The sequence below is a fragment of the Pedobacter sp. R20-19 genome (assembly GCF_000708265.2).
Taxonomy (GTDB): domain Bacteria; phylum Bacteroidota; class Bacteroidia; order Sphingobacteriales; family Sphingobacteriaceae; genus Pedobacter.
Genome location: NZ_JCKI01000008.1, coordinates 346,029 through 403,699 on the forward strand (window position 1 = coordinate 346,029; position 57,671 = coordinate 403,699).

Here is a 57,671-nt window from a genome sequence, read left to right on the forward strand (position 1 = left end):
CTCCTGCTGTAAATATCCCTTTCATACTCATATCATCGCGATATTTTAATAGCTCATTCTTTTTTAACTGTCTCCATTTATCGAATATTTCATTTTGGTTCATAATATCCTCTATACCACCATATTTATTCAATTTGAGACGTATATACTCTAAAGGAATATTGAAAATCAAACTGAAATTTAAAAGATCGGTACTATCGGGAGTTGTGTTCAAAACTTTATTTTGCTCTGTTTTTATAGCTACGATTATATTCTCAGAAGTTACATCTTCGACTATCAAAGACCATATGATATGAGTTCTACTATTCACAAAATTTCTGCCATTGACATTAAGATTCTGAGATACAAGAATGTTATAACGTAATTTACCTAGTGGATATGTCAAAATAAATTTAGAACTTTGAACACTGTCCTTAGTATTTTCTTCATCAAAAAATTTAAATCTACTACTCATAATTAATTTATATCTACTTGACTACCTGTTATTGTTTGTACACCTCCTGAAGTTTGTGAAATAGTGGCATCCGAGCAAACGACAATAGTTCCCTGCGATTCCAAATTATAAGTTTTACTACCAACGTTTACCGCAGTTGTCCCAACTGTACCAATATTTACCGCTGTGCCTGGCATTTTACCTGCATTAGCATTAATCGCATCCGTACCCTGAATATTAATAATTTTTCCGACAATATCAATTGTTCCGTCTTTTTTTAAGGTGATGCTGCTATCCCCCGTCCGGATTACAATTGTTTCAGCAGATTCTGCCGTAATTTGTCCCGGACCGTTTTCAACCTTAACAAAATTAGCACCGTTTGTACCCAGGTTCAGTGCATGGTTTAAATCATCAAAAGTTAACGCACTTCCCTTTCTGGAGGTTAACCCTTTAGTGTTACTATTTTTAAATCCCTTGCTATCGCCACTCTTCCCATGGTACACACTACCAATCACCACTGGCCGGGCAACGTTACCTTCTTCGAAAGCAATCACCACCTGATCACCTTTTTCCGGAATCACATGAAAACCACGGTTTTTACCGGTATCCCCACTACCCGCATTCGGGCTCACTACCCTTAACCATTCTGTAGGATCATTAGTTTGGCATTCCCACTTAAACCGCACCTTAATCCGGCCCTGCCCTTGCGGATCATCATTATCCAGTACATCTGCCAGTTGCATATCCGGACTTGGTTTATCATAATTCTTAACCAGTAAACGCTCTGTGGTAGAAACCAAACCTTCAAAAGTATTGCTGTATTTTCCGGTCCCGTCAAGCGTATGGTTAATACTCGTGATTAAAAACTTACCCAGGCTTTCCGTTGCAAAAGTAATTTCCTGCCTGATGCTCATCGTAATTTCTGCAATAGTACCAATACCCAGTTGCGTATTATCGCCACTGCCATTTACTTTTAACAGTTCACTGATGTGTGCCTTTTCCTCATTTTCTACATGACTCTTAATGTCGCTACCATTATCTACCCTGATCAGCGAGGGTTGATTAAAGGTTTTGCTGAACATGTTGTTCGAAGCTTTGATCGCGTGAGCCAGATCTGGATGGCCATCGGCCTTGCCACTACTTTCGCTGTGCAACATTTCATCCTGTTTAGGATTATAGGCAAAACGCTTGTTTTTAATAGGAGCCACCTCCATAGCATATTGCAGGTTATGTACATCGCGTCCGTAAAATAAGGATACATCTTTTTGCTCATCCGGCTTTCCGAAATTCAGCTGCAAGCCATCATAATACAACCATTCATGGTACTCTCCTGATAAGCGGTTCATAAATTCCCAGTCGCTTTCTTTATATTGAATCAGGTAATCTATACTTGACTGGCGGCTGGCATTGGCAACAATTTTTAAATCATTTACCGGTGTATCTTTTGTGGCCAGTTTTACAATATCGTCTAAATCTTTATCCAGGTAAGATCCTAAATCCTGACCACGATCTATTAAAATAGTCGGGCTGTAACCACTTACAATCAACACCCCATGGTAACCATGGCTTTGCGAAAGTTCTACCTTGGTAACCAGACCAGAAAAATGTTGCATTTGTTCTGGCGAATGGCCAAAAGATGCAGTTAAGGTTTTTCCAACAAAATCCCGGCTGTCATCTAAATTGATTAAGCCCGGAGTTCCTAATTGGTCGTGGTTAAAGTGCAGCTCAAAGTAATGGTGCTGATTAAAGGCCTGTGTCAGATTAAATGATGAAAAATGGGCTATTGGTGTATCTTCTATGTTGATTTCTACTATAAGTTTGTTTTCCATAATATTGATTTATTGTGGGTAAGCAGATTAATTTATATTGATTTATAGATGGCAATTTTATACAGGCCAGGATAAAAATGTACTTCAAAGGGTAAGCCTGCCGCATTTCGCTTGAGCGAAGAATCTATCGCTTTCTTTGTATACGGATGAACCTCTACGGTATTCCCTTTCTTTAAATAACCATTGCCGATCATGGTATCTATATCATTCGGTTTAACATGAATACAGCCATGTGATTCTCCCAACTGAAATATTTTTCTCCTTGCTGTTGCAGCTTCATCTGTAGGTGTTGTATGAATGAAATCGCCCATTACATATTCCTTACCATTCATTTTACGATCAAGGTTAACGTCCTTGAAATATTTAACAGATACATGACCAAAATCATTAAACAGCCATTTCGTAGGGATGGGAGAATTTGGGTAGAGCTCACGTTGATATTTAAGTACTGCATTGGTAACGCCTTTCTGGTCATTTTTATATTGCCCCCATTGTGCGTTCACATCTGTTAATTTTTTCCAGACTCCATTGTACTTAACCATTACAATATCTCCAGTAATTTTAACTTCAGTTCCCCAGGCTATACCAGACCATGCAGCATATTTACCATAGCTAACATGTTTCTCGATACTTTTAATCACAAACCTACCAACAGTTGTAGATGTTTGTGAATGTCCATCGCCACCCATCTTTACGTTTACAGGGCCACCATGTGCATCAAATTCCTTTATCTTTAAAAGCGTATTCATCTATAGCTAGTTATATTTTAAAACCTCCACCATAATCACATGAGCCTGGTCTAATTTCTCATGGCTATTAAAAGTCAGTTTAATGGTTGTACTTTCCGAGACTTTAATCTTTACGGGGAGGGGTTGCGCCGTTATACCAATCAAGGGCTTTTCTTCTTTAATACTTCCAAAATAGCTTGCAAAATCAGCAACGGGTAAAGAATCTGAGATCGACTCAGGTATAAGGCATATCACACCTGCCTTTACCATACTCACTTTCTCTTCATTCTTGTAGTATTGTACCACAATGCTTTTTTCCGCATCATTTTTTTCATCATTATAAATTTCAACCATAAGCTTCGAAGAGAATGTTTTATTTAATGATTGAATATGCGCTTCATTAAACTGAGCTAATGGAAGTTTTGCCAGCGAATCAATGTAAGTGAGAAATAAATGTGTAGTGCTGACTTTATGATCATTTACAGGCTGAAGTCTACCCCCTTTTTTTTGATCTTGAGCTTGATTTCCACTACAGCCCAAAAAACAATTGATGAGAAAGGTGAAAATAACGGCATACCCTATTTTAGAACTAAAAGATAAGATTTTCATTTAAGGTTGGTTATGGTTAGATGAATTATACGGCTGGCCGATTAATTAGAAAATCATGGTTAATAAGATATTGAAACCATAATCTTTTAAATGGTACAGTTGATTTAAAAAACTTAATCCTTAAATCTATACTGCAAAATTTATAAATACCTAATCGCTGGAAGAGACTTCTTCTTAGCCTGTAAAGGAAGATTTAAAGTAAATGTATGAGTACGAAATTGTATGGTATACAATTGGTCAGAGAAATTCAATTTAGCTTTGAAAGCCATATCATTTGGATTTAGCGTTTATAAATTTGGTTAAAGCAGCCGAGAACTACTAAGTTCGACGTAAATCCAAATATCAGGCCAACTTAATACTTGATCAGTTGTTAATAAGTAACATAGCGATACAAAAACACTAAAAAGGAGTAAAAAAGGCCTTTGCAACTATTAAAAATGAATTATCAGCGGCAATAATATGTTTAAAAATTATGCCATTTGAATTTAAACACTTACAATATTGTAGAGAAAATGTTCAAAAAACAGACACCAACACGGCATGTATATACCTTAAATGGCATACAAATTTGCATGATCGGGCTGAAGAAAATCTGAATGGAGGAACGTCATCAACATGAATTTAAAAAGAATGGATAGCATTTGCTTATGCTACCTATTATAAAAGTGATATAAATTTCCGAATTAATTCACAGATGATCATATCATCTAAAATACTTTTCTAAATTTTCGCAGTTAAAGCTTCGCATCCTTTCGGTTGATTAAAAAGTAAACAGGAACGCCCAGTAAAACAATGATGAGACCAGGCCAGGTGTATTGCTGTTTATAAATAAGAAGCAAGATGCAAAATGCTGCACCGATCAACAGGTAAATGATTGGCGTAACCGGATAAAGCCAGGTTTTGTAAGGCCTTTTCAAATCAGGCTTTTTAAACCTTAAATAAATCACACCAAATACCGTAATCATATAAAATAATACAATTACAAAAGAAATCATATCTAAAAGATTGCCATACTGACCACTTAAACATAATAAAGATGCCCAAATTCCCTGCATCCAAAGTGATCTTTCAGGAACACCATTTTTATTATTTTTAATAGCCGCTTTAAAGAACATCCCATCCTGTGCCATGGTTTGAAAAACCCTTGCACCCGCCATTACGAGTCCGTTTACGCAGCCAAAAGTAGAAATCATCACCAAAACAGCCATTATTATGGTACCTGCTCCGTTGCCAAATATTTGCGCAGAAGCCACTACAGCAACTCTATCGTTCGGTGCAAAAGCAATGCTATCTCTACCTAAAGTGTTGAGGTAAACAAAATTGACCAATAAATACAATATCATCACTGCTGAAGTGCCTAAAACCATCGATCGAACCACATTTTTTTTAGGGTTTTCAATCTCTCCCGAAACAAAAGTTACATTTTCCCAGGCTACACTAGAAAATACCGAACCAACCATTGCAGCAGCAATTCCACCCATGATGGTCATTCCGGAAATAGATTCCCAACCGGTTTTCATGAAATTTCCACTTGAATCAGTCTTGAGATTATTGAAAGCATCCCAGCCAAATTTCATATTATCAGCCCAAAAACTATTTTTCACTAAGAAAAACCCTAATATGATTAAACCAATTAAAGCGACAATTTTAGATCCCGTAAAAATATTCTGTAACACTTTACCACTCTCAACACCTTTTGTGTTAATATAAGTGAGCAGAAGAATAACTGCAATAGCCAAAATTTGTATCCAGGTTATTTTATAACCCCCACTTTGAAAAATCGGTGCTGCATCATTTAAAGCTGGTATTAAATAGGCAGTAAACTTACCAAAAGCCACTGCAACAGCTGCGATCGTACCAGTTTGAATGACTGTAAAAAGCCCCCAACCATAAAGAAATCCCATCATTTTACCAAAAATCTCTTTTAGATAGGTGTATTGCCCACCTGCCTTTGGAAACATAGCAGAAAGTTCACCATAAGAAATAGCAGCCGCTATTGTCATTACAGCAGTGATTACCCACACTACAACTAACCAGTAACCTGAGCCTAAATTTCTCATAATATCGGCACTCACAATAAAAATACCACTACCGATCATTGAACCCATTACCAGCATAGCCGCATCAAAAAGACCTAGTTTTCTTTTAGAAGCCTTTGCTTCATGTAGTTTTTCCATTTTAGTTGTTTGGTGTTTAGCTTTAGTTTGTGGCTAAATTATTTAAAAAAAAGAAAAACTAACTTGTTCACATGTATCATTTTAATCGCATTATAAAATATGTTGCTGGCTTTATTTAATAGTTAATCCCTAAAATAAATTATTATATTGCTAATTAATAACCAAATCTAAGATCAGTGTTTGTTACGGATGAGCGTAACGTTAGAAAACTGATTGCTGTAAACCACTAACCAAATATTAATTATGATTTTTTTTCAAGAAAATTTAATCTACTGCATTCCGGCATTGGGCCTTGTTGGAATAATTGTGATGATGATTAAAAGTGCCTGGGTAAATAAACAGGATGCAGGTGATAAAAACATGCAGGAACTTGCCGGCTACATTGCCGATGGTGCAATGGCTTTTCTTAAAGCAGAATGGCGGGTGTTAAGCATCTTCGCTGTTTTTACAGCAGCACTGCTGGCATATTCAGGAACCATAACTGAGATTAATGGTGTTCCAATGCATTCCAGCTGGATCATCTCCATCTCTTTTATTATTGGTGCTGTATTTTCGGCAACTGCAGGCTATATCGGAATGAAATCGGCAACTAAGGCCAATGTAAGAACAACTCAAGCGGCAAGAACCAGTTTAAAGCAGGCACTTAAGGTTTCGTTTACGGGCGGAACGGTAATGGGCTTGGGCGTTGCCGGATTAGCCGTGTTAGGCCTGGGTGGCTTATTTATTGTATTTCTTCAATTGTTCCATGTAACCAGTGCCAATAGTGTGGAGATGAGAACAGCCATTGAAGTTTTAACCGGTTTTTCGTTAGGTGCAGAATCCATCGCTTTATTCGCACGTGTAGGTGGGGGGATTTATACCAAAGCCGCAGATGTTGGCGCAGATCTGGTTGGAAAGGTTGAAGCTGGAATACCCGAAGATGATGTTCGCAACCCGGCTACCATTGCCGATAATGTGGGTGATAATGTAGGAGACGTGGCGGGCATGGGTGCCGATTTATTCGGATCATATGTGGCTACCATTCTGGCAACAATGGTTTTAGGTCAGGAAATCACGGTTATAGATCAATTTGGTGGCATGTCTCCCATTCTGCTTCCCATGGTGATTTGTGGATTAGGTATTATATTTTCCATTATAGGCACCTGGTTTGTGACCATTAAAGATGAAAAATCTAATGTACAAACCGCACTGAACCTCGGTAACTGGTCATCCATTATCATTACAGCCGTAGCATCTTTCTTTATTGTGAAATGGATGCTACCAGAAACGTTAAGCCTTCGCGGATATTCATTTACCAGCATTAATGTTTTCTATGCCATTATTGTTGGTTTAGTAGTAGGCACCATTATGAGCATAGTAACTGAATATTTTACCGCGATGGGAAAAGGTCCTGTAAATTCAATTATCCAACAATCCTCTACCGGCCATGCCACTAATATTATTGCAGGTTTATCTGTAGGAATGAAATCAACTGTTATTCCGATTTTGGTTTTGGCAGGTGGAATTATGGCATCCTATCATTTTGCCGGATTATATGGCGTTGCTATTGCGGCTGCAGGTATGATGGCCACCACAGCGATGCAACTGGCAATCGATGCATTTGGACCGATTGCGGATAATGCCGGCGGAATAGCAGAGATGAGTCAACTTCCGCCAGAGGTGAGAGAACGTACTGATAATCTTGATGCGGTAGGTAATACCACGGCTGCAACAGGTAAGGGCTTTGCCATTGCATCTGCAGCATTAACATCATTAGCTTTATTTGCCGCCTTTGTTGGCATTGCCGGAATTACAGCGATTGATATTTATAAAGCCCCAGTACTGGCTGGATTATTTGTTGGCGGAATGATTCCATTTATTTTTTCGGCACTTTGTATTCAGGCGGTGGGTAAGGCAGCGATGGATATGGTGCAGGAAGTGCGTCGTCAGTTTCGCGAGATTCCTGGAATTATGGAATATAAAGCCAAACCAGAATACGATAAATGCGTTGCCATATCTACCAAAGCTTCCATTCGTGAAATGATGATGCCGGGTGCAATTGCGCTTATTACACCTATTATTGTCGGTTTTACTTTTGGTCCTGAAGTTTTAGGAGGATTATTAGCCGGAGTTACTGTAACAGGTGTTTTAATGGGTATTTTCCAAAGCAATGCTGGCGGTGCCTGGGATAATGCTAAAAAATCTTTCGAACAAGGTGTAATGATTAATGGAGAAATGTTCTATAAAAAATCAGAGCCACATAAAGCTTCTGTAACTGGTGATACTGTCGGCGATCCTTTTAAAGACACTTCAGGACCTTCAATGAATATTTTAATCAAATTAATGTCTATTGTATCCCTTGTTATTGCACCATATATCGCAGTTAAGGCCATTAATACAGAACATCAGCTAGAAGTTCGCAAAGAAATTAAGATTCAGCAAAAAACAGATCGCAACGGCAACACAATTACAGATACTTTAACAAATGTTACCGACACTTTAAGTCGGTAGTTGTAAAAACATAGATATAAAATAGCAAGGAAGGGGATTTTAACACAATCCCTTTTACTTTTTGGTAATTTTTATTTAGGTTTACCGCTTATTATCATAAAATCAACAAACATAAAAGACTAAACAACTTATGAATCTAAAAAAGCCTATTGATGTGCTGATAGCAGAGTCTGCTGAAAGTGGCGAGGGCACACTCAAACGTACGCTGAGCAGTACGAGTCTTGTCGCTCTGGGTATTGGAGCAATTATTGGGGCAGGTTTATTTTCTTTAACTGGTATCGCAGCAGCAGATCACGCTGGCCCTGCAGTAACCTTATCATTTGTACTGGCTGCCGTAGGTTGCGCATTTGCTGGTTTATGCTATGCAGAATTTGCATCTATGATTCCGGTTGCCGGAAGTGCCTACACCTATTCATATGCTACTATGGGTGAGTTTATGGCCTGGGTAATTGGATGGGATTTAGTATTAGAATATGCTTTAGGTGCTGCAACAGTAGGTGTTTCATGGTCTGGATACTTTAATAAGTTACTTCATGAATTTGGCCTCGAAATGCCACTCTATTTAACCAAATCATTCGCAGAAGTTGATGGTGGAGGAATAAACTTTCCAGCGGTCGTAATTGTTTCATTACTCTCTTTAATGTTAATACGAGGCACCAAAGAATCTGCAAGCCTTAATAATATTCTGGTAATTGTAAAAGTTACTGTAGTGATCGTTTTCATTGCGCTTGGATGGAAATTCATCAATCCTGCTAACCATACACCTTATATCCCTGAAAACACAGGTGTAAAAGGTGAATTTGGTATTTCTGGAATTGCAGCAGGTGCAGCATTGGTATTCTTTGCTTTTATTGGTTTTGATGCAGTTTCTACTGCTGCTCAGGAAGCTAAAAACCCACAAAAAGGAATGCCAATCGGTATTTTAGGTTCATTAGTGGTGTGTACTATACTTTACGTTTTGTTCGCTCACGTAATGACGGGTTTAGTGCCTTATAGTGTATTTAAAGGTGATGCTTCCCCAGCTGCAACAGCATTTAAAGTAACTGGATATAGCTGGTTACAAATGGGGTTAATTATTGCCATTCTAGCGGGTTATACATCTGTTATATTGGTGATGTTAATGGGACAATCCCGGGTATTTTATACCATGTCTAAAGATGGGTTATTGCCTAAGTTTTTCAGCAACATCCACTCAAAATTCAGAACACCTTTTAAAACAAACTTATTTTTCATGGTGTTCGTAAGCATCTTCGCTGGATTTGTTCCGGTAACAGATTTAGGTCACATGGTATCAATAGGTACATTATTTGCATTCTCCCTGGTTTGTATCGGTGTTTTATTATTACGTAAAACCGATCCTGACAGACCTAGACCTTTCAGAACACCATTGGTTCCTTTCGTGCCAATTATGGGTGTAATCGTTTGCGTTTATTTAATGTCGTCATTACCAATTGAGGCATGGATCAGGTTAGCCATCTGGATGGCTTTAGGTACGGCCATCTATTTCTTCTACGGAAAGAATAATTCTGTATTAAGAAATAAAGGAAAAGTGGTTAAACCTGTTGATCCTCCAAAACCTGGTTTATAACCAAAACAAAATATGAGTTCAAATCCCCGACCAAAAGTCGGGGATTTTTTTTGTGTTAAATAATTGTTAATAAATTAACTTTGCAAAAAAATCAGATACATTACAATGGTTCCACTTCAAAACAAGCATTATGCAATACTTGTGCTTTTGCTGTTATTTTCCTTTCAAACTTATGCCCAACGTACCATTAATGATATAATGGATTCTACCACGGTAAACCATTTATTAATTATTTCAAAAAAGTATGGATCACTATCCTTTAGTGGTTACCTCCAGCCCCAATTTCAAGTGGCCCAATCAAACGGTACACAGGCAGAATATCAGGGAGGGAATTTTGGAGAATATACCAACAACCGCTTTAGGTTAAGACGTGGGCGGTTACGTGCTGATTATATGTTATTGGATGACAATAATAATCCTTCCACCTATTTTGTACTTCAGTTTGATGGCACTGAACAAGGTGTAAATGTGAGAGATTTCTGGGGCCGCTATTATGAAAATAAATGGAAATTAATTCATGTAACACTAGGGTTATCCGGCAGGCCATTCGGGAACGAATTACAACTCTCTTCAGCGGGGAGAGAAGCACCCGAACGCGGACGTATGTCGCAAATTTTAATGAAGACCGAGCGGGATTTAGGTGTAACATTTACTTTTAATCCACGATGGAAAAATGCCAGACTCAAAAATGTAGTGTTGGATCTTGGGGTATATAATGGTCAGGGATTAGCAGGGCCTGCAGAATTTGACAACAGCAAGGATGTGATCGCCCGCTTAAGTCATAAAAACTATACCTTTAAAAATTTAGGGCTTTCAGTTGCAGGAGGAATCAGCACCTTACAAGGTGGACTCAACCATCGCTTACCAGTAAGCTATAAAATGGAACGTAGCAATAATCTATGGCAAATGGTTAAAGATTCTTCTGCCAACACCTTAAATACTGTAGCACCACGAAGATATTACGGTGCAGATATCCAATTGGCTACTGCAACTAAAAGCTGGAAATCAGAACTTCGGGCAGAGGTCATATCCGGACTTCAAACCGGAACATCTACCACATCAACCACTCCAGGCTCATATCCGTTAGATGACAAGTCTGATCTACTGCCATACTACACCCGAAATTTTAATGGTGCCTATTTTACATTTGTTCAAACATTAAACAGTACAGACAATCAGATCATTTTAAAATATGATTGGTATGATCCTAATTCAAAAGTAAAGGGCATGGATATTTCTTCAGCAAGAGGGTTATCAGCAGCTGATGTTCGATTTGATACTTTTGGCTTTGGCTTTTTACACCATTTTAATCCACATTTTAAAGCAGTGCTTTATTATGACATCATTAAAAATGAGTCTACCGCAATATCTGGTTATACGGATGATAGAAAAGATAACGTATTCACCTTACGAACTCAATTCTATTTCTAAGAAAAATTAAGGTAAGTAAAGTTTTAGCACAAATTCCGCTACCTTTGATCAAAATTGCGCCATATGAACTTCGATTTTATGAAATTCGATTTAAATCAGATCCTCACCACTACGATGGTTATCTTTGCTATCATCGATATTTTAGGTTCTATTCCGGTTGTTATTCAACTGAGAAAGAAGGCTGGCCATATTGAGTCTGAAAAAGCATCAATTGTTGCCACAGGATTAATGATTTTATTTCTTTTTTTAGGTGAATCATTGCTTAAAGTTATTGGTCTGGATGTTGAATCTTTCGCGATTGCAGGTTCTATCGTCATATTTTGTATTGCGATGGAAATGGTTCTTGGACTTACTATTTTTAAAGAAGAAGCGCCTGAAACCGTATCAATTGTACCTTTGGCTTTCCCTTTAATAGCTGGTGCGGGCACCATGACAACACTACTCTCTCTGAAAACTGAATATCAAACACAAAATATCCTGGTTGGAATTATACTAAATATGCTCTTCGTTTATTTCGTACTAAAAAACACCGAGCGCTTAGAGCGACTATTTGGTAAAACAGGTTTGAACATTCTGCGAAAAGCATTTGGTGTAATTTTGTTAGCCATTGCCATTAAGCTATTCCGCAATAATACAGGGCTTTAAATCTTGCTTATAATCTTAATGATAATTACCTTCTTGTATTAGAATGGTGAAGATTCGCCTGCGCTTAGTCCTTTAAAACTTTGTCAATCTGCTGGTGTTGTAACAAAAATTGGTTATATTGATCTTAATATCAAGCTAACCAAAAATGAAAAGCTTTGAAGAATATACTGTAATTATTGGAGCCATTGCAATTTTGATTGAGGCAGTGAAATACCTTAAAAGAAACATGAAGGAATGGCTCGAAAATATCTAGCTACTACAACAAAGAATATTTTGAGTTAGGCTGAGATTGTATTTACCTTCCACTATTCTTCGGGAGTTAATAAGACACACGTAATTGAATTAAGATTTAATCTCTTTCTTACTAGCACAATACACCCTTCGTCACTACTGAGGACGCACGACAGCATGTCCCGACCTTTCGGGAAAGCAATCTTTACTCACTGAGATCATTTTTTAATTAACCTGGCAACAAACATGGTATCGGCATGATGCTCATAACCTTTAATCAATTCCATTTTCTCTAATTGGAGAGGCAAATTATCCAGCATATAATTCACCATATTTTCGTTCTCCTCCTTAAATGCGGAGCAGGTAATATAAATAAGTGGCTTTCCAGGTTTCAGATACTTTACAATGTTCTGTACAATTCCTTTTTGGATCGTAGCAAACTGATTAATTTTGCGTTCTTCAAAAAATGTCAACACTTCAGGTGTCCTTCCCCAGGTTCCTGAACCTGTACAAGGCGCATCTAAAATAATTCCATCAAATTGATAATGATGAAGAATCTGATCGTTGTTTTTCAAAAGATCCAGTTCCTTTTTATGATACTTTTTAATTCCAGCCAGGCGAAATCTTTCATCCAGATTTTGGAGAATGCTTTCCCGCAAGTCAGTTACTAATAATTCAATTACGGGCTCCAAACTATATAGAAGCAAAGTTTTTCCACCAGATGCGGCGCAACAATCCCACCATTTATCCCATTTATTTGGCTTAAAGTAATTACCTGTATACTGTGATGAAAGGTCCTGAACCTGGTAACTTCCTTCCGCTAGAACTGTTTCGAGTTTCGTTCCGTTTGGCAAAGATAATGCGGTTTCATTTATTACTTCCGCCTGAATTTCTGCCTTTTGCAGCCTGGCTAAAATTTCCTGCTGTGCTGTGGCACCAACACGAATAAAAAGGTCAGGCTGTTTAAAAAATGAAGTCAAGAATTCAATTTTATTTACTTCTTCCGACAAATGCAGATGAAATGGATAAACATCCTCCAGATTAAAATCAGGATATAACGTTTTTATAAAACCTATCTTTTCTGGTAGCGGAAGTAAAATTTGGTTATCCCAATCCGGAAATTTGTGCGCAACAACCGGACTTAGCGTTTCATGACATAGAAAATCGGCAATACATAAACGCTCCTCGTTATTCAGGATTCTTAAAGCATTACCTAATCTAAAAAAACTATAAAGGTGTCGGGTTGCCCATCTCCTATCGGATGAACCCATCTGCTTATTTTGTTTAAAATAGGTAGGTAAGAAACGATGCAAAGGCAAAGTTCCATCATAACTATTTAAAATTTGCTCAAAGGCTCTCAGCTGGTGAATGGCTTTCATAAACGAATGGTCGACTAGTCTACAATTTCTAATGCAAAGTTTTTATATTTCAAAAGCATTAAACTGGTGTTAATGTAGCCTAATTTTTCATCATAAATGAAAGAAAATGTGTTATGCAAGCCTTTGTATTTGTCTTTTGTAAGGTATTCACGATAGTCGTCACCGTGATTGCTTAATAGTTTCCCGAAATAGTAACCTACATCAAAACCTTTAAAGGCATATTCGCCAGGCTCAAAGCCATATCTGTAGCGGTATTTTTTAATAAAACTAACTACTGCAGTGTTTTTATAATCTATTTTATAAGATGAACTGATGATGGTATTTAAAGCTTGAATCTTATCAGTAGGATAATTTTGTTTTACCCAATTCGGGTGTCCAAATAAGTTAATCACATAGCCTCCTGAAGCCAGATTTTTAAGCTTATAAAGTTTATCAATTGTTGGCAAAACGAATGCACGATCGGCAGAAGTAATGATCACTGCATAATGTTTGCCTTTTTGCATTTTAGTTTCAAATGTATACGCTGATGCATATTCCTGAACTAAAAATTTACCACTAGCTTTTAAATAATCCCTAACGGGAGCAGCGAAAGCTTCATCATCTGTTTTCTTCGGATTGATGATCACTACAATCGTAGTGGATGGATTAAAGTTTTTTGAAATATAAGTTGCAATTCGTTGACCATGTAATTCTATATTATTTACAATGGATACCAAATTGGGATTATTAAATTCTGCCGGATTGGTTGCTGCAAGTGGTGATACAATGGTAGCATTATTTTCTTTTGAGTAATTGGAAATATATTTTAATCCGGCAGGAAAAACAGGGCCAATAATTAAGTTACTCTGCTTAAAACGTTCGTTTTTATAAAGAAGCGCAATGTGGGCATTGTCATCCTGAGTATCGAAAACGTTAAGTTTGAAGTTTAATCCCGATGCCGCTGCAGAATCTAACCCGAGTTTAAAGCCCTGATAATAATCAATAGGCATCGCAAACTTCTCAATATCAGCTTTGTTTGCCGTTTTTAAATTCAGTTCATCCAATTTAAAAGGAACTAATAGGGAAACATTTGCCTGCGTAAACTTTTTGGTTGTTTTTTTCTCTTCCGGCTTTTCCTTCTCTTTTTCTTTAGCAGTATCTTTTTTCGATGTTCTTACTTTTGGAGAACAGGCCGCAAAAAGCAAAGCAAAAAAGATAAAAAACCAATAATTCCCTTTTAAATTCATATGTGTATTTTAACAAAATATGCTGGCAAATGTTTAATCTGCCAGCATAATCCTATTATTCTTTAAATTGAGTCCCGAATTAGGACTCAATACGCTGAACTAATATTATTCCCATTCAATGGTTGCAGGTGGCTTTGAACTAATATCATAAACTACCCTGTTAATTCCTTTAACCTTATTAATAATTTCATTCGAAATCTTAGCTAGCACAGGATATGGCAAATGGCACCAGTCTGCAGTCATGCCATCAAGCGATTCAACGGCTCTTAAGGCAATTACATTTTCGTAAGTACGCTCATCGCCCATTACACCTACAGATCTCACAGGAAGAAAAATTGCACCAGCCTGCCAAACCTGATCATATAGGCCTGCTTCTTTCAAATTGTCAATATAAATCTTATCTGCATCCTGCAAAATCGCTACCTTCTCTGCCGTAACTTCGCCAATAATTCGAATCCCTAAACCAGGGCCCGGAAAAGGGTGTCGGCCTAAAATGAAAGTTTCCAAACCTAAAGCCTTACCTACTCTTCTTACTTCGTCTTTAAACAAAGTTTTAAGCGGCTCTACTACCTTAAGTTTCATAAAATCTGGTAAACCACCAACATTATGATGCGATTTGATGGTTGCTGACGGCCCGTTGACAGATACAGACTCAATAATATCTGGATAAATCGTTCCTTGTGCCAACCATTTCACATCTTGAATTAAGTGCGATTCTTCATCGAAAACTTCGATGAACACACGACCGATAATTTTACGTTTTTGTTCAGGATCTTCTACTCCGGCCAATTGACCTAAAAATTTATCTTTAGCATCAACCCCCTTAATATTGAGTCCGAAATCTTTATATTGTTCTAAAACACTTTCGTATTCATTTTTGCGCAATAAACCGTTATCTACGAATATACAATGAAGGTTTTTTCCAATAGCTTTATGCAATAAAACTGCCGCAACACTACTATCAACCCCGCCGGAAAGTGCTAAAACAACTTTATCATTACCAACAGTAGCCTTGATATCAGCAATAGTGGTATCAACAAAGGCTGTTGAAGTCCAATCCTGACTACATCCACAAATATCAACAAGGAAGTTTTCTAACAGCACCTTTCCATCAATACTGTGCGTTACTTCAGGGTGAAACTGGATAGCATAAGTATTTGAATCTTTAATGTGGTAAGCTGCAACTTTAACACTATCAGTACTGGCGATTAACTCAAAATGATCAGGAATGCTGGTAATGGTATCACCATGACTCATCCAAACCTGAGAATCAATATTGATTCCCTTAAATAATTTATTCTCCTGATTAACAAAACTTAGGTTTGCACGGCCATACTCACGAGTGGAAGATGGTCGAACGTCGCCACCAGAATGTTGAGCAATATATTGAGCACCGTAACATACAGCCAATAAAGGATATTTGGTATGGTATTTTGATAAGTCTATTTGAGGCGCATCATCCTGACGTACAGAGTATGGGCTACCTGAAAAGATAACACCTTTTACATCATCTGTAATCTCAGGAAGATTGTTGAATGGATATATTTCACAGTAAATATTTAGTTCGCGAACTCTACGGGCGATGAGTTGTGTAAACTGCGAACCAAAATCGACAATAATGATTTTTTCTTGCATCCGCAAAGCTACCAATTAGATACGAGATTTGAGAGAGGATTTAAGATTTTTAAAGGAAAAAGTCTAGAGCCGATAGTCCAAAGTGGATTCATCGATTTAAACAACTAAACGATCAACCCTCACGCTTCAATCATTGAACAAATGCATTAAGTGAGTAAGAGGTTCACCAAATCACTTTTAACCCTACCGACCTGTATTTGGAGATATTTTCATCTTTGGATATTAAAGTAATACCCTGCTGGATTGCTTGCCAGATTAACATTCTATCAAACGGGTCTTTATGCCAATCTGCATTTAATTTATGATAATTGGCCGCCGATTCTGGCATAAGAGGTAACAGATCAAAACCTAAATCTTTTGCTTGACTCATTAATTCATTGGGTTCTAAACCTATAAGACTAAGCTTCCCTAAGGCATATTTTAGTGATATTTCCCAAAGACTGATCGCACTTACGAGAATTGCATTCTCATTATCTTCAATAACGAAGGCCGCTTTTTCTGAAAGTTTTTTCGGATCAATTATTGTCCACAAAAACACGTGAGTATCTAAAAGGTAAGTCATAACCCTAGTAATTCCTCTTCGGTCATGGCAAAATCATCATGAAAAATTACCTGGGCTTTGCCTTTTAATGGACCTAATTTCCTTTTACCCTTGCCCTTACCCGATTCAGGAAGAAAGTAACCAATTATCTCCTTTTTTCTACCATAAGTTACAGCTATGCCTATACCTGCCTTAACGCCTTCAAGTACTTCAGAAAAATGGGCTTTAAACTCACCAACTGTCATTGTTTTCATAACTAAAAGTCTATAATCAAATATAAACAAAACTTGTCAAGTTGTCAAGAAAAAAATAGTTAATTTCGATTTTAAAATTCAATCAAAATTTTCAGCATAGGCTTCAGTTAAACAACTGAAACAATTAACCTCCCTTAAGATTCAATCAAAACCACCTCTACCCCAAATTTTCTCAAAAAATCAACACCTTCATCACTAGGTAAACCTTTATAGGCTGCATAGGATTTAGAATAATAAACTAACTTAATACCTGAAGATAAGATGAGCCTTGCACAGGCAATACACGGAGACAAAGTGGTATACAAAGTACATCCTTCTATTTTAGAACCATTTTTTGATGCATAAAGAATTGCATTTTCTTCTGCGTGCAAGGCTAAAGAACAACTTCCCTTACTGTCTCTGGCACAACCATGTTCTGGCCATTCTTCATCGCAGTTATGCGTTCCGGCAGGCGGGCCATTATAACCTATAGAGATAATTCGGGTATCTTTAGTTAAAACTGCACCTACATGAGCACGAACACAATGCGAACGAGCTGATAGATCGGTAGCCAGATTCATAAAGATGGTGTCAAAACTTAATTTATCAGTCATTGAAAATCATTAAAAAAGCCACAGTGAATGATCACTGTGGCTGTAAAATTACTTTATTAAATATTAATGTCCGCCTTCTGCAGTAATATTTTCTACATCAATACCTTGTTTCTTCAGCTCACCGCTTACCTTCCATGCAAAGAAAATCAGGTATGCGAATCCAAGAACGGGAATAATATAAGAATGGTGAATGCCAGCGCTATCAGCTAATTCTCCCTGAATTGGCGGAATAATTGATCCACCTAAAATCATCATGATTAAAAATGAAGAACCTTGTGATGTATATTTGCCAAGGCCGGTAATTGACAATGAAAATATAGATGGCCACATAATGGAACAACATAAACCACCACTTACAAAGGCAAAAATAGCCACATGGCCTGTAGTGAATAATCCAACAAGCATCGCAACCGCACCCAAAGTACCAAAGATGGCAAGTGTTTTAGCTGGCTTTTCCTGGCCAATAAATACTGCAGCCACCATTACGGCTACGCAAATTGCATAAACATATAGGTTGCCAACATCAGTACCAGTTGCATGGTTAACACCCAAAATAATACCAAAAGCCACGAAAGGAACAATTACAGTTAAAATATTTTTCACTGTTTTACTTAGGTTAAAAGCACTCACTGCGCCAGCCCACCTGCCAATCATCATACTTCCCCAATATAAAGAGATATATGGTTTGATACCCGCATCATTTAAGCCTCCAAAATCGGGAAGTTTCAGCAATGCCCCCAGGTTACTTTGAATCGTTACCTCAGTACCCACGTACATAAAGATAGCAAGCATTCCTAAAACCAATTGTGGATATTGCATAGCACCCCAGCTTGCAGCGTTGTCTTTTTTTGTAAAATAGCCAAATAATAAAGCGCCTAAGATGATTACAAAGGATGAATAAACGAAAATAGATGCGCTAACACCCGTTAAGTTAGCAAGAGGACTTGCCGCAGCCACCATCAGGAAACCAATAATCATCACAACTAATGGCCCCGTAGGTTTACTACTGGCTTCAATCTTCTCCGTACTGGTTACATCTGGAAGTTTGGAAACAGCAAAAAATATGGCTACCGCTAAAAACAATCCGGCAAGAATGTAATAAAGATTATTGATGGATGAAATTTCTACTGCCTTGGCCACTGCATCATTTGCCGTACCAAAAAGGACAACACTTACAATAACTGGCCCCATTAAGCCACCGAAGTTATTAACACCTCCCGCCAGATTTAAACGATGGGCACCACTTTCTGGTGCGCCTAATGCCACAACAAATGGATTCGCAGCCGTTTGTTGTAATGAAAACCCAAGGGCGATTACAAAAAAGGCAAATAAAATAAATAGGAATGAACCTGAATGAACAGCAGGAACCATTAATAATGCGCCTCCGGCAGAAATAATTAAGCCCGCGATAATGCCTTTTTTGTATCCAATTTTGTTGAGGATATCAACTTTACTGGCTTGTGAAGCTAAGTAAAGGATAAGCGAGCCAATAAAATAACCACCATAAAAGGTAAAATCTATAAGTTGAGATTCAAATTGCGTTAATTTAAAATGAGTTTTACAAAAGGGAATAAATATACCGTTTGACGCGGCAACAAAGCCCCAAAAAAAGAATACAGTGATAATTGTATACAACGCTGTACCATAATTTTTTGTAGTTTCTTTTGACATCTGAATTTTAATTGTTTTAGTTTTAGTGCGGATAAACATAAATAAAAAAAAATTAATAAACCGTATTTTTTGAAGTCGTACCTAACAAAAATAAATGTTACATGTTTAGGTATAAAATTGCATATTCGCATATTATAAACAATACAATGCATGTTTGAAGCCATATTATTAGGTATTGGAGCAGGGATTATTTCGTCGTTTTTAACAGGTCCGGTATTCTTTGCAATGATAAAAACCAGTATAGAAAGAGGCTTTATGGCAGGGTTTTCTTTAGCTATTGGAGTTATAATTAGTGATATCATATTAATTGTTCTTGTACTTTTTGGAAGCCAGTTCTTCGACTACAAAGCAAGTTTTGATAAATACGTGGGCACCATAGGCGGGATATTTTTGCTCGCCGTCGGAATCTACTATCTGGTCTCTAAAATCAAAGTTCATTACGATAGTGCCACCCTTCAAAAAGTAAGTAAGAGGAGTTATGTATTAAAGGGATTTTTGATGTGCATACTTACCCCATCTACATTAATGTTTTGGATTATTGTAAGTGGCATTATTTCCGTTAAGCTAAACAACATGCTGAATGAGAAGCTGGTATGCTTTTTTATTGCCATGGCTACTCAGTTGAGTATAGACGCTACAAAAAGCTTTTATTCCAGCAAACTGCGCTATAAAATTAAAGAGGATGCGCTTAAAACGCTGAATAAAATTGCCGGAGTTATTATAATATTTTTCGCTTTCTGGCTGATCTATAAAACTTATATTCAATTTTACGCTTAGTACTTTAATTCCGCAGTAAGGGCACGAAGAATCGTCCTTGCGAAGCCAATTTTTCATTGGATGAAGTAATCTATCCAGTTTTTTGCGGGGATGTACCAAACGAATCGTCATGCTGACCTGTAGCGCGGCGGAAAGCTACGGAGTAAATTTAGTTCAGCATCTATTTAGATCCGATCCTGAATCAAGTTCAGCAAGACGATTCTCTAGCAAAATCGTCATTGCGAAGCCAATTTTTCATTGGATGAAGCAATCTATCCAGTTTTTCCGTGGGGTGCTTGTGATGCAGAAACAAAGCTTTAACGAATTTATCCGACATCAGTTCCAATCCTTGAGTTATTCACAAGTTGTTTATTTTTTATAGGTATTCATGAGCTCGCAGAAAAGCTCGGTTTTGCTTCTTTGTCAAGAAAAAAGAAGAAAGTTCTTCGGCGGCAGACCTGTACCGTAACCGAGGCAAGCCAAGAGGGCGAACGCTTTAACCCACCGTTTATGGAATGAGGTACTAAAAAAAATTCGGTGTTAACTGAAGGCAGTATACCAAAACGTAGGGATTCTTCGCTGCGCTCTAAATGACAATATCGCTATTACCACCCTACTCACTAGCCCAGGAAATAATGGAAAAAGGAACATTACGTTTCGATCACAAATTCCCTATAAATAAAATGGCCCATATTTTCATATGAGCCATCCAATATTATAGTTTAACCTTCGCTTAGTAAGCCCTTTGATTATTTCCTTCTTTCCAGTTCACAAAAGCTTTATTAACTACTTTGTTACCACCTGGTGTTGGATAGTTACCTGAGAAATACCAGTCGCCCTTGTTCTTCGGACAAGCCTCATGTAAGTTTTCTAAACTTTGATAAATCACTTCTACCTCCGCAACGGTACCTTTTGGCGTAATAATCTGTGCAATTTTCGCAGAGATTTCTTCCGGAGAAAAGGGTTTATAAATCTCTTTAACGTGATTTACAATCTCTTCTTTAGGCAATAATAATGAAGCTTTACATTTCGTGTAAACATCCTCAATTACCTGCCACATTCCCCTTTCAGTAAGTAATTGTATTGCTGCATCAAAGGCAACAAACTGCCCCATTCTGCTCATATCAATACCATAACAATCAGGGTAGCGAATTTGTGGTGCAGAAGAAACAATGATGATTTTCTTTGGATGTAAACGATCAACAATCTTAATGATACTTTGCTTTAAAGTTGTACCACGAACAATAGAATCATCAAGTGCCACTAAAGTATCCTGGTGATTATTGATGATACCATAAGTGGTATCATAAACGTGTGCTACCATTTCACTCCTGTCGGCATCCTGCGTAATAAATGTTCTTAATTTCACATCCTTTACAGCTAGTTTTTCAACTCTTGGGGCTAGCGACAACAGTTCCTCCAATTGCTCATCACTTAATGACTCTTTCTTGTGTAGTAGTATATCTTTTTGGTGCCTGCGAACATATTGTTGTACACCATCTACCATCCCAAAAAATGCAACTTCTGCCGTATTTGGGATGAAAGAGAATACTGTATTTTTCAAATCGTAATTAACGGCCTGAAGTATTTTTTCACTCAATAAACGACCTAACTGCTTACGTTCACGGTAGATTTCAACATCACTTCCTTTAGAGAAATAAATTCTTTCAAAAGAACAGGAAAGTCTTTCGGTAGGCTCACGGAATTGCTCCATACTTACTTCACCGTTCTTCTTGATAATTAGCGCATGCCCCGGATCAATTTCTTTTACATCTTTAAACTGAATATTAAATGCAGTTTGCAAAGCTGGTCTTTCTGATGCCGCTACCACGATTTCATCATCATAATAGTAGTAAGCCGGGCGAATTCCTGCCGGATCACGCATGATGAATGAATCACCGTTACCAACCATTCCGCAGATAGAGTAACCACCATCCCAGGTTTTAGCCGAGCGACGGAGGATATTTGCAATGTCTAAATGGTCTGAAATTTTGTGCGTGATGGCCACATTATCATGTCCTTCTTTTTTGTATTGATCAAAAAGCTCCTGATTTTCATCATCTAAGAAGTGACCGATTTTTTCCAACACGGTTACCGTATCAGCTTTTTCTTTCGGATGCTGCCCTAATTCATACAATTGCTCCAATAATTCATCAACATTTGTCATGTTGAAGTTACCGGCAATGACCAGGTTACGCGTCATCCAGTTGTTTTGCCTTAAAAAAGGGTGGCAATTTTCGATACTGTTTTTACCATGCGTACCATAACGCAAATGGCCCATTAACACTTCGCCGATAAAGCTTACGTTGTCTTTGAGCCACTCTGTATCCTGCATTAATTCAGGCGTATTTTCTTGAATATCAACAAATTTGTTTTGAACATATTCGAAGATATCTGCTACCGCATTCGAAGCCATGCTCCGGTATCGGCTAATGTACCTACTGCCTGGTTTCATATCCAGTTTAATGGTAGCTATACCTGCGCCATCCTGGCCCCGGTTATGCTGTTTTTCCATTAAAAGGTATAATTTGTTAAGGCCGTAAAGTGCTGTACCGTACTTTTGCTGGTAGTAAGAAAGTGGTTTTAACAGGCGAATAAAAGCGATTCCGCATTCGTGTTTTATCTGATCACTCATTGTGTGGGTTTGAAGCCGCAAAGTTATCTTTTTATATACTTACAACCTAAACAAAAGTGTTTTCTTTTGTCACGAAGAGGTTAATTTGAAATAGACTGAAAATGAAGTAATTGTAAAACTAAAAAGAAAAATTATCTAGAATCTTTCTAAATAATTTTGTTAGTTAGTGTATTTTTTACACATTTGCGCTCTTATTAAGATTTAGTCTAAATTGAAGAAACTATACACCTCCTTATTTTTCTTTTTGATTTGCTTTACTACAATGGCACAAATCAAGAATGTGGTTACCGGAAAAGTGGTCGACCCTCAAAACAAACCTTTAGAACTTGTAAACCTTAAAGTTGTAGAAACCAACCAATATGCTGTTACAGATAAAAATGGATTGTTCAGGATCAATGGATCGGAAACGAACAATATCCTAACTCTGGAATTTTCGTACATTGGTTTTCAAAAGTTAAGATTACCCATAACCATTAATGCCGGAGAAACCAATCTAGGCAATATTATTTTAAAGGTCTTGGATTTAAGTTTAGAAAACATTGAGATTAATGCAAAAAGGAATTACTCGGGTTCTACAAACTCTTCGTTAATTATTACGAGAGATTTAATAGAACAGACCCCTGCATTGAGTGTTAACGATTTGTTGAATCAAATTCCAAACCGTAAAATTACAGCTCCATCTTTACAAAGTGTCCAAAACATTAATTTAAGAGCAACTTATGAACCTACAACCAATGGTAAAGGTGCATTCGAATTGAATAATGCTTTTGGGGTGGCCATCATTATGGATGGAAATACTATCAGTAATAATGCAAACATGCAAAGTTATAATCCTGGGCGATCCCAAGGTGTTGGTGGCTCATTTATATCAGGATCTTACACCAGTTTACGTGGTGCAAATAGGCCATCACTAAATGGAAATGAACTAACCTCTTATTCCGGAGATTATACTTTCGGCGGCACCGATTTACGACAAATACCTGCTGATAATATTGAAAGTATTGAGGTAATTGCAGGTGTTGCGCCTGCTAAATATGGCGATTTAACAGATGGTGCTGTAATTATAGAACGCCAGGCAGGTAAAGCACCAGCTTATGTACGTATGCAGTTAAGAGATAATGCTACTAATTATGGTTTTTCTAAAGGTTTTGAATTGAGCCCGAAATTAGGTGCCCTGAATGTGGGCGTAAATTATGTTAATTCCTTTCAGGATAACCGTGATAAATTAAAAGCTTACCGCAGAGTTAACACCAATGCCATGTGGACCAATACTTACGGAAAAGCCAGGCAACTCAAAAATACTTTTAGTGTAGATTATGGCAGAAACCTGGATGGTATAAAACAAGATGCAGATGATCCTGTAAGTACAAAAACAAGGTTCGATAGCTGGAATGTAAGTGTGGCCAATAGAAGTAATTATCGCATGGAAAAAGGTTTCTTAAAAAATATTAGTTTAAATTTAAGGTATGCTGAAGGCCATCAGGTGAGTTATGAAGAGCAACTGGTTAACGAAGCTTATGTACTATACAGTACAGCCACTACCACTGGCATACATGAAGGAACTTACGATTCGGGTGTCTACACCGCAAAATCATTAATTGATGGCCGGCCAATAACCGCTTCGGCTTTACTTGATTTCACTGGTGGCTTTCGTACCGGCAATCTTATCCATAACCTTTCTTTTGGCACAAGTTTTAGTTATAGTGCCAATAAAGGCCTGGGCCAAACCATCAATCCAAATGAACCAAGATCAGGCACAAAAGTTGCAAATACTTCTTTAGGCTCATCAAGTTCTGAGCGTTATTATGATTTTAGTTTAGCACTGGCGCAAAAGGATTTAGGTTTTTATCTGGAGGACGTATTCACGACGAAAGTATTTGGAAAACCATTAAACGTTAGAGCCGGCATTCGTTCTGATATCCAGAACAGTTATGCTTCCTTATCGCCAAGAACGAATTTGAATTATGAGCTGAACAAGAATCTACGAATCGGTCTTGCCTATGGTTTATCCTATAAAGCGCCAGGTTTGGCACAACGTTCTCCAGGACCAACATTTTTCGAAATCCCCTTATTAAATGCCTATAACGGTAAGGTAAATGAAAGCACCTATCTGGTTTATGTAGAAAGATACGTACCTACAAATGAAGGACTGAAACCTTCCAGAAGCGAAAGTTTAGAATTATCTGCACAAATTAAAATCGATAAATTCAACTTATCACTATCCGCATTTAGTAAGAAATCAAGAGACGGAATTAATACTGTTCAAAGCCTGAAAAGCATTGAATTACCTGTCTATAGTGCTACATTAAACACCGGGGCTAAGCCAACTGTTGTACAAAACGGTACCAGACCATATCCAATAAACTACTCTGTTTTTAAGAATGATTTATCATCAGATAACCTGGGATTTGAAGTCATATTAAATACTCCTGAAGTTGAAGCAATCAAAACATCATTTAACATCAGTGGTGGTTTATTTAAAACTACTTATGGATCAATATCAAATACTTTAAGCAGTGACGTTCCTGCAACTATACCAACTGATCCAAATTACGCGTATATAGGAGTTTATGAACCCCTTAACAAAAAATCTTACTTCAGTAATAGTCGCGTTACAAGTGTAACACACATTCCTAAATTAAGTCTGGTGGTATCATTTATTGCCGAGTTCGATCTCCTGAATAAAAATGTTACCAATCCCAATGCTAAAATTCCAATTGGTTATTACAATAGGTTTAATCAATATACAGCAATTAAAGATTTCGACGTAAACAATACTTCTTACGGCCATTTACTGATATCTCCACAAGAGTTATCTGTAAATGATCTTCCACGTGTAATCGCAAATTATCACTTAAACATTGCTAAAGAGATCAAAAAACGTTTCAAGTTTGCCTTTAATGTTTACAATGTATTTAGTCATCAGCCTTATTACACCACATCGGCGGGCACTTACAAATACCCGAATAATGCACCAACATTCGGGGCAGAATTATCTATCAAATTATAGCATATGAAAAAATTATTAATCGCATTTACACTTGTCACTTTAACACTAAGTGCTTGCAAGAAATATCAGGGGGATACAACTGAAATTCATCCGGTAAAACTTTTAATTCAGACTTCGTATGCGTCCAATGATCTCGCTAAATTATTGCCAAAGGCGCAAGTGAAAATCACGTTAAAAAATAATAAGAACAATAATGAAAATATCTACTACACTAAGGCAGATGGAACTTTCTCATTAGATTCCATCTCTCCCGGAAATTACGATATATCGGCTTCAATAGAAATAAACCCAGCAGATTATACTAAGCTAACCGGCGAAATAGTAAATAAAAATATTGTTTTTAACGCATCAGAAAAAGCCAGAACAATTACTATTAAAGACAATCAAAGCATAAATCTTAAGTTACTATCAGGCCCAACAGGTCCGTGGGTAATTAAACAAATCTACTTTGCAGGCTCAAATGCTACTACAGGCGCATTATTCAGAGATCAGTTTATAGAAATATACAATAATTCTGATTCAGTTTTATATGCGGATAGCCTTTACATTGCAGAAGCATTAGGGATTCAAAATTTTACGTCTACAAATATTTACCGTCAGCCAAACAGTCAATACGACTGGAGCAAATCACAAGGAATGCCATCCAATATAGATGCCAATAACGACTATATTTACGCGAGAACACTCCTCATGATTCCTGGTAGTGGAAGGCAATATCCAGTGCAGCCAGGGAGCAGTATCATTCTGGCGCAAACTGCAATTAATCATAAGTCACCGTTTACAGGCGCTGATGGCAAAACTATTTCAGTAAGGGACCCGTCACTAACCATTGATTTAAGTGGTGCAGACTTCGAAGCCTATTATGCTCCCTTCTTACCTCGTCCACTAGCATCAGATATTGATAATCCATCAGTACCAAATGTTGATGTTTTATCCTATAACGGTACCGATTTGGTTCTTGAAACGAGTGGTAGAATGGGTTATGTTATATTTAAAAATAAAGGAACAGTAGATGTCAAAAATTTTCCGCGATATCCTTTTCCTACTGTAGCACCACCGAGCGCCAATACGGATAGATACTACCAGGTCCCGGTTTCATATATTATTGATGGCGTAGAATGCCAAACGAATGTAGCCAATTCAAGAGTGCCAAAAAAATTAGTTACGTCCTTAGATGCCCTTTACACTTCTGTACCAAATGGCATCTACTCTTCACAATCCGTAATCAGAAAAACGGAAAGTATTATAAACGGCCGAAGAATTTTAAAAGACACCAATAACTCGGCAGAAGATTTTGACTATTTACCGCTGGCTATTCCGAGAGGATTTAAATAATTATAATACCGTCAAAATACCGAACAAAAAATGAAGAATATCATTCTAAATATAATCCTTGCTTTAACTTTAGGTACTGTATCAGCTCAAACAACTGACACAATTAATACAAGTCTGAAAAACAAACTTTTTACTGTTGATTCAGCACAATTTAGTGCTTATAATTTTGCAAAATCAAGTCCCTTTTACATTAAGAAATTAATGCCAGCTAAATTTAATAATTTAATTGTTGGGCAAAATTTTGAAAAGGGCCATTTGATTAGAGCGCAGGAAGCTGATAAAGTAAACAGTACTTTTTTTAGTACAGAAGGAGTATCTCAATTAAAGTCAATAACTCTTTGGGGCCAGTTCTCTTATAACAGAACAGTAGAAGACAGTACATCATTTTCACATCAAACCAGAAATAATCTGGCTAATCCTTACTATTTTGGTTCAGTAAAAAATTTAAATTATCAGAGAACAGTATATAATTTGAAGGCTTTAGCAAACAGAAATTTTATTCAAAACAATCTTCCAATTGGTTTAGGTGTTGATTACAGAATTGGTAATCATTATTCAACGAACGATCCTCGGGGAGAAATCAGCGATTATCAATTAAATCTTATAGGTTCGATAGGATACAATTTAACTAAAGAATTTGCTGTTGGTATTGCCTATAGGTATGGCTATGGCCTTGAAAAAGTTAATGTAGGTTATAAAAACACCAGTCTTTCTCAAGGTAGAGTAATACCTGAGTTCACAAATTACTTAATAAACGGTTATGGGGAAGCTGAGGAATACAATGTAAAAAGGGATTATCAAAATAACCAAAGCAGAAACGGATTAGATGCCTACCTAACTTATGAGAATAATGATTTGGGAAATTTCAACTTCATTTTTCAAAATATAAAAGACAAGCAAAAATTTGATTACCGATCTGGTGCTGGCATTCTCGAATTCATTCAATTTAATTTAGTAAGTGAAAATTATCAGCTATTCTGGATAAAGAAAAATAGTTCAAATACCATAACTGCTCATTTAAATTATACTACTAATAACGGAGATAATTATTTGAATAATTATTTAGCGAATAGCTATTTATTTAAAAATAAAGCCCTTTCAGCAAAAGTGCTCTATACCTGGTTCAACAAAAAATTAACTCATAATTTAGGCTTTGGTTTAAAGAAATACGAAGAACGCAAAATAGATGGTGTTGCAGGTAATGATATCCGCTTTAACCAACTTAATTATTCCCTTAGCTATGGCATTAATCATCAGAATAAAAACAATCACAACTGGGGTCTAAACCTTACAGGGCTCTACAACCAATACCTTGATTCTGATTTCAGTGTACTTTTAGCTAATGAGGGTGTTTTTACCAGAAATGTGATCTATTACGATTACGCTTACAATACAACCTCAAAATTTGGGGCTAATCTGACAGGAGATTACAGTATTCCGATTTTTAAGCAAATACAAGCTGGAATTAAGGTTGGATTTAACTACTGGAGAAGAGATGACTTGAGAGAATTTGGGAGAACGATGACAAAAACACCCGGCAAAGATCGCTTTTCTTCTAATATCAGCCTAAACCTCTATTTTTAACCCATGAATAAAATTTTTGCCACCCTTTTTTTAATCCTCACAGGATTAATCTTATTTTCTTTTCAATCTGCTAACTTTAATGAAGACGATAATTTGAGCATAGACAGTTTACGCAAAGTATATTCAAAACCTACCAATCAGTGGCCAAAACCTACTATAGATAAAGGTGCTGTTTTTCAGGAATTAGGAGAACTGCCACCCTCGCCTATCGATTTAAAAAATGATTCAGTTAAGAAGGTCGTGGAGTTGGGTAAAATTTTATTTTTCGACCCTCGCTTATCAGGTTCGAATCAAATTTCATGTTCAAGCTGCCACGCACCAGATTTACACTGGGCAGATGGCCGCCAGGTTTCTGTGGGTCACGACCATTTAAATAATATTAGAAATGCCCCATCATTAGAAAATGTGTGGTTTTACAAACGCCTTTTCTGGGATGGCAGAGCAAATAGCTTAGAAGAACAGGCAGGTAGCCCTGTTGCAGCGCACAATGAAATGCACCAGGACATTAAGACCTTGCCAAAAAAACTGTCTAAAATAAAAGGTTATCAGCCTTTATTTAAAGATGCCTTCGGATCAAAAGAGGTGACTAACAAAAGAATTTTCGAAAGTTTGGCCACTTTTCAGCGCAGTATTGTAAGCAGGAGAACACCATTTGATAGATTCCTCGCAAAAGACAAAAAAGCACTTACAGATCAACAATTAATGGGTTTACATTTATTTCGTACTAAAGCCCGTTGCATCAACTGCCATAATGGACCATTGTTTACTGATAATGAATTTCACAACGATGGCTTAACCTATTATGGACGTAAGTACGAAGATTTAGGTTTATATAATGTAACCAAAAAACCAGAAGACGTGGGCAAATTCAAAACACCAGGTTTAAGAAATGTAATGAAAACTGCCCCATGGTTTCACAATGGCTTATTCCCTAATATGGATGGTGTAATGAATATGTACAATATAGGTATGCCTATTCAACGGGTAAAGCCAGAACAGGTAAATGATCCGCTCTTACCTAAAAATGATAAATTGTTAAAAGGATTAATGCTAAGTAACGCTGAAAAAGATGCGGTAGTTTCATTCTTAGATGCACTAACAGCTCCTTCGATTTTAATCAGGGTAGAGAAATTACCTCAATAAATTTATCATAAATTAGAGCTTCGCAGTCCACCCCACCTCTATCCCATACAAAGCCCATACCTAAGGCATGTTAATGGCATTTAAAGGCATATCTTATGCTTGCATAATAACCTTTTTACATACTACTGGATTCTACGTCCTCACCAAAGAAAATGGAAGCATGTTCATCAAATGCTATAGCATCGCCACTAGTATAAAAATACTTTTTTCCATTTTTAGCAAGTTTTTCTTCCAATTCCGAATGCCTTTCCAAATAATTAACCAAACTATTGGCAACAATTTCGCCTTGTGTCAAAATTTTAATATAATCAGGCAATGCATTTTTAAGTTTAGGTAATAATAGCGGATAATGTGTACAGGCCAATAAAACACAATCAATATCTTCGGATTGTTGCATCAAACTGCTGCAATACTCATTGATAAAAAAGTCAGCACCACTTTGCAAATGTTCATTGTTTTCAATCAATGGAACCCACATCGGACAGCTTTGCTGATAAACCTTAATCTCAGGGAAAAATTTACTGATCTCTAAAAAATAGGATTGAGAATTAACCGTACCTCTTGTTCCCATTATCCCTACCGATTTGGTACTTGTATAATCATTAATTACCTCTGCTGTGGGCCTTATTACCCCAAGCACCCGCCTATCAGGATACTTAGCAGGAAGATCTATCTGCTGGATGGTCCTGAGCGCTTTTGCCGATGCCGTATTACAGGCCAGGATAACCAAATGGCATCCTTTTGCAAAAAGCCATTCTACGCATTCTAAAGTATATCTATAAATGGTCTCAAAAGAATGATCGCCATAGGGCGAACGGGCATTATCACCTAAATAAATATAATTGTAATCGGGCAATTTATCGGCAATAGAACGAAAAACTGTTAAACCACCGTAACCTGAATCGAAAATACCTATTGGCGAAGCCTGCATTGTGTTGGAAGTTGAAATGTTAGAAAGTTGTAAAGTTAGTTGAAAATTGGAATGTTACTGTTAGTTATCATGATGTAAACTTGAAATGTTTAGTGCCATTATATAAAAACTTCCAACAAGAAAGTCGTCATTTCCAGCGGAGTGCAACGTAATCGAGAACCCAAAGGCTCTGCGATGCAAAATCTATCAAGTAAAGATCTCTCCATTTCGCTGCGCTTCAGTCGAAATGACGACAGTCTAAATAAGTCCTTAATTGGTAAATCCTTTAAAACCAAAAAAGCGGAACTAAGTTAAACTTAATTCCGCCTTATCTTGAACTGGTTAGGAGACTTACGACTCCGAACTCACGACTATTTCTTAGGTGCAGGTGCTTTAGTAGCAGTTGCTGAAATACCTAATTTAGTTTTAACTGAAGCAGTGATATCATCACCACCTTCCCAGAAAACCAGGTTATTACCACCTTGACCGTTTGCAATGTCAAAAACATAAGCTAAACCTTTTTCTTTAGCTACAGCAGAAATTGCAGTGGCAACTTTAGCCTGAATTGGTTGGAATAACTCACCTTGTTTAGCACCAATATCTTGTGAAGCTTTTGTGCGGGCATCAGTGATACGTTTCTCTAGATCCTGTAATTCTTGACCAACAGTTTGTAATTGTTTGCCTACAGCTTCTTTGTTAGCTTCGCTTATCGTTTTCTCTAAACTTTGGGCACTTGTCATTTTAGTCTGATATTCTTTGATCATTGCATCAATATCAGCCTGTTTTTGTTTTCCTAATGTTTCTAAAGTAGTTTGAGCCGTTTTAGCTTCAGGAAGGTTTGCGAAAACTTCTTCTGAATTAATGTGACCCAATTTTTGTTGCGCACTTGCCATATTCGCTGTAAACACTAATCCTGCTGCTACAAAGAATACGTTAATTAACTTTCTCATCTTTCTATTTTACTTTTTTATTTTTTCTAATTGTTTTCGAAATTCAACGGGCGAATATACTAATTATTTGCAGTTCCTGGTTTGTAACCTAACTTAACAACAACATCATTACTAAGATCGTAACTGCTGCTTGCATAAATCATCATGGTTGCTTCACTGCTTTTATCAAAGATAAAATCAAGGTATTTTGCTTTGGCAATTTGTTTAATGGCATCAGCAACTTTATCCTGAATAGGCTTAATTAATTTCGCTCTGCTTTGAAAAAGATCTCCATCAGGCCCAAATTTCTGACGTTGAAATTCTTTAGCCTGTTTTTCTTTTTCAATAATTTCATTTTCTCTACGCTTGCGCATATCATCGGTTAATAAAACCTGATCAGCCTGATAGGCTTTATACATTCTGTCAATTTCAGAAAAGTTCTGATCAACTTGTTGTTGCCATTGTTTTGAAGCTACCTCTAGCTGGCTCAATGCAGATTTATATTCTGGCATTTGCTTCAAAATGTATTCTGTATCAACATAAGCAAACTTCTGTGCAAAGGCACCAAAAGATGCGCAAAGTAAGAATGCGATTAAAAAATATTTTTTCATTGTGTGTGTAAATTTGTATTCAAAGGTAATGAAGCTATTATGATTTCAAAAGCGATTAAGCTTTTATATATACAACCATTATGGTTTCATTTTTCTGTTAATGATTTTATCTAATTAGCGATGTGATGTAAATTATAGTAGACTTGTTTATATGAAAACATAATCTTCACAAAGATACTATCAAATAGTTAAAGCCAAAGCAAACTTAAGCATTTAACTTTTTTTAACAATTGGAGTTCATTCAATTGTTGTCCACTTAAAAATTATAAAAAAAGGGGACGTTTATTAAACATCCCCTTGATCTCATAAAAATCTATATTTTAAAATCCACCCAATTGCTGCGCAATACTGAAAGTAAAGTTTTGTTTACCACCATCGCTAACACCAGGTATGGTATCAAATGCATGACCATAATCTATACCAAGTAAACCAAATATTGGCAAGAAAATTCTGGCACCAATACCTGCAGATCTTCTGATATTGAATGGATTAAAATCACCAAACCTATCCCAGGTGTTACCGCCCTCTGCAAAAGCCAGAACGAATGCTGTAGCCTGCTGACTTGAGATTACCGGATAACGAACTTCTAGTACATATTTGGTGTAAATTGGACTACCAGATGTTTGTGCCGTAGTAGGATTAGAGCCATTTGGTATAACTGCATTGTTTGCATAACCACGCATAGCGATGATTTCTGAACCCTGTAAGAAATCAAATCCCTGCATACCATCACCACCCAATTTGAAACGCTCAAATGCAGATTGACCAACAGCTTTACTGTACTGACCTAAGAAACCAAATTGTGCCTGTGCTTTAACCACTAAGTTTCCAGCTACACGTTGGTACCATTGCGAATCAAATTTCCATTTATGGTACTCAGTAAAGCGATATTTATCCTTATCAGATGCCGTTGCATAATTCACTTTGTTAAACAATGAATATGGTGGCGTTGCCTGAATGGTAAATCGAAGGAAAGATCCCGATTTAGGGAAGATAGGTGAATCTCTTGAATCACGGCTAATCTCCTGCGATAGGTTAAAGTTATATGATGTACCAGTAGAGAATTTAAATCCACTGTAATTATTTAAAATATACTGTTGGAAACTTACCGCATGGCTTAATTGAAAATAGTTATCAGGCCAGTTTAATCTTCTACCCAAACTCACAGTAACACCATTTAAACGAATTTTCTGAAATGCCGCATTGTCTGAGCTATATCCATTAGATTGCAGTGAAGTAAATGCACTTACACCAAAACTTACCGGTTTCTCACCGCCGAACCAAGGTTGAGAGAAAGAGAAACTATATGATTGGTAATACTTACCGTTCGTTTGTCCACGTAAGCTTAATTTCTGTCCATCTCCTTTTGGAAGAGGTTTATAAGCTTTAAGGTTAAAAAGGTTACGTAATGAAAAGTTATTGAAGGTTAGCCCCAAGGTACCAATGATCCGGCCACCACCAAAACCACCAGATAATTCAATCTGATCTGAAGGTTTTTCTTCAACAGCATACTCAATATCAACGGTACCATCTGCCGGGTTAGGGCGAGGTGTAGGAACTGTTTTAGATTCGTCAAAGTTACCCAACTGTCCAATCTCACGAATAGTACGGATTAAATCACTCTTATTAAATTTCTGCCCAGGTTTGGTACGAATCTCACGTAATACTACCTTATCATTGGTAATGGTGTTACCTTTCAATGTAATCCTGTTGTTTACATATTGAGGACCTTCATACATGCGCATTTCTACATCTACCGTATCACCGTAAATTTTCGTTTGAACAGGATCGATATTGAAAGTCAGGTAACCATTATCGGTATACATACTGTTAATATCTCCACCGTTTTCTCCACCACCATTCAACTTTTTGTTTAATCTTTCTTCACTGAATACATCACCTTTTTCAATCGTTAGTACTTTGCTTAAAATACTGTCAGGATAAATGGCGTTACCCGCCCAGGTGATATTTCCGAAGTAATATTTTTTCCCTTCGTAAAGGTCCATCTTAATATTGACCTTCTTTTTATTGTGTTGATAAATGCTGTCTTTTAAAAGGGTCGCATCACGGTATCCCTTTTCCTGCATTTTACCAATCATTTTTAATTTATTCTCTTCATATTTCTCTTTAGAGAATTTTCCCGAACCCCAGAAACGCCACCATGCAAATTGCTTAGGGCTTTTTAAATATTTTCTAAGTTTGGCAGCTTTAAAATCTTTGTTTCCGGTAAAGTCTATGTGCTGAACCTTAACACGGCTTCCTTTATTGATGTAAGCTTCTAAGACAACACTGTTTTCGGCATTAGGATCTTTACGGGTTTTATAATCAATGGCCGTAAAGAAATAACCCTTATCCAACATATATTTTTTTATAATGCCCGAAGTGGTATTATATAAATTATCATTAACGATTTTGCCAGTTTTATCATTCAACTTTTCCTGAATGGCTGTTCTTTGTGATTTGCTGATTCCCTTTAAATCAATAGAACTTAAGCGGGGACGCTCTACTACTTCGATTTCGAAATAAACAGAATCCTGAACAAATTTTTCAATATTAATCTTCACATCATCAAACAATCCTTGTGCCCAAAGCGTTTTAATTGCATCTGATGTTGCTTCACCTGGAAGAACAACTTTATCGCCCTTGGTTAATTTAGACAAAGTGATTAAAACATCCTTATCCAGATACTGCGTACCGGATACGGTTGTACCGCCGATAATGTATTCTTTCGGACTAAAATAATCGAGATCTAAGCCTCCAACTTTTAAAGATGGGGTTACCGGCGTCTGACCTTGTGGACGTATTTGAGCAAAGGCCGGAGCGGCTAAAACGAGTAGGATTAAAACTTGAAATATTCTTTTCATTAAAGTAATTTGTTCAGTAATGGCCACGAAGGTTTTGGTTTTTAAAGCAAAAATTACTTTATCCAGTTTCCCTTTTAATGGTTACATTTATCGTATAAAAGTGGCGCTAAGTTAGTTTAAACGCTTGTTAAAAAGTGTTAAAAGAAAAATTAGTTTAATTGTTCACTAATTTTACCGAAACGTCGTTCGCGTTTTTGATAGTCAACTATCGCCTCGAAAAGATCTTCACGTCTGAAATCAGGCCAAAGCACATCAGTAAAATAAAACTCTGTGTAAGCCATTTGCCAAAGTAAATAATTACTAATCCGGTGTTCTCCACTGGTTCTGATCATTAATTCAGGATCGGGCATATTAACCGTAGTTAACTTAGAAGAAAATAAATCCTCGTTTATATCATCTATGGAAATGGCATCTTCTTTTACAGCAGAAGCAATTTGCTTCACAGCATCTAAAATCTCCCATTTTGAACTGTAACTTAACGCAAGGGTTAGGGTACATTTTTCATTATGTGCCGTTTTAGCCATTGCCTCATGCAAATCACTGATACATTGCTGCGGCAAAGTGGCTATATTACCAATGGCATTTAACCTCACATGGTGTTTATTCAGTGTTTCAGTTTCGTTATTGATGGTAGAAATCAGGATTTCCATTAATGCATCAACCTCTTCTTTTGGTCTGTTCCAGTTTTCAGTAGAAAAGGCATAAAGCGTTAAGTACTCAATACCTACGTCTACGCAACCTTCCACAATATCTTTTACAGAAAGTACGCCTTGTTCGTGACCGAATACGCGTACTTTTCCCTGGCCTTTTGCCCATCTTCCATTACCATCCATAATGACAGCAATGTGCTTTGGCAGGCGATTATAGTCTATTTGTTCTTTAAATCCCATTAATTATGTCAAAATCAGCTTAAAACGAGTAGCATTTTGAGGATACAAAGGTAAAAGATATGCCAACACTAACAAATAGATAAGTGTCCCTTTTTCTTAAATCTCCTCTTTGGGTACCAGGAATTCCAATATTTGGATAGTTTGGGTTGGATGGATCTGCAGGATTTGAAAGATTAAAAGGTGGATTTCCCACTATTACCTGCTTTTGAATTTCTGGATATTTCCCACTCACATCATCAATATAATCTGTCATGGGTGTTCTATACCCAATTTCTGAAAAAACACTCCAGGTATCTTTATAATTATACCTTATCCCTATACCGTATGGAATGGTAAGCGCTACATTGCTATAAGCATTCTCCTGCCCTTCTGTAGACATTCTATCCAAACGGTATTTTTCTCCACCATACTTAATTGTAGGTTCAAAAATAACCGCACCAGCACCTGCAAAAATATAAGGTGAAAACAACCTGCTACCACCGCCCAGTTTAAAATTGAATAGGTTGAAATCTAATATGGTGCTAACTTCACTCAAGCTGGTTTTGAAACTTAAATTTCTATCTCTAAACTGCGCATTGCTTGATTCTGAATCTTTAGCCTCAATCTGCCCGTAAGTGTAATTCAAACGCACACCCAGGTATTGATTAAAATTTCTTTTCCCAAAGATACCCGCTGAAAAACCACTTATTTTTAACGGATTATTCTGATTTAAATCACCCATGTAACCTGCGCCCCCAGCCATTATCCCCAATTCCCAATTGCCACCTTCTTGTCCACGTGATATTTGTGTACTGAAAGCAAAAAAAAGAAGAATAAAAAACAGTCTGTTTGGCACCATATCTAGTAGTTACGGGTATCAATTCCCCATAATAATTTATTCCTTAACGTATTCAGGTAGGTTTCATTGTTAAGCCGAATCAGATTAAGGCAAAAGTCTGCCTTTTTTATAGAAATTTTAACTGATCTTTCTACCGTTACCGTTCTACTGTCGCATGAAACTAAAAATTTAGATTCACGGGCTTCCACTTCAAATGATAGTTTACGATCATCTGGTAAAACTACCGGCCTCACATTAAGATTATGTGGAGCGATTGGTGTAACCACAAAATTCCTGGAATCAGGATAAATAATTGGGCCACCACAGCTTAGTGAATAGGCTGTAGAACCTGTTGGTGTGGCAATAATCAATCCATCAGCCCAGTAAGAGTTAATAAAGTCTTCATTCATCTTGGCATGAATAATCATCATGGCAGAATTGTCGCGGCGATGAATGGTAATATCATTAAGCGCAAAATTCTCCTCACCAAACAATTTATTATCCGATTCTAACACCAGAAGTGAACGACAATCTAAAGTATATTCTCCGTGAATTACGGCCTTCAATGCCGATTCTATTTCATTTTTATTGATACTGGCTAGAAAACCCAATCGTCCAAAATTGATTCCGATAACTGGGATATTAGAATTCCGGATTAATGAAAGTGTATCTAACAATGTACCGTCACCACCCAAGCTAATTAAAATATCTGCACGTTCTTTTAGCTCTGCGTGATTATGGAAGATCACCGTATTTTTTGGCAAATTAATTTTTCCATGCAGCGATGTTTTAAACTTGGAGTACAAAACGGGCTGAACATCATAATTGGCTAAATGATTAAAAACCTCCTGAACATAGGGCAAAACTGTATCATTAAAGTCTCTCCCGTAAATGGCTATCCTCATCATTGGTTTTTAAACATTTAAATAGTTCATGAAAGAATCGTATCGTTCCTGCGATCCATCATCAACCTGCGTATTGTTATATACTTCTTTTACCTGATAATCATAGCGTTCTAAAGATGCTACTAAAGAAGTAAGTTCTGTTTTATTTACTTTTAAGGTTACCTCAAGCCTTGTAGAATCTTCAAATGAATTTACATAAGAAGATAGAATCTGAGCGTTATCTGCTTCTACAATTTGCGCAATATGTGCTAAAGAATTATCTCGGTTGCTAATTTCCAAAACAATTATCCCTCCGGGTTCGTTTACAGCATATTGTTCTGCCACAGCGTCAACCATCTCATTTATTGAGATTAAACCCAGATAGTTTCTTTGCTGATCAACAACCGGAACTGCACTGAGTTGCAACTGGCTCAATAACCGAATCACATCGTAAGTGTGTGCATCATTAAGCACGAAAGCACTCAACAAATGAACAGAAGCATCATTTAAAGGCGTATCGTGATTGTGAATATTAAGTAAATCATCCTCCGAAACCAACCCCAAAAACACACTATCATTTACAACAGGCAAATGCTTTAGCTTAAAATCGTTTAAGCGATCTAAAGCCTTTTGCACTGAGTCATTGATGTTCAGTGTTGGAATGTCGTTCGATATGATTTCTTCAGCAAACATTATTTAAGTAGTATTCTATCTAAGAATTTCTCCAGGTAATCATTAAATACTTCAGGCTGCTCCATCATTGGCGCATGACCACATTTATCCACCCAGTTCAGCTCAGAATTCGGTAATAACTGATGAAATTCCTGTGCCACTTCCGGAGGGGTAACTTTATCATTTTTACCCCAGATTAAAGAAACAGGAATGGTAATCTTAGATAGTTCTTTAGCCATGTTATGGCGAATTGCCGATTTAGCCATGGTTAAAATTCTAATTACGCGTGATCTATCGTTAACGGTTTTAAAAACATCATCAACAAGTTCTTTGGTTGCGGTAGCCGGATCGTAAAAGGTGAACTCTACCTTTTCTTTAATATAATCATAACTTTCCCGGCGTGGAAAAGAACCACCGAAAGCATTTTCATATAAACCTGAACTTCCGGTTAATACCAATGCCTTTACAAATTCCTGATGTGCAACAGTAAATACTAAACCTACGTGCCCACCTAAAGAGTTGCCGACCAATACCACCTGATTTAGCGATTTAAACTTTAAGAAACGATGAAGGTATCTTGATAAAGCCTTAACACCTAAGGTTAAAATGGGTAGATCGTATATGGGAAGAATTGGAATAATAACATGATAACGATCTTTAAAACGCTCAATTACCAGTTCCCAATTGCTAAGTTCACCCATTAGGCCATGTAGCAATACCAGTGTCTGGCCCTTTCCAGCTTCAATGTATTTAAATCCTTCTTCTTCTATTACCTGGTATGTCATATGTATTCTAGATGGTATTGTGCACTAAGTTAGTAGAGTAAAATTAATTTTTCGCATTTCTATGCCATTTTTCTGAAATAAAAACGAAAACGGTATAAAAACCTATTTATAAGTGTCAAGAAGCAAGTAAACAGTATCAAGATACATGTTTTGCTATCAGCTTTCAGCTTTAGTCTTTTTGCTTTGAGCTCTACTAAGCTAGTTTTTCTTTAACAATTTCAGCAATCAATTTACCATCTGCTTTACCTGCAAGTGCTTTGTTTGCCAGGCCCATTACCTTACCCATATCTTTAACCGATGTGGCACCAGATTGTTTGATCACGTCTGCAATAATCGAAGCAACTTCTTCACGATCCAACTGCTTTGGCAAAAACTGATTAATTACGGCAATTTCTTCTTCTTCAACCTGATATAAATCTTCACGATTTTGTGATTTATAAATATCTGCTGATTCGCGGCGCTGCTTAATCAATTTCTGAAGAATCTTCAATTCAGCTTCTTCTGTAATTTCTTCTGAAGAACCTTTTTCTGTTTTGGCAAGAAGCAAAGCGGCTTTTATAGCTCTTAAACCTCTTAACTGTGCCTGATCTTTAGCCAACATGGCTTTTTTAATTTCCTGATTTATAGTATCTGATATCATATGTTATGGGTTATGGGTTATGGGTTATAGGTCATGACATTCAACTTTTAACTCGTAACTAATTTTAATCTCTTTTTATAATCGTTGCTGTTGCCTGTACCGTTGGCATAATCAACATGTCATTGATATTTACATGTTTCGGACGACTCACCACATACCAAATGGCATCGGCAATATCATCTGCAATTAGTGGTTCCAAATTTTCATATACTTTCTTTGCCCGATCTTCATCTCCTTTAAAACGCACCACTGAAAATTCAGTTTCAACCATACCTGGATTAATTTCAGTTACTTTAATGCCATGAGGTAAAAGGTCTATTCGCATACCTTTACTTAAAGCATCAACAGCATGTTTGGTTGCACAATATACGTTTCCATTAGGATACACCTCCTTACCCGCAATTGATCCTATATTTACAATATGCCCAGATTTGTGAGGAATCATCCAGTTGGATACAATTTTGGTGATGTAAAGCAAACCTTTAACATTGGTATCAATCATGGTGTCCCAATCATCTGTATTGCCCTGATCTATTGGATCTAAACCCTGACTTAAGCCAGCGTTATTTACCAACACATCAACTTTTTTCCAATCAGCGGGTAAAACTTCCAGCGCAGTAGAAAGGCTGTTTTTATCTTGCACATCAGCCAGAACCTGTTTAATTTCTATTCCGTATTTATCGCCCAGATGATGTACAATTTTGGTTAAACGATCTTCTCGGCGGGCCAGTAAAATTAACTGATAACCTTGCTGTGCAAACGTATGGGCACAGGCTTCACCAATACCAGATGTTGCGCCTGTAATTAAAGCAATTTTAGACATTTATGTAATTTTAAGTCTCGATAAATCTCCGATATAAAACTAAGGCCGATGATTTATCGCTATGGGCAAAGGTAAGTTTTTTTGATTTGCGCAGCTATTGAAAAATTAAACTGAACGTTAATTGACGCAATTTCAACTTATCTATTGGATTGGCAAATGCAGTATCGTCATGTTGTAGGATATCATTTGTAGAATATGACAATTTAATCTCAGGCGACATTTTAAAATATTCAAAATATAAATCAAAGCCAATTCCTGTTTCATAAGAGAGGTAATTGCGCTGATTTTTTAACAGCTTATTAATGGCGGCTTCACCTTCATCAAAGGTTTTCTTTTTAGATGCAATATCAATAGAATATTTGGCCCCTCCTAACCAATAGGCCCGGAAGTTATTTAATCGGTTTGATTTTATTTTTAGTCCGAGTGGGAACTCAAACATCGTAGCCTGCACTTTTTTATCAATGATGCTTTGGAAGTTTTTGGTTTGTCCGTTACCTAAATCAATTGATTCCATTGGCTCGTATTCGTAACGAACGATTCGATCACTAAAAATTAAAGATGGTGTGGCACGAAGATCAAAGTTATCAGAAATGTTTCTATTGATCACAAAGCCCAATCCGAAACCTTGAGATGGCGGACTTGAAATGGAAGTTAAACGGCCCGTAACCGGAATTCCAGAGTTTGGATCATAAGAAACACCAAAAGAATTGGAGACCTCATAAAAGGGACGCTGCCAATTCTCTATTTTTAGGATTTTATATTCTGCGGAAATGTATTGAAAATTAAACCCAAAACTCCAATCTTCATCATCAATCCCCCCGCCCCAATTTTGAGCAAAGGAAGTGCTGTAAATAAAAAATAGGGGGAGAATGAGGCTTAATTTTTTTATCATTTAGTTCCGACGTAAATTGAACTTATTCCAAACGTTAAAATTCTTTGTTTGGTACTTTTAAAACCAACTTTCTCCATTAAGGTGGTAAAATCTTTTCCATCAGGAAAAGCGGCTACTGATTCAGGCAAGTAAGTATAGGCTTTGGCATCTTTTGAAAATAGTTTCCCAAAAAATGGTGTAATATGTAAAAAGTAAAAGTTGTATAACTGCTTTACCGGAAATACACGGGGTTTTGAAAATTCCAGAATCACCATTTTACCATTTGGTTTTAATACCCGGTACATATCAGCCAAACCTTTTTCGAGGTTTTCAAAGTTCCGTACGCCATAAGCGCAGGTAATGGCATCAAAGGTATCCTGTTCAAAGTGCAACCCTTCTGAATCGCCCATTTGAACCGTGAACACTTCATGCAGACTCCGCTCATTAATTTTTTTCTTAGCTACTTCTAACATGCCTTCAGAAATATCTACACCGATTACTTTTTCGGGATGCAGTTTTTTTATTGCCTCAAATGCAAAATCACCTGTTCCGGTGGCTACATCAAGTAAATTTCTCGGCTGGATAGAAACCAACTCCTTAATGGCTTTTTTGCGCCAAAGGATATCAATGCCTAAAGAAAGGAAGTGATTTAAAAAATCGTATGTGCCTGAAATGTTGTTAAACATGGTTGCAACCTGCTCTTTTTTAGTTGCATCTGTTATTTGATATGGAGTGATATTCTGATTCATGATAAGTAGCAAAGATAAGTAAAAAGTCGGGAGTCTTTAGTCGAGAGTCTGAAGTCTGGGATGCAATAATTGTACTACAACTTAAAGTTTACATTTCCACTAGATTAATCACTTTCGACTTCGGACTTCAGACTTCGGACTTCCGACTCAAAACCCTACCTTTGCCATATGGTTATCAAAACGGCAACATTTGTTTGCAGCAACACCCAAATCTCGGCATTACCAGCACCATTAATGCCTGAGTATGCCTTTATAGGTCGCTCTAATGTAGGAAAATCCTCTTTAATTAATATGTTAGTGAATCAGCATGGATTGGCTAAAACTTCGCAACGTCCCGGTAAAACACAACTGATTAATCATTTTTTAATTAATGAGAAATGGTATATCGTCGATCTTCCCGGTTACGGTTATGCAAAAGTTTCAAAAACCAGCAGAGAGAAATGGGAGAAATTTATTCGTGCCTATATTACTAAGAGAGAAAGCCTACAATGTATTTTTGTACTGATTGATAGTCGTTTAGATCCTCAGCAAATTGATATTGAATTTTGCTACTGGTTAGGTGAAAAGCAAATTCCATTTTCATTGATATTTACTAAGGCGGATAAGCAAGGGATGACAACGACACAAAAGAATGTAGCAGCATTTAGAAAAAAACTGGGCGATTTCTTTGAAGAAATTCCTGCAACGTTTATCACATCTGCAGAAAAAGGAAATGGAAAAGATGATGTGCTGCAATTTATCAGTGAAGTAAATAAAGATTTCGTCGTTCCAACAGATTATAAGAAATTTTAAATTATTTAGTCGATGGTTTATGGTTTATAGTCCAACCAAGCCATTGACCATCATCTTTAAAAAATGAAAAAATACTTTTCACTCGTATTATTCGCTCACTCCGTTTTTGCATTGCCATTTGCCATGATTGGCTTTTTTTTGGGTGTAACCACAACTGACAACCCCTTTGAATGGCATAAACTGATTTTAGTTTTGCTGTGTATGGTATTTGCCAGGAATGCTGCCATGGCATTTAACCGCTATCTGGATAGAGATATCGATGCAAAAAATCCCCGTACGCAAATGCGTGATATTCCCGCCGGAAAAGTTTCGGCCAATGAAGCATTAACCTTTGTGATCATCAACTGCGTGTTGCTAATCGCTAGCACATACTTCATTAATCCGCTGTGCTTCTATTTATCACCTGTAGCCTTATTTGTAGTATTGTTTTACAGTTACACTAAAAGGTTCACAGCATTGTGTCACCTGGTTCTGGGACTTGGACTCGCGCTCGCTCCTATTGGTGCTTATATTGCAGTTACAGGTCATTTTGCCGTTGTACCAGTTTTATATTCCTTTACTGTATTTTTTTGGGTAAGCGGTTTCGATATCATTTATGCTTTACAGGATGAGGCCTTTGATCGTGAAGAAAAATTACATTCCATTCCTTCTGCACTTGGCATAAAAAATGCGCTGAATGTATCGGTTTTACTGCATGTACTTTCAGCAACGTGCGTAATCCTACCTGTATTTTTTACTGAATTTAGTTGGGTATATTACGTTGGCATTGTGTTTTTCTGCTCCATGCTCGTTTATCAGCATTTACTCGTTAAACCAAATGACATTAGTAAAGTAAACAGAGCGTTTCAAACTTTGAATGGCTATGCCTCAGTGGTATTTGCCGTTTGCTTTTTAATTGATGCTTATATAAGAACAAAATAATAGAATGAATAAATTTTGAAGGATTGAGTTTGAAGAGCAACTTGAATGAGAGAGTTTGGCAATTTTCAATATCATTCAGTCATTCTCTAATTCAATCTTTCACTAATTTTCTAATTAAATATGATGATAATAGAAAAAAAAACCAGAACATATATTCCGCAGGATCTCACGATTACATGGGAAAGCCTTGAACCACTTTTTACTGAATTGCAAAACAGGGAAATTACTGGTGTTGAAGAATTAGAACAGTGGTTGAAAGACCGTTCTGAACTGGAAGCAGCACTTGAAGAGGATTTTGCATGGAGGTACATCAAAATGAGCTGCGATACAGCCAATGAAGAACTGGTTAAAAACTTTCAATATTTTGCTGAAGAGATTGAGCCAAAAATTTCACCATTGGCTAACGAATTGAATAAAAAATTTGTAGAAAGTCCCTTTATGGATGATCTTGATAAAGAAAAATTCTTTGTTTACAGCCGGGCAATTAAAAAAGCGCTGGAAATTTATCGTGAAGAAAACATTGAATTGTTTACACAATTGCAAGTTAAACAGCAAAAATATCAGAGCATTACCGGTGCAATGAGTGTGGAAATTAATGGGCAGGAATATACATTAGAACAAGCATCAATTTTTATTAAAGATTTAAATCGTGAAGTTCGTGAACATGCCTGGAAAACCATTCAACAACGGCGTTTAATTGATAAGGACGATCTGAATATTTTATTTGATGAATTAATCAAAATGAGAAACCAAGTTGCTTTAAATGCAGGTTTTGAAAACTATCGTGATTATATGTTCCAGGCATTAGGTCGTTTTGATTATACTCCTCAAGATTGTTATGACTTTGCAAATGCAATTGAAAAAGAAATTGTTCCTATTTTAAAAGAGCAGGCAGAGAAACGCCGTGAATCTTTAGGTCTAGAAACTTTAAAACCTTGGGATTTAGAGGTGAGCATTAGTGGCAAACCTGCGTTGAAACCCTTTAACAATGGTGAAGAACTGATTGATAAAAGTATTGCCTGTTTTAACGCCATTGATGAAAAACTGGGTGTAAAACTTGCGACGATGAAGGCCAACCATCTTTTCGATGTGGAAAGCAGAAAAGGTAAGGCTCCGGGTGGTTATAACTATCCACTGGCGGAAACTGGGGCACCATTCATTTTTATGAATTCAGCAAACTCACTTCGCGATTTAACCACAATGGTTCATGAAGGTGGTCATGCCATCCATACCTTCTTAACCGCTAACCTGGAATTAAATGATTTTAAACATTGCCCGTCTGAAGTAGCCGAATTGGCTTCCATGAGCATGGAACTCATATCTATGGACAACTGGCATGTTTATTTCGATAACGAAGAAGATTTAATCCGTGCTAAAAAAGAACAGTTGGCAGATGTACTTAAAACTCTGCCCTGGGTTGCCGTTATCGATCAGTTTCAGCATTGGATTTACACTAATCCTGAACATACAGCTGCAGACCGGGAGGAAACCTTTAAGCAAATTTATAATCGGTTTGGCGCTGGTTTTGCAGATTGGACTGACTTAGAACAACAGTTTGGCAACGTTTGGCAGAAACAGCTTCATTTGTTTGAAGTTCCTTTTTATTACATCGAATATGCCATTGCACAGTTGGGCGCTATTGCCGTTTGGAAAAATTATAAAGAAAATCCAGATCAAGCATTAGATCAATACTTAGCCGCACTTTCTTTAGGCTATACAAAGCCAATTAATGAAATTTATGAAACCGCAGGAATTAAATTTGATTTCAGCGCAGATTATGTAAAGGAATTGGCCAAGTTTGTTAAAGATGAATTAGAGAAATTAGGATAATCAATAAACCTATATTCTTAAGAAGTCGCGGTTAATCCCCGCGACTTTTCCATTTAAAAAAAGAACATTTATGCGTGCTCTGAAAACAATATTAATCATGTTAAGCTTTGCAGGCATTTGCCATGCACAGCAAAATAGTACTATACAGAAATATACTTTAACTGGCTTTATCAATAAAAAAATCCCTGTTGAATTAAATATTTCCATTTCCAATCAGCTTATTTTAGGCAACATCAGGTATTTAAACACCAAATTAAAAAAGCCTATTAAAATTATTGGTCGTGTAGAAGATCAAAATCAGTATTCGCTGCATGAATTTGAAAAAGATGGAAATATTAGCGGAAGTATTTATGCCACATTTAAAGATAATAAACTGGAAGGCAACTGGTCGGCAACTAAAGCTGACACCAGTTATGCTACGTCACTGATTGTTAAAGCCAATCCAAATCTTAAGCCAGAAATATTTTCTCCTTTTCAAACAGATCAACTCGCAGGTGAATATTCGTATCAATATGGAGAGAAAGGCTATCAGGGAAATATTTCGATCAAGAAATTAAGTGGCAACATTTACACTTATGATATTGGTTCGGTAACTCATGACCCTGGAAGAAATATTGCCGACGCATCAGGTAAGGCTATTTTAAAAAACAATCAGCTGATTATTCAGGTAAACAAATCTTGCAAATTCAGCGTTAAATTCTATCACGGTTTCTTAATGATAACTCAGGAAAGTCCAGGTCAATTAAATGATTGCGAATTTGGATTTAATGCAACACTGGAAGGTACTTATTTGAAGGTGAAATAATACTAGCTGTTTTGTAATCAAATAGACCTAACCATAGCCTACCATCACCTGCGTTTCGTCTAAATGATCTATTGGCTATGTTAAATCGTTACTTCATCTTTTTTCCTCGTTTTCATAATTACAAACATCACCAATACCGAAATTAAAATCATTACCAAATAGCTGTAACTCAAGTTACGCTCATCTTTTGCCGGAAAAAGATTAACAACGCTATAGCTGAGGAAAGAAACAATCACATAGGTAATTCCTCCTGTTAAACCACCTGCAATACCTGCATTTTTCGGGAATTTGCTTAAACAAAAAGTAAAGTAATTATTAAAAGTATAGCCAGCACCGATATGAATGATAAAGGCGAAAAAAATCAAAGAATATAAATTACTAATCAGGCTTAAGCTCAAAATCATTAAGGTTACAAATAGAAGTTGCAATGCAGAATTAATGGCAAGGCGTCTAAAAAACGGACGGTTAATAGTTGCTTTACCAATAAAACCGCCAACCATCCAGGCAAAACCTAAAACCAGTGAGCTGTAACCTGCAATTACAGGAGAAAATTTTAATTCATGTTCAATAATAAAAGGTCCCGTCATATTATAAACCATTACCATACAATAGGCCAGGCCCAACATCACAATACCTAATGTAAAGCTGGTGGTTTTAATCATGCTAACATAAATACCGACAATCTTTTTAAGCTGGAAATCAGTAAAAAACCTCAATGTTTCTCCGCTGAAAAGAAATTCAAGTAAAGCAAAAACAAGGGCAAAACCAGCTAGAAAGTAAAAGTTAGATTCCCATCCAAAAGCCAACTGCAAATATCCTCCAACAAAAGGTGCAATGATTGGCCCGGTTGACCAAATAATCGAGAACAAACTCAAGTAGTGTTTCAACTGATCGCCTTCGAATAAATCGACGAAATAAGCACGTTTTGCTACAACAATACACCCAACGGTTAAGCCATGAATTACCCGCATGAAATAAATCAGATAGATATTATGGGTAACCGCAATTACAATACTGGCCGCAGCAAAAATTAACAATGCAAACAGGCAAATTTTATACCGCCCAAAACTATCTAAAATACTGCCAATAAATAATTGGGAGATACCATAACTGATTAGAAATATGCTTAAGGTAAGTTGCACCTGAATACTGCTCACCTGCATCTCCCCTGCCATAGTGGGCAGCGAAGGAATATAAATATCTGTAGCAAAACCTGAAAGCGGAATTAAAGCAAAAGCAAGGAAGGTGGCTATTTTTTGATTTTTATCTTTTATATAGGTGATATTGTTGGTAACCGTTTGCATTCGAATAAATATTATAATCAAACAATTTTAATCCATAAAAATTGACCTGATTGATTTGAGTTGACAAAAATATCATTTTAGTGCGTGGATAAATTATGCAAATCAAATAAAGGTTAATGCTTTTCAAACATTCATAAATTTTTACATTTCGCAAATAATGTCTCCATTTTTAAACTTTTATGTACATAAAACAGCACTGACTAGAAAATTATATCTTGCTTTAAACGTTTTTAACTGATATTTTTATAAGTTTGAAGAATACAACAAGCAAATTAAGATGTTCGAAAAGCTATTCAGGAAGAAATCTATTTCAAAGATATTAAAAGATGCAGCAGGCGGCTATGGCGATCATGAAAATACACTTCACAAAACACTTGGCGTACGTGATTTAACTGCCTTTGGTATTGCAGCAATCATTGGTGCCGGAATTTTCAGTACAATTGGCAAAGCCAGTGCAGATGGCGGACCTGCAGTAATCTTTCTTTTCATCTTTACAGCTGTAGCTTGTAGTTTCGCAGCTTTTGCTTATGCAGAATTTGCCTCAATGGTTCCGGTTTCTGGCAGTGCCTACACCTACTCGTATGTTGCCTTCGGCGAATTAGTAGCCTGGATCATTGGCTGGTCGCTTATCATGGAATATTCAATCGGGAATATCACTGTGGCAATTTCATGGTCGGATTATTTTACAGGTTTACTCTCTACCATCAAAATACCCTTTCTTGGCATCAACGGCATCCATGTTCCAGATTGGGCGACGATGGATTACCTAAGTGCCTATAACGGACACGAACATGCGGAAGCATTACGAGCAGCCGGTAAGAATATAGCTGCACTAGATCCCGCTACTGCCTTAGCAAATAATGCCTGGCTTACGGCACCCCAAATTGGAGGTTTTCACCTGGTGGCTGATCTCCCGGCACTAGGCATTATCATATTAATTACCTGGTTAATTTACCGGGGCATGAAAGAAAGCCGAAATGCCAGTAATGCAATGGTAGTAGTTAAACTAGCCGTTATTTTATTGGTTTTAGCAGTTGGAATATTTTATGTTGATACCAAAAACTGGAATCCTTTTGCACCTAATGGCGTATCGGGAATTTTAAAAGGCGTATCTGCCGTATTCTTTGCATATATTGGATTTGATGCCATCTCAACCACCGCTGAAGAATGTAAAAATCCACAGCGAGATTTACCACGCGGCATGATGTGGGCCATTATTATCTGCACTATTCTTTATGTGGCTATTGCACTGGTTTTAACCGGTATTGTAAAATCAGATACGCTTGCTGTAGGTGATCCCCTAGCCTTTGTTTTTGATCAGATCAATTTAAAATTAATGAGTGGAATTATCGCTGTTAGTGCGGTATTTGCAATGGCCAGTGTACTCCTGGTTTTTCAAATGGGACAACCTCGGATCTGGATGAGTATGAGCAGGGATGGTTTATTACCAAAATCTTTCTCAAAAATTCACCCCAAATACAAAACACCATCCTTTGCAACTATTGTGGTTGGTTTTGTGGTGGCCGTTCCTTCGCTTTTCATGAATTTGACCATCGTAACCGATCTTTGTTCTATCGGTACTTTATTTGCCTTTGTATTGGTATGCGCCGGTGTACTGGTATTACAAAACCGCCCCGATGTACAACGTGGTAAATTCAAAATCCCATATCTTAACAGTAAATTTATTGTGCCTGTTGCACTTATTGCATCATTGATATTTGCTTTTGTTCAATTTCAGAAGGAAACCAAAGCCTTCTTTTTTAACACGCCAAAAACGATTACTACCGTAAATTTCGTAACTTCTTTAAAAGGTGATGAACTCAAAATCGTAAAGGAAGAAATTGTTAAAGATGCTGCACCACAAATTATCCTTGCTGAAAAAGTAGATGCTGAATCATACCTGAGCGCTTTACCTGGCGATCGTTATGAGCAGTTTATTGCCGCGTCAAAGGTTTCTTTTGATAAGAAATATGAAACCGGCTGGAGCTTGTTCAAGCATAAAATCCCCATGTGGATTTTTCTGATTATCTGCGTGGTCATCTCTTATTATTGCATCACTAAAAACCTATCACTGATCCCGGTTTTAGGGTTGATCAGCTGCTTGTATATGATGTGCGAACTTGGAATTTCTAACTGGATTGGTTTCGGAATCTGGCTGGTAGTCGGCTTGATTGTTTACTTTGCATATGGTTACAGACATAGTAAGTTAGCAAATCCTGAAGTTTAATTTCTTTCAATAAAATACTGACTGATGAGGTAGTTTCCGCTATCGGATTACAACTCAGGATCAGATATATTCTTATCGGTCGGTGGAAACACACGACCGATAAGAAAATCCCCTATTAGTTAACCTTTACCATTCGGTTGGGTGTGATCACCAATCTACATGTAACTAGTTAGTTTTGAGTTATCTACTACGTTTTTTGAACACAAAAATAGTGAGTATAATCAGCCCTATTCCGGAAAGAATAAGATAATATTCACTATGTGGTAAACCATTTACCTTGGCTGCAGGCCCTGCGATAAATAATAAAACAGCAAATACTATTAATAAGTTCCTGATCATTATACGGCCAATCTATTCAACTCAATATCGTCAGGTGTAACGAAAATTAAAGGAACCTTTTCAACATCTACGTAACTGCTATCCAACCCGAAACTGCGCTCCTCTGATAAACTTAGCTTTTTGAGGATAAAATAATAATCCATAATCTGACGTTCGTAGAAACTCAGTTTGGTAAATTTAGACAGGTGTTTTTCCAACAATACAAATCTGAAATCACCTGCAATTTTATGTCTATTCAAAGATTTATACTGACTGGTGATGTCTATTTCTCCGTTTTTAACCAATTCTTCAACCACTTTACGGTAGAGTAGGTTTACACGTTGTTCAACTCTGAAACCTAATCTAAAGTCAATTCGGATTAACTTCCCTGGGATTAAAAATTCTACCTTATAATCCATTGTATATGGCTCATCCATTACATCAACGTGAACCAACCAATATACATCAGCTCGTTTAGGTTCTTTCTGGATAATGGAGTAAATAATCTTGGATTCTATCTCAGTTTTGAAATTTGCACTGGTTAAATAAACCAGTTGTGAAGAATATTTCGGAACAGATTCATCGCTACTTAATTCACTTAAAATCTGATAATAATCTTCAATCTCCACATATTTTACAAAACGGTTTTTGATTTTTCTGGCTACAAACCAGCTCCACATAATGGTAAATAGTAATGATCCAATTAATACCGTTACCCAGCCACCATGTACAAATTTAGTTAGGTTACTCACTAAAAATGTTCCTTCGATTACAATATAAGTCAGGAAGAAAATTAAAATGGAATATTTAGGAAATCTTCTGCTTCGCAGGTAATAACTCACCAGAATAGTTGTCATTAACATGGCTATGGTGATGGATAAACCATAGGCCGCGTCCATTCGTTCAGATTCTTTAAATAATAATACGATACCGCAGCAACCAATCCACAACATCCAGTTAATAGATGGAACATATAACTGGCCTTTTGAAACTGTAGGATAAACAATTCGGATTTTTGGCCAAAGATTTAAACGTACAGCTTCTGATATTAAGGTAAATGATCCACTAATCAATGCTTGAGAAGCAATAATTGCCGCCATGGTAGCCAAAATAACCATGCCAATTTGAAACTGTTCAGGCACAATCATAAAGAAAGGATTCATTTTTGCACCAGGTACAAAATTACCAGAGTTTTGTAATATCCAAACGCCCTGACCCAAATAATTAAGAATTAAAGTAAGCTTTACAAAAATCCAGCTGATTCTGATATTATTTCTTCCGCAGTGACCAAGATCCGAGTATAATGCCTCAGCTCCTGTGGTACATAAGAACACACCACCCAAAATATAAAATGCGTTGTGATTGGTGACCAATAAATGCATAGCATAATATGGATTCAAAGCCCTTAAAATACTAAAGTCTTTAATGATAAAGGAAACGCCTATAACCCCTAAAATAGCAAACCATACAAACATTACAGGTCCGAAGAGTTTTCCAACCAGATTGGTACCAAACTGCTGAATAATAAACAGCATGGATAGAATGGTTAAAACAATTGGTATAACCGGAACATCAAATTTACTGGTTAAACCCTCAATTGCCGAAGTTACCGTAATACTCGGTGTAATAATTCCATCTGCTAATAAAGCACAGCCACCAACAATGGCAGGAACAACAAGCCATTTAGCTTTTTTTCGCACTAAAGAGAACAATGAAAAAATACCACCCTCTCCCTTATTATCAGCCCTCAAGGTAATAATAACGTATTTGATCGTTGTTTGAAGTGTCAAAGTCCATATGATACAGGAAAGTACGCCTAAAACAACATCAGGCGTTATGGCACCCGGATGTGAAACTACACCATCTCTTACACCCAGAATAATTTTAAAAATGGCGTTGAGCGTGTATAGCGGCGATGTACCAATATCTCCAAATACGATTCCTAAACTAATCAGAACCCCACCGGCGGTTAATGCATTAACATTTTTATGATTTGACACTTTATGTTTTTTTAGTGGGGCAAAAGTAAACTAAGTATAACAAATTAACAACCAAATTATTGTGTATTTTTAACACGATTGAAATGAGGTATTTTTGTTAAATTGTGTTAAAATATCGCTTTCAAACAAAATGTTTAATTTCTTTGTTTAAAATTAATACATTTGCTTCACCAATTTGATGAAACTCTACACTAGGATAACGTTACTCACCAAAATTCTATGCACATTGTGTATGGTTTTGCTGTGTAGTTTAAGTTCCTGGTCACAACAAGCCGATAGTATTCATATCAGTTTAAAGAATAAATCAAAAAAAGCGATCAGAATTCCTGAAATAAAGGCAAACATCGAATCTTATAAACCGATGTTTGGTACCTTTGGTTATTCGGGAGTATACAATTCCTATTCAAGCGTTACAAAAAGTGTTACCGTTGCACCAGTCAAAGACAAATTGTTAACGGTGGTAAAAATTTATCCAAATCCTGTTGAAGATCAATTAAACATCATTTTATCTATAGGTAAAGATGGCACCCAAACTACTATAAAAATTATAGATTTATTAGGTAATGAAGTGGTTACACTTTCAAATGAGCGCTTAAATGCTGGTGAGCAAACCAAAAGCTTCAATATTCCGAGCCGTTTAAATGCAGGCATTTACTTTTTAAGAGTAACAGCAGGGTCAGAAAGCCAGGTAAAACGAATCTCAGTTTTATAAAATCATTTTCTTTTCTATTTTTGGAAAGGTATGAGCGATCTCATATCCATACTCTATACCCATTAAGAAATGAAAATTATAGCCATAGGCCGCAATTACGCTGAACACGCTAAAGAACTAAATAACCCCGTTCCAACTACTCCGGTAATTTTTATGAAGCCAGATACGGCTTTATTAAAAGATAACAAACCTTTTTACCTTCCCGATTTTTCTGATGATATTCATTATGAACTCGAAGTGGTTTTAAAAATATGCAAGGAAGGAAAGCACATTGCCGAAAAATTTGCTTCAAATTATTATGATGAGATTGGCCTAGGGATTGATTTTACAGCCCGCGACATCCAAAGCAAACACAAAGAAAAAGGCCTGCCTTGGGAATTGGCCAAAGGCTTTGATCATTCTGCACCAGTAAGTATCTTTTTGCCTAAGAGCGATTTCGAAGATTTATACCTTTTGGACTTTGAATTGCAAATTAATGGCGAAACACGTCAGCATGGTCATACTAAAGATCTATTGTTCTCTTTCGAGAAGATTATCAGTTTTGTATCGCAATATATCACTTTAAAAAAGGGTGATTTGATTTTTACGGGTACCCCAGAAGGGGTTGGCCGTGTTAATCAAGGTGACAAATTAGCTGCCTGGCTAAATGGAAAACAACTTTTAAATTTTGAGGTTAAATAAGGAATGATTAAAAAACCGATCCTGCATCTATTTAACATCTCACTTTTTATTTGTTGTTCTATAACCGTTAATGTACTTCATGCGCAGCAGATATTCAGCAACAATAAATATCCCATTACGGATTTCAGGCAACCGCTAGACATTACACCTCCGGCCCTTGCAGGTTCATTTGGCGAAATAAGGGGCAATCACTTTCACTCAGGTGTAGATTTCAGAACCAACCAAAGAGAGGGCTATCCGGTTTATGCCGTTGCAGACGGCTACATTTCCAGGTTAAGGGTTCAAAACAGTGGCTTCGGACAAGCACTTTATATTAATCATCCAAACGGTTTTACTACAGTATATGGGCACCTACAGCGTTTTGCACCAAAAATTGCCACTGTTGTAAAAAATCTGGAATATGAGAAAAAATCATTTGAAATTGATGAATTTCCCGATGCAACACTTATTCCTGTACACAAAGGTGAAGTAATTGCCTGGTCTGGTAACCGCGGAAGTTCTGGCGGCCCGCACTTACATTTTGAAATCAGGGATACCAAAACAGAAGAGACCATTAATCCACAGTTTTTTGGGATTATCATCCCGGATAACATCCCACCCGTTATTCATGGTTTATATGTTTACCGTTTAAATGGCAAAACATTTAATGAATTTATACCCAAACAGGCTATCGGTATTACAGGAGCGAATGGGAATTATAAAGCTGTTGCGCCCATTAGTTTAACGGGTGAAGTTGGTTTTGGGGTAGTTACCACAGATCGCCATAATGGTGCATCAGGCACAAATGGCGTGTATTCTATTCAACTGGAACTGGATGGAAAGATGATTTATACTTCCGCACTGGAGCGTTTTGCTTTCGAAAACAGTAAAGCGATTAATTCACATATTGATTATCCAACATACCTCAATACTAAAAGAAGTATTCAGAAGAGTTTTGTTGATCCCGGAAACCCTTTAAAAATTTATAGCGGACTGGTGAATAGTGGAAAAATTAATTTCAACGATGGTGCTACACATCAGCTTCGGTATATTATTACAGATTCTAAAGGAAATTCTTCCATTTTACCTTTTACCGTAAATGCAGGAAGTTCACCATCCATCACACCAATTATTCCATCTGGCCTGATCTATCCGTATAATAAAGTAAATGAATTTAATACAGAGGATATTAAAGTAGTGTTTCCAAAAGGAACTTTGTATAATGATTTAAACTTTGTTTATAAAAAGCTTCCGAAGCCAGCAGGAAATGCATGGTCTGCTATTCATCAGATTCATAACCGCTATACCCCACTTCACGTTGGTTTTGATTTATGGATTAAGGCCGATCAGCTTCCAGAGAATTTAAGATCAAAAGCACTTATCGTAAATTCAAATGGCGCTACACAAGGTGGATCTTATGATAACGGTTTCGTAAAAGCAACACCAAGAAACTTCGGCAGTTTTTACATCGCTGTTGATACGATTGCCCCACGGATTTCACCAATCAATATTGCGGAAGGGAAAAGCATGGCTGGTTTATCAAAAATGATTTTTAAAATCAGTGATAACTTATCGGGCATTAAAAGTTTTAATGGCTACCTGGATGGCAAATGGATATTAATGGAATTTGATGCGAAAACTGCAACACTCTGGCACAGCTTTGATGAGCGAACTACATCAGGCAAGCATTCACTTGAACTTGTGGTTACCGATATGAAAGAAAACACAAGACGATATTCGATACATTTTTCCAAATAACAGGTAAAAATGTTTTAAAATGTCATCTTTTAAATCACTGCGAACAGGATAGTAATTTAAACTGTTTACATTGCAGCATTAATTAATAGATCCATGAACATCAAAATTCAATCATTTTATATATGGCAGAATTAAAAGAAGGTGACCCGGCACCTGCAATTACATCAAAAGATCAAAGCGGAAATGAAGTTTCGCTAAATGATTATAAAGGTAAAACCGTAGTGCTGTATTTTTACCCTAAAGATGATACTCCTGGCTGTACGGCTGAAGCTTGCGATTTCAGAGATAATTATCAAGGCTTGCAAGCTAAAGGAATTGTGGTTTTAGGAGTAAGTGTAGATGATGAAAAATCACATCAGAAATTTATTACCAAACACAATCTGCCCTTTACTTTACTGGCAGATACCGACCAGAAAATTGTAAATGATTATGGCGTATGGGCAGAAAAAAACATGTACGGAAAAAAATATATGGGTACCGTTCGTACAACGTTTATTATAGATGGTGAGGGTAAAATTGCCCACATCATTAAAAAAGTTGACACTAAAAACTCAACGAAACAGGTACTCGATTTAATCAATAACTAATTATGATATAGCAAGTAAAATATTAACTTTGCTATGTAACAACAACCTCATATTTAATGAAACATACAATTAAAGAGCTAGAAGATATTGCCTCGCAAATCAGAAGAGATATTGTAAGAATGGTTCACGGATGTCAGTCCGGACACCCAGGCGCTTCGCTTGGATGTGCTGATTTCTTTACGGCTTTATATTTTGAAGTATTGAACCACAAAACAGATTTTACCATGGAAGGTGCCGGAGAAGATTTATTCTTCTTATCTAACGGACATATATCTCCGGTATGGTACAGTACACTGGCCCATGCAGGCTATTTTGATAAAAGCGAATTGGCTACCTTCCGTAAATTAAACTCCAGATTACAAGGACACCCAACCACACACGAACATTTACCAGGAATCCGTATTGCATCGGGATCCTTGGGTCAAGGATTATCGGTTGCTATTGGTGCAGCTTTAGCAAAAAAATTAAACGGTGATCAGTCTCATGTTTTCGCTTTGCTTGGTGATGGAGAATTACAGGAAGGGCAAAACTGGGAAGCAGCTATGTTCGCACCTTTTAATAAAGTAGACCATTTAATTGCATCAGTAGATTATAACGGGCAACAAATTGATGGACCGACTAGTAAAGTACTAGCATTAGATGATTTGCAAGCAAAATTTGAAGCTTTTGGATGGCATGTAATCAATACCGATGGTAATGATATGCAGGCTATTGTAGAAGGTTTACATTATGCTAAAACATTGACTGGAAAAGGTAAGCCAATTTTGAATTTAATGAGTACGCAAATGGGTGCCGGTGTTGATTATATGGTTGGTTCTCATAAATGGCATGGTACCGCACCAAATGACGAGCAATTGGCTTCAGCATTGGCGCAGTTACCAGAAACTTTAGGGGACTATTAAACTAGATTTGAGACTAATTGTCGCATGATCTCATGTCTAAAATCTCATATCTAAAAACAAAATGAAAACCTGCGAAGCAAGCTTGAACGCAGTTAATTAAAAATATAAAAACGTGAAAAAATACGAATATACAGAGAAAAAAGATACACGTTCGGGATTTGGTGCTGGCTTACATGAAGCTGGAAAGAAAAACGAAAACGTTGTGGCATTATGTGCTGATTTAGTTGGGTCGCTTAAAATGGATGCTTTTATTAAAGATTTTCCGGAGCGTTTTACTCAAGTAGGTATAGCAGAAGCCAATATGATTGGTATTGCAGCGGGAATGACTATTAATGGAAAAATTCCTTTTACGGGAACTTTTGCAAACTTTTCTACAGGTCGTGTTTACGATCAGATTCGTCAATCAGTAGCCTATTCCAATAAAAACGTGAAAATTTGTGCTTCTCACGCAGGTTTGACACTTGGTGAAGATGGTGCAACTCACCAG

General features: G+C 36.9%; 48 protein-coding genes (2 of these 48 cut by a window edge). 20 read left to right on the top strand and 28 right to left on the bottom strand.

The features are described from left to right. From AN34_RS18415 to AN34_RS18435, 5 genes are all read right to left on the bottom strand, one after another. Positions 1–454: the 5' portion of a hypothetical protein gene (locus tag AN34_RS18415; RefSeq protein WP_029287892.1), read on the bottom strand. 434 nt of this gene lie to the left of the window's left edge; 454 of the gene's 888 nt are visible here — the first part of the coding sequence; it begins with the start codon at positions 452–454; the stop codon falls past the left edge of the window. Positions 455–456: 2 nt separating this feature from the next. After that, complete coding sequence (locus AN34_RS18420; protein WP_029287894.1) at positions 457–2,262, bottom strand: type VI secretion system Vgr family protein; 1,806 nt, start codon at positions 2,260–2,262, stop codon at positions 457–459. A 32-nt stretch (positions 2,263–2,294) separates the two neighbouring features. Then, the gene (locus AN34_RS18425) at positions 2,295–3,011 is read right to left on the bottom strand and encodes a L,D-transpeptidase (RefSeq protein ID WP_029287896.1); all 717 of its coding nucleotides are present in this window, start codon (positions 3,009–3,011) and stop codon (positions 2,295–2,297) included. 6 nt (positions 3,012–3,017) lie between these two features. After that, entirely contained in the window at positions 3,018–3,599 is a 582-nt protein-coding gene (locus AN34_RS18430; RefSeq protein ID WP_029287898.1) for a hypothetical protein, read from the bottom strand. Positions 3,600–4,333: 734 nt separating this feature from the next. After that, complete coding sequence (locus AN34_RS18435; protein ID WP_029287900.1) at positions 4,334–5,776, bottom strand: APC family permease; 1,443 nt, start codon at positions 5,774–5,776, stop codon at positions 4,334–4,336. A 243-nt stretch (positions 5,777–6,019) separates the two neighbouring features. Here AN34_RS18435 and AN34_RS18440 point away from each other — a divergent pair, with 243 nt between their 5' ends. The 4 genes from AN34_RS18440 to AN34_RS18455 all read left to right on the top strand — a co-directional run bounded on the left by AN34_RS18440 (position 6,020) and on the right by AN34_RS18455 (position 11,930). Further along, positions 6,020–8,266, top strand: a complete 2,247-nt coding sequence (locus AN34_RS18440) for a sodium-translocating pyrophosphatase (protein WP_029287902.1) — start codon at positions 6,020–6,022, stop codon at positions 8,264–8,266. Between the two features lie 130 nt (positions 8,267–8,396). Beyond that, complete coding sequence (locus AN34_RS18445; RefSeq protein WP_029287904.1) at positions 8,397–9,854, top strand: amino acid permease; 1,458 nt, start codon at positions 8,397–8,399, stop codon at positions 9,852–9,854. Positions 9,855–9,959: 105 nt separating this feature from the next. Further along, positions 9,960–11,285 carry a hypothetical protein gene (locus AN34_RS18450; protein WP_029287906.1) on the top strand — a complete coding sequence of 442 codons (1,326 nt, stop codon included), beginning with the start codon at positions 9,960–9,962 and terminating at the stop codon, positions 11,283–11,285. A gap of 78 nt (positions 11,286–11,363) precedes the next feature. Continuing rightward, entirely contained in the window at positions 11,364–11,930 is a 567-nt protein-coding gene (locus tag AN34_RS18455) for a MarC family protein (RefSeq protein WP_029287908.1), read from the top strand. A 449-nt stretch (positions 11,931–12,379) separates the two neighbouring features. On the opposite strand, the gene AN34_RS18460 is transcribed toward AN34_RS18455, so the two are convergent. The 7 genes from AN34_RS18460 to AN34_RS18490 form a co-directional block, all read right to left on the bottom strand. Continuing rightward, on the bottom strand, positions 12,380–13,540 hold the full coding sequence (locus AN34_RS18460; RefSeq protein ID WP_029287910.1) for an RNA methyltransferase: 1,161 nt from the start codon (positions 13,538–13,540) through the stop codon (positions 12,380–12,382). A 14-nt stretch (positions 13,541–13,554) separates the two neighbouring features. Then, the gene (locus tag AN34_RS18465; RefSeq protein WP_029287912.1) at positions 13,555–14,766 is read right to left on the bottom strand and encodes an ABC transporter substrate-binding protein; all 1,212 of its coding nucleotides are present in this window, start codon (positions 14,764–14,766) and stop codon (positions 13,555–13,557) included. Positions 14,767–14,871: 105 nt separating this feature from the next. Further along, the gene (gene guaA, locus AN34_RS18470) at positions 14,872–16,401 is read right to left on the bottom strand and encodes a glutamine-hydrolyzing GMP synthase (protein ID WP_029287915.1); all 1,530 of its coding nucleotides are present in this window, start codon (positions 16,399–16,401) and stop codon (positions 14,872–14,874) included. A 163-nt stretch (positions 16,402–16,564) separates the two neighbouring features. Further along, positions 16,565–16,963, bottom strand: a complete 399-nt coding sequence (locus tag AN34_RS18475) for a type II toxin-antitoxin system VapC family toxin (protein ID WP_029287917.1) — start codon at positions 16,961–16,963, stop codon at positions 16,565–16,567. Beyond that, on the bottom strand, positions 16,960–17,196 hold the full coding sequence (locus AN34_RS18480; RefSeq protein ID WP_029287919.1) for a type II toxin-antitoxin system Phd/YefM family antitoxin: 237 nt from the start codon (positions 17,194–17,196) through the stop codon (positions 16,960–16,962). The genes AN34_RS18475 and AN34_RS18480 overlap by 4 nt, the downstream gene beginning before the upstream one ends. A gap of 134 nt (positions 17,197–17,330) precedes the next feature. Further along, positions 17,331–17,789, bottom strand: a complete 459-nt coding sequence (locus AN34_RS18485) for a dCMP deaminase family protein (protein WP_036677513.1) — start codon at positions 17,787–17,789, stop codon at positions 17,331–17,333. A 63-nt stretch (positions 17,790–17,852) separates the two neighbouring features. Continuing rightward, complete coding sequence (locus AN34_RS18490) at positions 17,853–19,460, bottom strand: MFS transporter (protein ID WP_029287923.1); 1,608 nt, start codon at positions 19,458–19,460, stop codon at positions 17,853–17,855. A 150-nt stretch (positions 19,461–19,610) separates the two neighbouring features. Between AN34_RS18490 and AN34_RS18495 the strand changes: the two genes are divergently transcribed. After that, entirely contained in the window at positions 19,611–20,237 is a 627-nt protein-coding gene (locus tag AN34_RS18495) for a LysE family translocator (RefSeq protein ID WP_029287926.1), read from the top strand. 712 nt (positions 20,238–20,949) lie between these two features. Here the strand turns inward: AN34_RS18495 and AN34_RS18500 are convergent. Beyond that, on the bottom strand, positions 20,950–22,851 hold the full coding sequence (locus tag AN34_RS18500; RefSeq protein WP_029287929.1) for a class II glutamine amidotransferase: 1,902 nt from the start codon (positions 22,849–22,851) through the stop codon (positions 20,950–20,952). A 262-nt stretch (positions 22,852–23,113) separates the two neighbouring features. On the opposite strand from AN34_RS18500, the gene AN34_RS18505 reads away from it, so the two are divergent. From AN34_RS18505 to AN34_RS18520, 4 genes are read left to right on the top strand one after another with little or no spacing between them, the layout of a single operon-like run. Further along, on the top strand, positions 23,114–25,861 hold the full coding sequence (locus AN34_RS18505) for a TonB-dependent receptor domain-containing protein (protein WP_029287931.1): 2,748 nt from the start codon (positions 23,114–23,116) through the stop codon (positions 25,859–25,861). A 3-nt stretch (positions 25,862–25,864) separates the two neighbouring features. Continuing rightward, a complete protein-coding gene (locus AN34_RS18510; RefSeq protein WP_051666716.1) occupies positions 25,865–27,196 on the top strand; it encodes a DUF4876 domain-containing protein in 1,332 nt (443 codons plus the stop codon). 30 nt (positions 27,197–27,226) lie between these two features. After that, the gene (locus AN34_RS18515; RefSeq protein WP_029287936.1) at positions 27,227–28,780 is read left to right on the top strand and encodes a DUF6850 family outer membrane beta-barrel protein; all 1,554 of its coding nucleotides are present in this window, start codon (positions 27,227–27,229) and stop codon (positions 28,778–28,780) included. 3 nt (positions 28,781–28,783) lie between these two features. Continuing rightward, on the top strand, positions 28,784–29,923 hold the full coding sequence (locus tag AN34_RS18520) for a cytochrome-c peroxidase (protein ID WP_029287938.1): 1,140 nt from the start codon (positions 28,784–28,786) through the stop codon (positions 29,921–29,923). Positions 29,924–30,038: 115 nt separating this feature from the next. Here AN34_RS18520 and murI read toward each other — a convergent pair whose 3' ends face one another. From murI to ubiE, 13 genes are all read right to left on the bottom strand, one after another. Continuing rightward, positions 30,039–30,854, bottom strand: a complete 816-nt coding sequence (gene murI / locus AN34_RS18525; RefSeq protein WP_029287940.1) for a glutamate racemase — start codon at positions 30,852–30,854, stop codon at positions 30,039–30,041. A 350-nt stretch (positions 30,855–31,204) separates the two neighbouring features. After that, the gene (locus AN34_RS18530) at positions 31,205–31,783 is read right to left on the bottom strand and encodes an OmpH family outer membrane protein (protein WP_029287942.1); all 579 of its coding nucleotides are present in this window, start codon (positions 31,781–31,783) and stop codon (positions 31,205–31,207) included. Between the two features lie 59 nt (positions 31,784–31,842). After that, the gene (locus AN34_RS18535) at positions 31,843–32,373 is read right to left on the bottom strand and encodes an OmpH family outer membrane protein (protein ID WP_029287944.1); all 531 of its coding nucleotides are present in this window, start codon (positions 32,371–32,373) and stop codon (positions 31,843–31,845) included. Between the two features lie 320 nt (positions 32,374–32,693). Further along, complete coding sequence (gene bamA, locus AN34_RS18540; RefSeq protein WP_029287947.1) at positions 32,694–35,237, bottom strand: outer membrane protein assembly factor BamA; 2,544 nt, start codon at positions 35,235–35,237, stop codon at positions 32,694–32,696. 149 nt (positions 35,238–35,386) lie between these two features. Further along, positions 35,387–36,127, bottom strand: coding sequence for an isoprenyl transferase (locus tag AN34_RS18545; RefSeq protein WP_029287949.1), 741 nt, complete (start codon positions 36,125–36,127; stop codon positions 35,387–35,389). Between the two features lie 19 nt (positions 36,128–36,146). Then, complete coding sequence (locus AN34_RS18550; protein ID WP_029287951.1) at positions 36,147–36,965, bottom strand: DUF6089 family protein; 819 nt, start codon at positions 36,963–36,965, stop codon at positions 36,147–36,149. Positions 36,966–36,967: 2 nt separating this feature from the next. Beyond that, positions 36,968–37,849, bottom strand: a complete 882-nt coding sequence (locus AN34_RS18555; RefSeq protein ID WP_029287954.1) for an NAD kinase — start codon at positions 37,847–37,849, stop codon at positions 36,968–36,970. A 9-nt stretch (positions 37,850–37,858) separates the two neighbouring features. After that, positions 37,859–38,521, bottom strand: coding sequence for a CBS domain-containing protein (locus tag AN34_RS18560; RefSeq protein WP_029287956.1), 663 nt, complete (start codon positions 38,519–38,521; stop codon positions 37,859–37,861). After that, positions 38,521–39,285: an alpha/beta fold hydrolase gene (locus tag AN34_RS18565; RefSeq protein WP_029287959.1), complete on the bottom strand. Its 765-nt coding sequence runs from the start codon at positions 39,283–39,285 to the stop codon at positions 38,521–38,523. Before AN34_RS18565 ends, AN34_RS18560 begins: the two co-directional genes overlap by 1 nt. Positions 39,286–39,478: 193 nt before the next feature. Then, a complete protein-coding gene (locus AN34_RS18570; protein WP_029287961.1) occupies positions 39,479–39,925 on the bottom strand; it encodes a GatB/YqeY domain-containing protein in 447 nt (148 codons plus the stop codon). A gap of 64 nt (positions 39,926–39,989) precedes the next feature. Beyond that, positions 39,990–40,748, bottom strand: coding sequence for an SDR family oxidoreductase (locus AN34_RS18575; protein WP_029287963.1), 759 nt, complete (start codon positions 40,746–40,748; stop codon positions 39,990–39,992). Between the two features lie 94 nt (positions 40,749–40,842). Then, positions 40,843–41,640: an outer membrane beta-barrel protein gene (locus tag AN34_RS18580; RefSeq protein ID WP_029287965.1), complete on the bottom strand. Its 798-nt coding sequence runs from the start codon at positions 41,638–41,640 to the stop codon at positions 40,843–40,845. Then, positions 41,637–42,368: a bifunctional demethylmenaquinone methyltransferase/2-methoxy-6-polyprenyl-1,4-benzoquinol methylase UbiE gene (gene ubiE, locus AN34_RS18585; RefSeq protein ID WP_029287967.1), complete on the bottom strand. Its 732-nt coding sequence runs from the start codon at positions 42,366–42,368 to the stop codon at positions 41,637–41,639. Before ubiE ends, AN34_RS18580 begins: the two co-directional genes overlap by 4 nt. A 168-nt stretch (positions 42,369–42,536) precedes the next feature. Here ubiE and yihA point away from each other — a divergent pair, with 168 nt between their 5' ends. The 4 genes from yihA to AN34_RS18605 all read left to right on the top strand — a co-directional run bounded on the left by yihA (position 42,537) and on the right by AN34_RS18605 (position 46,716). Beyond that, positions 42,537–43,160, top strand: coding sequence for a ribosome biogenesis GTP-binding protein YihA/YsxC (gene yihA, locus AN34_RS18590; protein WP_029287969.1), 624 nt, complete (start codon positions 42,537–42,539; stop codon positions 43,158–43,160). 63 nt (positions 43,161–43,223) lie between these two features. Continuing rightward, entirely contained in the window at positions 43,224–44,081 is an 858-nt protein-coding gene (locus tag AN34_RS18595) for a UbiA-like polyprenyltransferase (RefSeq protein ID WP_029287972.1), read from the top strand. 123 nt (positions 44,082–44,204) lie between these two features. After that, positions 44,205–45,911, top strand: coding sequence for a M3 family oligoendopeptidase (locus AN34_RS18600; RefSeq protein ID WP_029287975.1), 1,707 nt, complete (start codon positions 44,205–44,207; stop codon positions 45,909–45,911). Between the two features lie 97 nt (positions 45,912–46,008). Beyond that, positions 46,009–46,716, top strand: a complete 708-nt coding sequence (locus AN34_RS18605; protein WP_029287977.1) for a hypothetical protein — start codon at positions 46,009–46,011, stop codon at positions 46,714–46,716. A gap of 80 nt (positions 46,717–46,796) precedes the next feature. Here the strand turns inward: AN34_RS18605 and AN34_RS18610 are convergent, their stop codons facing one another. Further along, positions 46,797–48,020: an MFS transporter gene (locus AN34_RS18610; protein ID WP_029287979.1), complete on the bottom strand. Its 1,224-nt coding sequence runs from the start codon at positions 48,018–48,020 to the stop codon at positions 46,797–46,799. Positions 48,021–48,297: 277 nt separating this feature from the next. Between AN34_RS18610 and AN34_RS18615 the strand changes: the two genes are divergently transcribed. Further along, complete coding sequence (locus AN34_RS18615; protein WP_029287981.1) at positions 48,298–50,247, top strand: amino acid permease; 1,950 nt, start codon at positions 48,298–48,300, stop codon at positions 50,245–50,247. A 338-nt stretch (positions 50,248–50,585) separates the two neighbouring features. Here the strand turns inward: AN34_RS18615 and AN34_RS18620 are convergent, their stop codons facing one another. After that, on the bottom strand, positions 50,586–52,565 hold the full coding sequence (locus AN34_RS18620) for a KUP/HAK/KT family potassium transporter (protein ID WP_029287983.1): 1,980 nt from the start codon (positions 52,563–52,565) through the stop codon (positions 50,586–50,588). Between the two features lie 232 nt (positions 52,566–52,797). Between AN34_RS18620 and AN34_RS18625 the strand changes: the two genes are divergently transcribed. From AN34_RS18625 to AN34_RS18650, 6 genes are all read left to right on the top strand, one after another. Continuing rightward, a complete protein-coding gene (locus tag AN34_RS18625; protein ID WP_029287985.1) occupies positions 52,798–53,277 on the top strand; it encodes a T9SS type A sorting domain-containing protein in 480 nt (159 codons plus the stop codon). Positions 53,278–53,346: 69 nt separating this feature from the next. Next, on the top strand, positions 53,347–53,958 hold the full coding sequence (locus AN34_RS18630; protein WP_029287987.1) for a fumarylacetoacetate hydrolase family protein: 612 nt from the start codon (positions 53,347–53,349) through the stop codon (positions 53,956–53,958). Positions 53,959–53,961: 3 nt separating this feature from the next. After that, a complete protein-coding gene (locus AN34_RS18635; protein ID WP_029287990.1) occupies positions 53,962–55,695 on the top strand; it encodes a M23 family metallopeptidase in 1,734 nt (577 codons plus the stop codon). Positions 55,696–55,817: 122 nt separating this feature from the next. Continuing rightward, the gene (gene bcp / locus AN34_RS18640) at positions 55,818–56,282 is read left to right on the top strand and encodes a thioredoxin-dependent thiol peroxidase (RefSeq protein ID WP_029287992.1); all 465 of its coding nucleotides are present in this window, start codon (positions 55,818–55,820) and stop codon (positions 56,280–56,282) included. Positions 56,283–56,338: 56 nt separating this feature from the next. Further along, positions 56,339–57,184 carry a transketolase gene (locus tag AN34_RS18645; RefSeq protein ID WP_029287994.1) on the top strand — a complete coding sequence of 282 codons (846 nt, stop codon included), beginning with the start codon at positions 56,339–56,341 and terminating at the stop codon, positions 57,182–57,184. Between the two features lie 112 nt (positions 57,185–57,296). Beyond that, a protein-coding gene (locus tag AN34_RS18650; protein ID WP_029287996.1) for a transketolase family protein crosses the window boundary here: on the top strand, positions 57,297–57,671 show its beginning. Its footprint extends 585 nt past the window's final position; the window shows 375 of its 960 coding nt (coding positions 1–375); its start codon is at positions 57,297–57,299; the stop codon falls past the right edge of the window.

Coding starts and splice junctions, on each gene's coding strand:
- AN34_RS18420 (WP_029287894.1), bottom strand. CDS start 2,262: ATGGAAAACAAACTTATAGTAGAAATCAACATAGAAGATACACCAATA.
- AN34_RS18425 (WP_029287896.1), bottom strand. CDS start 3,011: ATGAATACGCTTTTAAAGATAAAGGAATTTGATGCACATGGTGGCCCT.
- AN34_RS18430 (WP_029287898.1), bottom strand. CDS start 3,599: ATGAAAATCTTATCTTTTAGTTCTAAAATAGGGTATGCCGTTATTTTC.
- AN34_RS18435 (WP_029287900.1), bottom strand. CDS start 5,776: ATGGAAAAACTACATGAAGCAAAGGCTTCTAAAAGAAAACTAGGTCTT.
- AN34_RS18440 (WP_029287902.1), top strand. CDS start 6,020: ATGATTTTTTTTCAAGAAAATTTAATCTACTGCATTCCGGCATTGGGC.
- AN34_RS18445 (WP_029287904.1), top strand. CDS start 8,397: ATGAATCTAAAAAAGCCTATTGATGTGCTGATAGCAGAGTCTGCTGAA.
- AN34_RS18450 (WP_029287906.1), top strand. CDS start 9,960: ATGGTTCCACTTCAAAACAAGCATTATGCAATACTTGTGCTTTTGCTG.
- AN34_RS18455 (WP_029287908.1), top strand. CDS start 11,364: ATGAAATTCGATTTAAATCAGATCCTCACCACTACGATGGTTATCTTT.
- AN34_RS18460 (WP_029287910.1), bottom strand. CDS start 13,540: ATGAAAGCCATTCACCAGCTGAGAGCCTTTGAGCAAATTTTAAATAGT.
- AN34_RS18465 (WP_029287912.1), bottom strand. CDS start 14,766: ATGAATTTAAAAGGGAATTATTGGTTTTTTATCTTTTTTGCTTTGCTT.
- guaA (WP_029287915.1), bottom strand. CDS start 16,401: ATGCAAGAAAAAATCATTATTGTCGATTTTGGTTCGCAGTTTACACAA.
- AN34_RS18475 (WP_029287917.1), bottom strand. CDS start 16,963: ATGACTTACCTTTTAGATACTCACGTGTTTTTGTGGACAATAATTGAT.
- AN34_RS18480 (WP_029287919.1), bottom strand. CDS start 17,196: ATGAAAACAATGACAGTTGGTGAGTTTAAAGCCCATTTTTCTGAAGTA.
- AN34_RS18485 (WP_036677513.1), bottom strand. CDS start 17,789: ATGACTGATAAATTAAGTTTTGACACCATCTTTATGAATCTGGCTACC.
- AN34_RS18490 (WP_029287923.1), bottom strand. CDS start 19,460: ATGTCAAAAGAAACTACAAAAAATTATGGTACAGCGTTGTATACAATT.
- AN34_RS18495 (WP_029287926.1), top strand. CDS start 19,611: ATGTTTGAAGCCATATTATTAGGTATTGGAGCAGGGATTATTTCGTCG.
- AN34_RS18500 (WP_029287929.1), bottom strand. CDS start 22,851: ATGAGTGATCAGATAAAACACGAATGCGGAATCGCTTTTATTCGCCTG.
- AN34_RS18505 (WP_029287931.1), top strand. CDS start 23,114: ATGGCACAAATCAAGAATGTGGTTACCGGAAAAGTGGTCGACCCTCAA.
- AN34_RS18510 (WP_051666716.1), top strand. CDS start 25,865: ATGAAAAAATTATTAATCGCATTTACACTTGTCACTTTAACACTAAGT.
- AN34_RS18515 (WP_029287936.1), top strand. CDS start 27,227: ATGAAGAATATCATTCTAAATATAATCCTTGCTTTAACTTTAGGTACT.
- AN34_RS18520 (WP_029287938.1), top strand. CDS start 28,784: ATGAATAAAATTTTTGCCACCCTTTTTTTAATCCTCACAGGATTAATC.
- murI (WP_029287940.1), bottom strand. CDS start 30,854: ATGCAGGCTTCGCCAATAGGTATTTTCGATTCAGGTTACGGTGGTTTA.
- AN34_RS18530 (WP_029287942.1), bottom strand. CDS start 31,783: ATGAGAAAGTTAATTAACGTATTCTTTGTAGCAGCAGGATTAGTGTTT.
- AN34_RS18535 (WP_029287944.1), bottom strand. CDS start 32,373: ATGAAAAAATATTTTTTAATCGCATTCTTACTTTGCGCATCTTTTGGT.
- bamA (WP_029287947.1), bottom strand. CDS start 35,237: ATGAAAAGAATATTTCAAGTTTTAATCCTACTCGTTTTAGCCGCTCCG.
- AN34_RS18545 (WP_029287949.1), bottom strand. CDS start 36,127: ATGGGATTTAAAGAACAAATAGACTATAATCGCCTGCCAAAGCACATT.
- AN34_RS18550 (WP_029287951.1), bottom strand. CDS start 36,965: ATGGTGCCAAACAGACTGTTTTTTATTCTTCTTTTTTTTGCTTTCAGT.
- AN34_RS18555 (WP_029287954.1), bottom strand. CDS start 37,849: ATGAGGATAGCCATTTACGGGAGAGACTTTAATGATACAGTTTTGCCC.
- AN34_RS18560 (WP_029287956.1), bottom strand. CDS start 38,521: ATGTTTGCTGAAGAAATCATATCGAACGACATTCCAACACTGAACATC.
- AN34_RS18565 (WP_029287959.1), bottom strand. CDS start 39,285: ATGACATACCAGGTAATAGAAGAAGAAGGATTTAAATACATTGAAGCT.
- AN34_RS18570 (WP_029287961.1), bottom strand. CDS start 39,925: ATGATATCAGATACTATAAATCAGGAAATTAAAAAAGCCATGTTGGCT.
- AN34_RS18575 (WP_029287963.1), bottom strand. CDS start 40,748: ATGTCTAAAATTGCTTTAATTACAGGCGCAACATCTGGTATTGGTGAA.
- AN34_RS18580 (WP_029287965.1), bottom strand. CDS start 41,640: ATGATAAAAAAATTAAGCCTCATTCTCCCCCTATTTTTTATTTACAGC.
- ubiE (WP_029287967.1), bottom strand. CDS start 42,368: ATGAATCAGAATATCACTCCATATCAAATAACAGATGCAACTAAAAAA.
- yihA (WP_029287969.1), top strand. CDS start 42,537: ATGGTTATCAAAACGGCAACATTTGTTTGCAGCAACACCCAAATCTCG.
- AN34_RS18595 (WP_029287972.1), top strand. CDS start 43,224: ATGAAAAAATACTTTTCACTCGTATTATTCGCTCACTCCGTTTTTGCA.
- AN34_RS18600 (WP_029287975.1), top strand. CDS start 44,205: ATGATAATAGAAAAAAAAACCAGAACATATATTCCGCAGGATCTCACG.
- AN34_RS18605 (WP_029287977.1), top strand. CDS start 46,009: ATGTTAAGCTTTGCAGGCATTTGCCATGCACAGCAAAATAGTACTATA.
- AN34_RS18610 (WP_029287979.1), bottom strand. CDS start 48,020: ATGCAAACGGTTACCAACAATATCACCTATATAAAAGATAAAAATCAA.
- AN34_RS18615 (WP_029287981.1), top strand. CDS start 48,298: ATGTTCGAAAAGCTATTCAGGAAGAAATCTATTTCAAAGATATTAAAA.
- AN34_RS18625 (WP_029287985.1), top strand. CDS start 52,798: ATGGTTTTGCTGTGTAGTTTAAGTTCCTGGTCACAACAAGCCGATAGT.
- AN34_RS18630 (WP_029287987.1), top strand. CDS start 53,347: ATGAAAATTATAGCCATAGGCCGCAATTACGCTGAACACGCTAAAGAA.
- AN34_RS18635 (WP_029287990.1), top strand. CDS start 53,962: ATGATTAAAAAACCGATCCTGCATCTATTTAACATCTCACTTTTTATT.
- bcp (WP_029287992.1), top strand. CDS start 55,818: ATGGCAGAATTAAAAGAAGGTGACCCGGCACCTGCAATTACATCAAAA.
- AN34_RS18645 (WP_029287994.1), top strand. CDS start 56,339: ATGAAACATACAATTAAAGAGCTAGAAGATATTGCCTCGCAAATCAGA.